The 55,350-nt window shown below is 71.1% G+C and carries 55 protein-coding genes and 1 pseudogene (2 of these 56 only partly in view); 30 read left to right on the top strand and 26 right to left on the bottom strand.

Annotated features, from left to right (window positions below; translation table 11 throughout):
- The 5 genes from miv_RS15080 to miv_RS15060 form a co-directional block, all read right to left on the bottom strand.
- On the bottom strand, positions 1-1,318 hold the beginning of the coding sequence (locus miv_RS15080) for a TAT-variant-translocated molybdopterin oxidoreductase (protein ID WP_207183316.1). 1,670 nt of this gene lie to the left of the window's left edge; 1,318 of the gene's 2,988 nt are visible here — the first part of the coding sequence; the start codon lies at positions 1,316-1,318; its stop codon lies off the left edge, out of view.
- A complete protein-coding gene (locus miv_RS15075) occupies positions 1,315-1,974 on the bottom strand; it encodes a cytochrome c3 family protein (RefSeq protein ID WP_048428438.1) in 660 nt (219 codons plus the stop codon). The genes miv_RS15080 and miv_RS15075 overlap by 4 nt, the downstream gene beginning before the upstream one ends.
- 233 nt (positions 1,975-2,207) lie before the next feature.
- Positions 2,208-2,708 (bottom strand): GNAT family N-acetyltransferase, encoded by a 501-nt coding sequence (locus miv_RS15070; RefSeq protein WP_207183315.1) that lies wholly within the window; start codon positions 2,706-2,708, stop codon positions 2,208-2,210.
- Positions 2,705-3,328 (bottom strand): PRC-barrel domain-containing protein, encoded by a 624-nt coding sequence (locus miv_RS15065; protein ID WP_207183314.1) that lies wholly within the window; start codon positions 3,326-3,328, stop codon positions 2,705-2,707. The genes miv_RS15070 and miv_RS15065 overlap by 4 nt, the downstream gene beginning before the upstream one ends.
- Positions 3,329-3,648: 320 nt before the next feature.
- Positions 3,649-5,967, bottom strand: a complete 2,319-nt coding sequence (locus tag miv_RS15060; protein ID WP_048428440.1) for a lytic transglycosylase domain-containing protein — start codon at positions 5,965-5,967, stop codon at positions 3,649-3,651.
- A 278-nt stretch (positions 5,968-6,245) separates the two neighbouring features.
- Here miv_RS15060 and dapA point away from each other — a divergent pair, with 278 nt between their 5' ends.
- The 5 genes from dapA (at position 6,246) to miv_RS15035 (ending at position 10,747) form a co-directional block, all read left to right on the top strand.
- On the top strand, positions 6,246-7,148 hold the full coding sequence (gene dapA / locus miv_RS15055) for a 4-hydroxy-tetrahydrodipicolinate synthase (protein ID WP_048428441.1): 903 nt from the start codon (positions 6,246-6,248) through the stop codon (positions 7,146-7,148).
- 70 nt (positions 7,149-7,218) lie between these two features.
- Positions 7,219-7,692, top strand: a complete 474-nt coding sequence (gene smpB, locus miv_RS15050) for an SsrA-binding protein SmpB (RefSeq protein ID WP_048428442.1) — start codon at positions 7,219-7,221, stop codon at positions 7,690-7,692.
- A gap of 92 nt (positions 7,693-7,784) precedes the next feature.
- Complete coding sequence (locus miv_RS15045; RefSeq protein ID WP_048428443.1) at positions 7,785-7,967, top strand: hypothetical protein; 183 nt, start codon at positions 7,785-7,787, stop codon at positions 7,965-7,967.
- A gap of 96 nt (positions 7,968-8,063) precedes the next feature.
- Positions 8,064-9,851 (top strand): ABC transporter ATP-binding protein, encoded by a 1,788-nt coding sequence (locus miv_RS15040; RefSeq protein ID WP_207183313.1) that lies wholly within the window; start codon positions 8,064-8,066, stop codon positions 9,849-9,851.
- On the top strand, positions 9,848-10,747 hold the full coding sequence (locus miv_RS15035; RefSeq protein WP_244749014.1) for a DMT family transporter: 900 nt from the start codon (positions 9,848-9,850) through the stop codon (positions 10,745-10,747). Before miv_RS15040 ends, miv_RS15035 begins: the two co-directional genes overlap by 4 nt.
- A gap of 3 nt (positions 10,748-10,750) precedes the next feature.
- Here miv_RS15035 and miv_RS15030 read toward each other — a convergent pair whose 3' ends face one another.
- Positions 10,751-11,476, bottom strand: coding sequence for a fused DSP-PTPase phosphatase/NAD kinase-like protein (locus tag miv_RS15030; protein WP_048428445.1), 726 nt, complete (start codon positions 11,474-11,476; stop codon positions 10,751-10,753).
- 196 nt (positions 11,477-11,672) lie between these two features.
- Here miv_RS15030 and miv_RS15025 point away from each other — a divergent pair, with 196 nt between their 5' ends.
- Both miv_RS15025 and ppa read left to right on the top strand, forming a co-directional pair.
- Entirely contained in the window at positions 11,673-12,179 is a 507-nt protein-coding gene (locus miv_RS15025; RefSeq protein WP_048428446.1) for a GNAT family N-acetyltransferase, read from the top strand.
- Between the two features lie 242 nt (positions 12,180-12,421).
- Positions 12,422-12,955 carry an inorganic diphosphatase gene (ppa, locus tag miv_RS15020; RefSeq protein ID WP_048428447.1) on the top strand — a complete coding sequence of 178 codons (534 nt, stop codon included), beginning with the start codon at positions 12,422-12,424 and terminating at the stop codon, positions 12,953-12,955.
- Between the two features lie 374 nt (positions 12,956-13,329).
- Here the strand turns inward: ppa and miv_RS15015 are convergent, their stop codons facing one another.
- Positions 13,330-13,527 carry a hypothetical protein gene (locus miv_RS15015; protein ID WP_048428448.1) on the bottom strand — a complete coding sequence of 66 codons (198 nt, stop codon included), beginning with the start codon at positions 13,525-13,527 and terminating at the stop codon, positions 13,330-13,332.
- Between the two features lie 193 nt (positions 13,528-13,720).
- Here miv_RS15015 and miv_RS15010 point away from each other — a divergent pair, with 193 nt between their 5' ends.
- Positions 13,721-14,191 carry a hypothetical protein gene (locus miv_RS15010; RefSeq protein WP_048428449.1) on the top strand — a complete coding sequence of 157 codons (471 nt, stop codon included), beginning with the start codon at positions 13,721-13,723 and terminating at the stop codon, positions 14,189-14,191.
- Between the two features lie 24 nt (positions 14,192-14,215).
- On the opposite strand, the gene miv_RS15005 is transcribed toward miv_RS15010, so the two are convergent.
- Positions 14,216-14,494, bottom strand: coding sequence for a hypothetical protein (locus tag miv_RS15005; RefSeq protein ID WP_244749013.1), 279 nt, complete (start codon positions 14,492-14,494; stop codon positions 14,216-14,218).
- Between the two features lie 54 nt (positions 14,495-14,548).
- On the bottom strand, positions 14,549-15,322 hold the full coding sequence (locus miv_RS33735) for a cold-shock protein (RefSeq protein ID WP_058617152.1): 774 nt from the start codon (positions 15,320-15,322) through the stop codon (positions 14,549-14,551).
- A gap of 446 nt (positions 15,323-15,768) precedes the next feature.
- Here miv_RS33735 and miv_RS14995 point away from each other — a divergent pair, with 446 nt between their 5' ends.
- Positions 15,769-17,202, top strand: coding sequence for a protein adenylyltransferase SelO (locus miv_RS14995; RefSeq protein ID WP_207183312.1), 1,434 nt, complete (start codon positions 15,769-15,771; stop codon positions 17,200-17,202).
- Here the strand turns inward: miv_RS14995 and miv_RS14990 are convergent.
- The 5 genes from miv_RS14990 to miv_RS14970 all read right to left on the bottom strand — a co-directional run bounded on the left by miv_RS14990 (position 17,175) and on the right by miv_RS14970 (position 22,546).
- A complete protein-coding gene (locus miv_RS14990; RefSeq protein ID WP_082171906.1) occupies positions 17,175-18,857 on the bottom strand; it encodes an ABC transporter substrate-binding protein in 1,683 nt (560 codons plus the stop codon). The genes miv_RS14995 and miv_RS14990 overlap by 28 nt on opposite strands.
- A gap of 170 nt (positions 18,858-19,027) precedes the next feature.
- Positions 19,028-21,445, bottom strand: a complete 2,418-nt coding sequence (locus miv_RS14985) for a sensor histidine kinase (protein WP_207183311.1) — start codon at positions 21,443-21,445, stop codon at positions 19,028-19,030.
- A gap of 35 nt (positions 21,446-21,480) precedes the next feature.
- Complete coding sequence (locus miv_RS14980; RefSeq protein WP_207183310.1) at positions 21,481-21,729, bottom strand: hypothetical protein; 249 nt, start codon at positions 21,727-21,729, stop codon at positions 21,481-21,483.
- A gap of 58 nt (positions 21,730-21,787) precedes the next feature.
- Positions 21,788-22,078 (bottom strand): hypothetical protein, encoded by a 291-nt coding sequence (locus miv_RS14975; protein ID WP_048461255.1) that lies wholly within the window; start codon positions 22,076-22,078, stop codon positions 21,788-21,790.
- A gap of 258 nt (positions 22,079-22,336) precedes the next feature.
- Positions 22,337-22,546 carry a hypothetical protein gene (locus tag miv_RS14970; protein ID WP_207183309.1) on the bottom strand — a complete coding sequence of 70 codons (210 nt, stop codon included), beginning with the start codon at positions 22,544-22,546 and terminating at the stop codon, positions 22,337-22,339.
- 1,114 nt (positions 22,547-23,660) lie between these two features.
- On the opposite strand from miv_RS14970, the gene miv_RS14965 reads away from it, so the two are divergent.
- Positions 23,661-25,295: a porin gene (locus tag miv_RS14965; RefSeq protein WP_058617748.1), complete on the top strand. Its 1,635-nt coding sequence runs from the start codon at positions 23,661-23,663 to the stop codon at positions 25,293-25,295.
- 308 nt (positions 25,296-25,603) lie between these two features.
- Here miv_RS14965 and miv_RS14960 read toward each other — a convergent pair whose 3' ends face one another.
- Positions 25,604-25,864, bottom strand: coding sequence for a hypothetical protein (locus tag miv_RS14960; protein ID WP_207183308.1), 261 nt, complete (start codon positions 25,862-25,864; stop codon positions 25,604-25,606).
- A 279-nt stretch (positions 25,865-26,143) separates the two neighbouring features.
- Between miv_RS14960 and miv_RS14955 the strand changes: the two genes are divergently transcribed.
- Entirely contained in the window at positions 26,144-26,821 is a 678-nt protein-coding gene (locus miv_RS14955; protein ID WP_207183307.1) for a glutathione S-transferase family protein, read from the top strand.
- Positions 26,822-26,854: 33 nt separating this feature from the next.
- On the opposite strand, the gene miv_RS14950 is transcribed toward miv_RS14955, so the two are convergent.
- The gene (locus miv_RS14950; protein WP_058617746.1) at positions 26,855-27,358 is read right to left on the bottom strand and encodes a DUF2147 domain-containing protein; all 504 of its coding nucleotides are present in this window, start codon (positions 27,356-27,358) and stop codon (positions 26,855-26,857) included.
- 363 nt (positions 27,359-27,721) lie between these two features.
- Between miv_RS14950 and ndk the strand changes: the two genes are divergently transcribed.
- The 3 genes from ndk to miv_RS14935 all read left to right on the top strand — a co-directional run bounded on the left by ndk (position 27,722) and on the right by miv_RS14935 (position 30,788).
- Entirely contained in the window at positions 27,722-28,144 is a 423-nt protein-coding gene (gene ndk, locus miv_RS14945; protein WP_048429253.1) for a nucleoside-diphosphate kinase, read from the top strand.
- An 82-nt stretch (positions 28,145-28,226) separates the two neighbouring features.
- Positions 28,227-30,317, top strand: coding sequence for a molybdopterin-dependent oxidoreductase (locus miv_RS14940; RefSeq protein ID WP_244749011.1), 2,091 nt, complete (start codon positions 28,227-28,229; stop codon positions 30,315-30,317).
- A gap of 114 nt (positions 30,318-30,431) precedes the next feature.
- Positions 30,432-30,788 carry a hypothetical protein gene (locus tag miv_RS14935; RefSeq protein WP_207183305.1) on the top strand — a complete coding sequence of 119 codons (357 nt, stop codon included), beginning with the start codon at positions 30,432-30,434 and terminating at the stop codon, positions 30,786-30,788.
- 115 nt (positions 30,789-30,903) lie between these two features.
- On the opposite strand, the gene miv_RS14930 is transcribed toward miv_RS14935, so the two are convergent.
- Positions 30,904-31,341, bottom strand: a complete 438-nt coding sequence (locus miv_RS14930; protein WP_048429251.1) for an Lrp/AsnC family transcriptional regulator — start codon at positions 31,339-31,341, stop codon at positions 30,904-30,906.
- A 131-nt stretch (positions 31,342-31,472) separates the two neighbouring features.
- On the opposite strand from miv_RS14930, the gene rocF reads away from it, so the two are divergent.
- From rocF to miv_RS14890, 8 genes are all read left to right on the top strand, one after another.
- The gene (gene rocF / locus miv_RS14925; protein ID WP_207183304.1) at positions 31,473-32,411 is read left to right on the top strand and encodes an arginase; all 939 of its coding nucleotides are present in this window, start codon (positions 31,473-31,475) and stop codon (positions 32,409-32,411) included.
- Entirely contained in the window at positions 32,412-33,464 is a 1,053-nt protein-coding gene (locus miv_RS14920; RefSeq protein WP_207183303.1) for an ornithine cyclodeaminase, read from the top strand. It abuts the gene before it with no gap.
- Between the two features lie 480 nt (positions 33,465-33,944).
- Positions 33,945-34,091, top strand: a complete 147-nt coding sequence (locus tag miv_RS14915; protein ID WP_207183302.1) for a hypothetical protein — start codon at positions 33,945-33,947, stop codon at positions 34,089-34,091.
- A gap of 86 nt (positions 34,092-34,177) precedes the next feature.
- Positions 34,178-34,324: a hypothetical protein gene (locus miv_RS14910; protein ID WP_158004056.1), complete on the top strand. Its 147-nt coding sequence runs from the start codon at positions 34,178-34,180 to the stop codon at positions 34,322-34,324.
- Between the two features lie 81 nt (positions 34,325-34,405).
- Positions 34,406-34,552: a hypothetical protein gene (locus miv_RS14905; protein WP_158004055.1), complete on the top strand. Its 147-nt coding sequence runs from the start codon at positions 34,406-34,408 to the stop codon at positions 34,550-34,552.
- Between the two features lie 58 nt (positions 34,553-34,610).
- Positions 34,611-35,567, top strand: coding sequence for a lysophospholipid acyltransferase family protein (locus tag miv_RS14900; RefSeq protein WP_207183301.1), 957 nt, complete (start codon positions 34,611-34,613; stop codon positions 35,565-35,567).
- A 22-nt stretch (positions 35,568-35,589) separates the two neighbouring features.
- Complete coding sequence (locus miv_RS14895; protein WP_207183300.1) at positions 35,590-36,867, top strand: HlyD family secretion protein; 1,278 nt, start codon at positions 35,590-35,592, stop codon at positions 36,865-36,867.
- 19 nt (positions 36,868-36,886) lie between these two features.
- Positions 36,887-39,037, top strand: a complete 2,151-nt coding sequence (locus tag miv_RS14890) for a peptidase domain-containing ABC transporter (protein WP_207183299.1) — start codon at positions 36,887-36,889, stop codon at positions 39,035-39,037.
- Positions 39,038-39,288: 251 nt separating this feature from the next.
- On the opposite strand, the gene miv_RS14885 is transcribed toward miv_RS14890, so the two are convergent.
- From miv_RS14885 to miv_RS14875, 3 genes and pseudogenes are all read right to left on the bottom strand, one after another.
- Positions 39,289-39,723, bottom strand: a complete 435-nt coding sequence (locus tag miv_RS14885; protein ID WP_158004054.1) for a 2'-5' RNA ligase family protein — start codon at positions 39,721-39,723, stop codon at positions 39,289-39,291.
- Positions 39,724-40,039: 316 nt separating this feature from the next.
- Positions 40,040-41,521 carry a TolC family protein gene (locus miv_RS14880; protein WP_207183298.1) on the bottom strand — a complete coding sequence of 494 codons (1,482 nt, stop codon included), beginning with the start codon at positions 41,519-41,521 and terminating at the stop codon, positions 40,040-40,042.
- A 530-nt stretch (positions 41,522-42,051) separates the two neighbouring features.
- Positions 42,052-42,933, bottom strand: a pseudogene (locus tag miv_RS14875) (GntR family transcriptional regulator); the annotation flags it as partial.
- Between the two features lie 202 nt (positions 42,934-43,135).
- Between miv_RS14875 and miv_RS14870 the strand changes: the two are divergent.
- The 7 genes from miv_RS14870 to miv_RS14840 all read left to right on the top strand — a co-directional run bounded on the left by miv_RS14870 (position 43,136) and on the right by miv_RS14840 (position 49,062).
- Entirely contained in the window at positions 43,136-44,287 is a 1,152-nt protein-coding gene (locus tag miv_RS14870; protein WP_207183297.1) for a mannitol dehydrogenase family protein, read from the top strand.
- A complete protein-coding gene (locus miv_RS14865) occupies positions 44,284-44,967 on the top strand; it encodes an amino acid ABC transporter permease (RefSeq protein ID WP_058620337.1) in 684 nt (227 codons plus the stop codon). Before miv_RS14870 ends, miv_RS14865 begins: the two co-directional genes overlap by 4 nt.
- 14 nt (positions 44,968-44,981) lie before the next feature.
- The gene (locus miv_RS14860) at positions 44,982-45,635 is read left to right on the top strand and encodes an amino acid ABC transporter permease (protein ID WP_048429242.1); all 654 of its coding nucleotides are present in this window, start codon (positions 44,982-44,984) and stop codon (positions 45,633-45,635) included.
- Positions 45,619-46,347 (top strand): amino acid ABC transporter ATP-binding protein, encoded by a 729-nt coding sequence (locus miv_RS14855; RefSeq protein ID WP_207183296.1) that lies wholly within the window; start codon positions 45,619-45,621, stop codon positions 46,345-46,347. The genes miv_RS14860 and miv_RS14855 overlap by 17 nt, the downstream gene beginning before the upstream one ends.
- A gap of 19 nt (positions 46,348-46,366) precedes the next feature.
- A complete protein-coding gene (locus tag miv_RS14850) occupies positions 46,367-47,149 on the top strand; it encodes a transporter substrate-binding domain-containing protein (protein ID WP_048429240.1) in 783 nt (260 codons plus the stop codon).
- Positions 47,150-47,481: 332 nt separating this feature from the next.
- Positions 47,482-48,492: a zinc-binding alcohol dehydrogenase family protein gene (locus tag miv_RS14845; RefSeq protein ID WP_207183295.1), complete on the top strand. Its 1,011-nt coding sequence runs from the start codon at positions 47,482-47,484 to the stop codon at positions 48,490-48,492.
- 141 nt (positions 48,493-48,633) lie between these two features.
- Positions 48,634-49,062, top strand: a complete 429-nt coding sequence (locus miv_RS14840) for a DUF4267 domain-containing protein (protein WP_048428273.1) — start codon at positions 48,634-48,636, stop codon at positions 49,060-49,062.
- 86 nt (positions 49,063-49,148) lie between these two features.
- On the opposite strand, the gene miv_RS14835 is transcribed toward miv_RS14840, so the two are convergent.
- The 3 genes from miv_RS14835 to galE all read right to left on the bottom strand — a co-directional run bounded on the left by miv_RS14835 (position 49,149) and on the right by galE (position 52,216).
- Positions 49,149-49,946, bottom strand: a complete 798-nt coding sequence (locus miv_RS14835) for an aldolase (protein WP_048428266.1) — start codon at positions 49,944-49,946, stop codon at positions 49,149-49,151.
- 89 nt (positions 49,947-50,035) lie between these two features.
- Positions 50,036-51,220 carry a lytic murein transglycosylase gene (locus miv_RS14830; protein WP_207183294.1) on the bottom strand — a complete coding sequence of 395 codons (1,185 nt, stop codon included), beginning with the start codon at positions 51,218-51,220 and terminating at the stop codon, positions 50,036-50,038.
- A gap of 3 nt (positions 51,221-51,223) precedes the next feature.
- A complete protein-coding gene (gene galE / locus miv_RS14825; RefSeq protein ID WP_207183293.1) occupies positions 51,224-52,216 on the bottom strand; it encodes a UDP-glucose 4-epimerase GalE in 993 nt (330 codons plus the stop codon).
- A gap of 180 nt (positions 52,217-52,396) precedes the next feature.
- Here galE and galU point away from each other — a divergent pair, with 180 nt between their 5' ends.
- Complete coding sequence (gene galU / locus miv_RS14820) at positions 52,397-53,263, top strand: UTP--glucose-1-phosphate uridylyltransferase GalU (RefSeq protein ID WP_207183292.1); 867 nt, start codon at positions 52,397-52,399, stop codon at positions 53,261-53,263.
- A 51-nt stretch (positions 53,264-53,314) separates the two neighbouring features.
- Here galU and miv_RS14815 read toward each other — a convergent pair whose 3' ends face one another.
- From miv_RS14815 to miv_RS14805, 3 genes are all read right to left on the bottom strand, one after another.
- Positions 53,315-53,602 (bottom strand): hypothetical protein, encoded by a 288-nt coding sequence (locus miv_RS14815; RefSeq protein ID WP_048428275.1) that lies wholly within the window; start codon positions 53,600-53,602, stop codon positions 53,315-53,317.
- Between the two features lie 117 nt (positions 53,603-53,719).
- Positions 53,720-54,934, bottom strand: a complete 1,215-nt coding sequence (locus miv_RS14810) for a type II secretion system F family protein (protein WP_207183291.1) — start codon at positions 54,932-54,934, stop codon at positions 53,720-53,722.
- Position 54,935: 1 nt separating this feature from the next.
- Positions 54,936-55,350: the 3' end of a GspE/PulE family protein gene (locus miv_RS14805; RefSeq protein WP_207183290.1), read on the bottom strand. 1,316 nt of this gene lie beyond the right edge of the window; only the last 415 of its 1,731 coding nucleotides appear in the window; its start codon lies off the right edge, out of view; its stop codon occupies positions 54,936-54,938.

Below are 55,350 nucleotides of genomic sequence, written 5' to 3'. Positions count from 1 at the left end.
GCGGCACCCGGGCGAGCGCTTCCAGGAAACCGAGATCGCCCGCCGCCTCGTAGACCGGGTTGACGTCGAGCATCACCAGGACCTGCACCTCGCCCCGGCGCATCGCCTCGGCGAGGGCATTGAGCGGCTCGGCGTCGAGGACCGGCACCGGGGCGGTATGGAAGACGGTGCGGCCGGTATTGCCGAGCGCCGCATTGAGACGGTGGACCTGGGCCAGCAGCTCCGGTCCGGCCTGGGCGCCGGCGAGAACCAGCCCCTCGCCGCGGGCCGCGTTCAACGCCGCGAAGGTTTTGGCGCGCCAGGCGGCGGCCGGACCGCCGCTATCCTGCGCCCTCCCGCCGCCGGCCTCCGCCAGGAGGTCGCGCACGAGGGCGGACAGCCCGTCCGCGCCGATCGCGAGCGGCGATTCGGCCTTGGCCGAGGTCAGGTTCGGGCTCGGCCCGGCATGGTGGAGGGCGAGCAAACGCCCCTCGGCGGCGGCCTTGCGGCGCGCCTCGACCCAGTCCCGCGCCTGCCCGACCTGGCCGGGTCCGGGATCGAGCACGTCGCCGTCGAGGGAGACGAGGACCTTCGCCCGGTCGAAGCGCCAGCGCGTTTCCAGCGGCCGGCCATGGGCGAGGCGGGCGCCCTCGTAGAGCGCGTCGCGGCCGACCGGCGCGGAGACGTGCCAGCGCATACCGGGGAAATCCCGCCGCATCGCGGCGATCTGGGCGGCGAGCGAGGGCGACGTGATCGGGCCGGTGACGAGGTGGAGGCCGCGCCCGCCCTCCGCGGCCTTCAGCGCCGCGACGCGCCCGGTCATCGCCGCGCGGAAGGCCTGCCACGAACTCGGCCGGCCGAGATGCTGCGGGGTCTGGAGCCGGAACGGATCGTAGAGCCCGAGGATCGATCCTTGCGCGAACACGTCGGTGCCGCCGCGGCTCCAGGGGTGCTCGGCATTGCCCTCGATCTTGAGCGGGCGGCCGTTGCGGGTGGTGACCGTGATGCCGTTGGCGAATCCGTCGACGAGGGCCGCCGAGGCGTAGGCGAGGGACGCGCCCGGGATGATCCGCTCGGGCTGGCGGACGTAGGGGATCTCCTGCGTGCGCCCGTCCGGCTGTCCGCAGGCGGCAAGCCCGCTCATCGCGAAGGAGGCGGCCATCAGCTTGAGGAAGCCGCGCCGGTCGGGCGAGGCGGCCAGCCGCGCGGCGGCCGGGTACTCGGTGTCGAGGAAGGCCCGGAACTCGGGCGAATCCGCCACCGCGTCGAGGCTGCGCCAGAACGCCGGGCCGTCGCCGGAGGCGAGTCGGGCGCGCAGCGCCCCGATGTCGTGCGTCATCGGTGGCAGATCCCGCATTCGGTCAGGCGCTCGCCGCCCCGGATGTGATACTGGCGTACCAGTTCCGGCCCGAGCGTCGCCTGGTTGGCCGGCGGGCTCCAGGTCATGTTGAGGATCTGGTCCTTCGGCCGCACGTATTTCTCGGGGTTGCGGTGGCAATCGAGGCAGAAGCTCATCTCGAAGGCGTTGGCCCGGTAGGTGAGCTGCATGTCGGTGACGGCGCCGTGGCAGGTCGAGCAGCCGATGCCGTTGGTCACGTGGACCGAGTGATTGTAGTAGACGTAGCCCGGCAGCTTGTTCAGGCGGGTCCAGACCAGGGGCTGGTCCTTGGCGTAGCTCGCCCGCACCGGTTCCAGCATGTCCGAGCCGGACCAGATCTGGCTGTGGCAGGTCATGCAGGTCTGGGTCGGCGGGATGCCGGCGGTGGCCTGCGTCTCGACCGTGGTGTGGCAGTAGCGGCAGTCGATCTTCAATTCGCCCGCATGGTGCTTGTGGCTGAACGGCACCGGCTGGGCCGGCGCCACCCCGACGCCGGTGACGTAGGAGGAGCGCACCAGACCCGCCCCGACCACGGGAAGGCCCGCCAGGCAGGCGGCCGCGGTAAGGAGCGCGAGGCGCAGGAGGGCATCGGCGCCCGGCGCGAAGAGCTGGCGCATGGCCTCACACCCCGCCCATGCGCGCACTCTCCCAACCCGGGAGACCGCGCGGCGAGGCCGTCCGTTTCGAGGCGGGAATCACGCGCCGCACGCCACCCTCGTCATACCGCCGCCCTGTTCGGAACGATGCCAGGCTAGGTGGCGCGCACGCCGGTTGCGGCCAGGGCGCCGCGACGATGATTTTCGCGCTGCGACAGCATGGCGTCGGCGGCGGCGACGCCCGCCGCCGTGCCTCAGGCCGCGAGCGCCCGGGCCATCAGGGCCGCGCCCGCGCCATAGCCGGCAGGCGCCGGCGCCGCGAGCGGCCGGAAGCCGTGGCGTCGCCAGAAGCCGGCGGCGTCGCCGACCGCGACCAGCACCACCTCGGGCAGGCCGTGCCGTGCAGCCTGCGCCAGCATCAGCCCGACGACCGCTGCGGCCGCGCCCTGCCCGCGCACCTCCGGCAGCAGCGCCACGTCGTGGATGCACCAGGCGTCCGCCCTCTCCGGCAGCGCCCCCAGCAGGGTGTCGAGGTCGGGCACCGAGCCGGAGCGCCAGGGATGCCCGACGGCATATCCGGCGAGCGCCTCCCCCGGCCCGACGAGGGTGAGGCAGCCCCCGGGGCAGAGGCGCAGGCGCTCGGCCATCACGCCGTCCTCCTCCGGGTAGCCCGGATGGACGCGGGCCGCGACCGCCGCGGCCGCCGACAGGTCCGCCGGCCGCATCGGGCGCCAGCGCAGGACACCTGCGCTCAACGGGCGGCCTCGTACTTGAACTCCGGCGCGGCCTGGAGCTGGGCCTTGGTCAGCCGGATCTCGGCCTCCGCCACCGTGGCGTCGGGCCCGGTCGCCAGTACCGTCGCCCGGCCGCGGGGCTCGGGCGCCGCGACCGAGCCGGTGGCCTCATCGACGGTGCCGCTGCGCTTGGCCGGCACGGCGGCGAGCGCCTCGTCCGTGACCGCGGCGCCCGGCATGGTCCGGGGGCCGGCGCTCTGCGCGGCGGTCTCGCTCGGCGCCCGCTCCGGCGTCGTATGGGAGGGAGCAGCCTCGGCGGCGGCCCGCCCGGTGTTCCAGGCCAGCCGGTCGAACGGCACGGCCACGGATTTCTGGCCGATGCCGAGGAAACCGCCGACCCCGATCACCACCGCGCGCACCCGCCCGTCCTCGCCAAGCAGCACGTCCTCGATCTCGCCGACCCGGACATGGTCCTGGCCGATCACCTTCACGCCGACGAGCTTCGAGGCCCGCATGCTGCCGGGCTCGGGACGGGTCAGGAAGCCGGCGGCATCGGGGGCCGTCTGCTGGGCGTGAGCGGGGGCGATCAGCACCGCGACGAGGGGAAGGGCGAGCAGGGAGGCAGGGGTACGAAAAGGCATGGTTGGGTGTCTCCGAGGCCGGTCGCGGGGGGCTCGAAGGCTCAACGGGGCCGGAGCGTGACGGTTCATCGCGGGCGACCAGGCTGCCGCGGGCGGAGGAGGTGCCCTGGGACGAAGGACGGGCGCGTTCGGGCTCTCCCCCACGAACGGCACGGCTAATTCGGGGGAGCGCCTTCACGCATCACGCGCGGATGCCCTCACGCGGCAACGGGCATTCGAACCGGGAGGCGCGGACGCGACGTCCCGAGGGCGGGGAGTGGAGACCGGCACCGCCGATCACCCCGCATTCTGCGCGCTGGACCGTTTGCCCCGGCCGCCCCTCACCGCGCCCCGCGCTTCAGATCGTCGGCGATCAGGAGCGCGCTGCGCCCGTCCCCGGCCTCCGCCAGGCGGTTGCGGTAGACCTGCAGGTTCTCGGTCACCCGCTGGACGTAGTTGCGGGTCTCGGTGAAGGGGATGCGCTCGACCCAGTCGACCGGATCGACGCCCGGGTTGCGGGGATCGCCGTAGGCGTCGATCCACTTCTTCACGTTGCCGCCGCCGGCATTGTAGGCCGCGAAGGCGAGGATGTAGGAGCCGCGCCAATCCTCCATCAGCTCGCCGAGATGGGCCTGGCCGAGGCGGGCATTGTAGGCGGGATCGCTGGTCAGGCGGTCGGTGTCGAAGGCGGCGCTGACCCGGCGGGCGGTGCGCTGCGCGGTGGCCGGCATCATCTGCATCAGGCCCCGCGCCCCGACGCTCGATTGCGCCCGCGGGTCGAACTGGCTCTCCTGCCGGGCGATGGCGAAGACCATCGCGCGCTCGACCTGCGGCACGGCGGATGACGCCTCGTAGGTCGGGATGCCGTTGGTCGGGTAGGCGTGCCGGTCGAGGGGCAGGCCGCGCTGCACGGCGGTCTTGCCGATCGCCACCAGGGCGCGGGGATCGTTGAGGGCCATCGCGACGTCGCCGAGGGCGTTCAGCTCCGCCGGGTCGGACAGGCGCTGGGCGAAATCCATGTAGAGCGGGAGCATCAGCTCCTTGAGACCGGCGGCGGCGAGCAGGCGAAGCGCCCGCACGGCGTTGCGGTTCTCGAAGGCGGTGCGGGCGGTCTCGTCCAGGATCTGGCACGGCCGCAGGGCGAGGGAAGCCTGGCCGAGCTTGGCCCGGGCGAGCTGGCCGTAATAGGCGATCGGCTGGGCGCTCGCGCGCTCGTAGAAGGTCCGGGCCTCGGCGGCCTGGCCCATCGCGTCCGCGGCACGGCCCTGCCAGTAGGCGGCGCGGGCGACCGAGATCGGCGTCTCGGCGATCGCCGCGGCGTTGGCGAAGTGCTTGGCGCCGAGGGCCGCGTCGTCGAGGAAGCGGAGCGCGATCCAGCCGGCGTGGAACTCGGCCTCGATGCGCTTCTCGACCGAGCGGGCGCTGTGGCCGGCGGCGACCGCGTAGGCGGTCTTGGCGTCGCCGGCATCGAGAAGCTTGCGGGCGACGATGCGGCGCTCGACCCACCACTCGTCGGGATCGGCCAGGACCTCGGGATTGCGGGGCGCTTGAGCCATCACGGCGGCGGCCTCCGCCGGCTTGTCGAGGCGGCGCAGGTACTGGGCGCGGGAAAAGAGGTAGGAGGAATCCTGGCGCAGGCTCGGCGGCACGGCGTCGAGGGCCGCACCCGCATTCGCCGCCTTGGCCTCGACGGCGCGGCGCGCGCGCACCAGGGTGCCGTAGGCCTTGCCGGCGTAGGCGGCGGCGCGGCCGGCGCTGTCCCAGTCCTCCTTCATCAGCGCCCGCTCCATGCGGTAGCGGTGATCGACCTCGCCGAGCACGCCCGGGAAGGCGTCGAGGACCTTCAGCTCGAGGGTGCGGCCGAAGGAATCCTCCCGCCAGAGGTCGCGGGCGAGGGTGGCGGCGTCCTCGGAGAGCCCGTCGGCCTTGAAGGCGAGGGCCAGGGCGAACTTGCCCGGCGCGCTCTGCGGCTTGCGGGCGGCGAAATAGGCCCGCACCAGGGCCGGCGACTTGCGCTGGGAGAGCAGGGCCTCCTCGGCGCGGCGGCGCACCAGGCCGCCCACCGGCCAGTCCGGGTTGTCGCGGATGAACGAGACGGTGCGCTCGAAGCCGATGCCGGCGCCGGCCCGGATCGCCACCCAGTCGAGGAGGGCGCGGGCGGCCGGGTCCTTGAACCCGTCGCGCAGGCGGTCGCCCTCGCTCACCTGACCGCGCCGGTAGGCCTCGACGGCGCTGCGCAGGGCCGGACCGTCGATCTCGGTGCCGAGCGCCGGGCGGCCCGGATCGGGTACCGGCGGCACCGGGGCCGGCGGGGCGATCGCCGCATCCGGGACCGGGAACGGGATCGGCGCCTCGGTGTCGGCGGAGGCGAAGGCCGCGGCGGCCGCCGGCAGCCGGGATCCGGCCTCGCCCGCGGAGCTCCGGCGCAGGCCGTCCGCCGGGGTGAACCCGTCCGCCTGGGGCAGGCCCTCGCCCTGGGTGAAGCCCTCCTCGATGGCCCGCTCGACCGCGCGGGCGGGCGTCACCGCCTCCGCGGGCGGGGGCGCCACCGCGGAACCGCCGAGGGCCGGGCCGCCCACCGCCGCCAGGGAGGTCAGCGCGGCGCCGGACACCGTGAGGGCGAGGACCGCGAGGCGGCGCCGACGAGGCGAGAGCAGCATGGATCCCGTTCCCCTGGAAGCTCGAATGACCGGACGCCTCATGGTGAAAGCGCCACGTTAAGAAGCGATTAACCCTGGCATCCGGTGGAGCCGGAACGCCGGGGGGCCGCGGAGCGTTTGCGCGCGGCCCGGCGAGGGCCTATGTGTCGAACGCCGGACGGCCGAGGTTTCGACCCCGCAGCCTCCCGCACCGGACCCGGCCGCGGTCCGCCTGCGGGCCGGCCTCCCAACCAGAGACATCCCGGGGGCGCCGCCCCGACCGGGCGAGGAACGCCAGCATGACGTCGACGCCAATCTCGCAGCGCCTGAGGGGCTCGCTCACCGCCCTGGTGACGCCGTTCCGCGACGGCGCCTTCGACGAACACGCCTTCCGGGCCTTCGTGGCCTGGCAGATCGAGAACGGGACCCACGGCCTGGTGCCGGTCGGCACCACCGGCGAGAGCCCGACGCTCAGCCACGCCGAGCACGACCGGGTGGTCGAGGCCTGCATCGACGAGGCCGCCGGCAAGGTGCCGGTGGTGGCCGGCGCCGGCTCCAACTCCACGGCGGAAGCGGTCGAGCGCTCGGTTCATGCCGAGAAGGCCGGGGCGGACGCCCTGCTCATCGTCACGCCCTACTACAACAAGCCGACGCAGGAAGGGCTGTACCAGCACTTCAAGGCGGTGAACGATGCGGTCGGCATTCCCATCCTGATCTACAACATCCCCGGCCGGTCGGTGATCGACATGACCGTCGACACCATGGCCCGGCTCTACGAGCTGCCGAACATCGTCGGGGTGAAGGACGCCACCGCCAACGTCGCCCGGGCGAGCCTGCAACGCCAAGCCATGGGCGAAGACTTCATCCAACTTTCTGGCGAAGATGCGACGGCGCTCGGCTTCATGGCGCATGGCGGCCACGGCGCGATCTCGGTCACCTCGAACGTCGCGCCGCGCCTCTGCGCCGACTTCCAGGAAGCCTGCCTCGCCGGGGATTTTCGCACCGCGCTCGCCCTCCAAGACCGGCTGATGCCGCTCCACACCCATCTCTTCGCCGAGACCAACCCGTCGCCGACGAAGTACGCGCTCGCCCGCCTCGGCCTGATGGGCGACGAGGTGCGCCTGCCGATGGTGCCGGTGGGGGAGGGCACCCGCGCCCTCGTCGACGGCGCGTTGCGCCATGCCGGCCTCACGAACGGCTGAGTCACGCCCTATCTGAAGGCGGGGGCCCCCGGGCTCCCGCCGCGCCCCTTCAGGACCTCCGACCCGCCCGATGGCCAAGAAACCCGAGCCGAAGAACCGCGTCGTCGCCGACAACCGGAAGGCCCGCTTCAACTACGAGATCACCGACACGGTCGAGGCGGGCATCGCGCTCACGGGCACCGAGGTGAAGTCCCTGCGCGGCGGCAAGGCGACGATCGGCGAGGCCTTCGCCGGCCCCTCCGGCAACGACCTCCTGCTGTTCAACGCCTACATCCCCGAATATCTCGAGGCGAACCGCTTCAACCACGACACCAAGCGGCCCCGCCGCCTGCTGCTGCACCGGCGCCAGATCGACAAGTTCATCGGCGCGACCCAGCGCGAGGGCTACACGGTGGTGCCGCTGAAGATCTACTTCAACGAGCGCGGCCGGGCGAAGGTCGAGCTGGGGCTCGGGCGCGGCAAGAAGCTCCACGACAAGCGCGAGACGGCGAAGGAGCGCGACTGGCAGCGCGACAAGGCGCGGCTGATGCGCGACAAGGGCTGAGCCCGGCCCGGCGCGCCGGTACGACACGCCGCACTGTCGCCGCCGCCCCGGCCTCCTAGCTCCTGCGCCTTCAGACCATCGCGGAGGCGCCGATGTTCGTCGAGGGAGGATGGCGGCCGTCCTGGGAGCCGCCGCCGCGCCCGCCGCAGCCCCGGCTCACCGGGCGCCAGGAGCGGGTGCTGGTCTGGATCGTCGTCGTCAACATCCTGCTGTGGTTCATGGCGCCGATCGGCGGCGCGACCCTGATCCACGCCGCCCTCGCGATGATGCGGTAGGCCGCCCGCAACCCGGCCCCGCGCGGCCCCGAATTGCCGCCCGCCCGACCCGCGTGCTAGCGCCACCGTCCCACCCCACGGACGTAAGCGAGCATCATGGCGCGGCGCCCCCTCTTCTCCGGCGACATGCTGCCGCTCCTCACCCGGCTGTGGCGCGACTGGCTGCGGCCGCATGCCGGCACGCTCAGCCTCGTGCTGGTGCTGATCGCGGTGATCGGTGCCGCCACCGGCTTCTACCCGACGCTGATCAAGGCCGCCTTCGACGCCTTCGACGCCAAGGATGCCGGGGCGCTCGCCTACGGTCCCGTCTTGGTGATCGCCGTCACGGCCGTGCGCGGCTTCGCGCTGCTCGGCCAGACGGTCCTGACCAACCGGGTCGTCACCCGGGTCGAGGCCGACATGCAGGCGGCGCTCTACGGCCACATGATCGATCAGGACCTGGCCCAGCTCGGCCGCGAGAGCCCGGCGAGCCTGACCCAGCGCTTCACCACCGACTTCGCCTTCATCAAGGAGGCGCTGACACGGATCTCCACCGTGCTCCTGCGCGACGTGGCGATGCTGATCGCACTCGTCTGCGCGATGGTCTGGATGGATCCCTGGCTGACCATCATTGCCGGCATCGTCGTGCCGTTCGTCGCCGGGCCGATCGCCCGGATCGGTAAGAAGCTGCGCCGGGTCTCGACCTCGACCCAGGAGCAGGTCGGCCTCACCGCGAGCCTGATCAGCGAGAGCCTGGCCGGCGTTCGCGTCGCCAAGACCTACGGCCTGGAGGGCTATCTCAAGGGCCGCACCCGCGACGCCCTCGACGAGGTGCGCCGCCTCAAGATGAAGGCGGCCAATGCCCGCGGCCGGCTCGATCCGCTGCTGGAAGTGGGCGGCGGTCTCGCGGTGGCGGGCGTGCTGGCCTTCATCGGCCACCGCATCCTGTCGGGCGAGAAGAGCGTCGGCGACTTCACCGGCTACGTCGCGGCGCTGCTGCTGGCCGCCCAGCCGGCCCGGGCGCTCGGCAACCTCAACGCCATCCTGCAGGAGGCGCTGGCTGCCCTGTCGCGCACCTTCGCGCTGATGGACGAGGCGCCGACGATCCGGGAGAAGCCGGGGGCTCCGGCGCTCGCGATCACCGGCGGAGAGGTTCGCTTCGAGGCCGTGCGGTTCCGTTACCGCGACGACGCCCCGGCGCTGGAGGGCATCGACCTCACGGTCCCGGCCGGGCGGACCACGGCGCTGGTCGGCCGTTCGGGGTCGGGCAAGTCGACGCTCCTGTCCCTGGTGCCGCGGCTCTACGACGTCACCGAGGGCCGGGTCGTCATCGACGGCCAGGACGTGCGCGACGTGACGCTGGACTCGCTGCGCCGGGCCGTCGCGGTGGTGTCGCAGGAGGTTGTCTTGTTCGACGACACCATCGCGCAGAACATCGCCTTCGGCCGGGAGGGCGCGAGCCGGGCCGAGATCGAGGCGGCCGCGCGCAACGCCGCCGCGCACGACTTCGTCACCGCGCGGGCGGAAGGCTACGACTTCCGGGTCGGACCGGCCGGCAACCGGCTCTCGGGCGGCGAGCGCCAGCGCATCGCGCTCGCCCGCGCCTTCCTGCGCGACGCCCCGATCCTGCTTCTCGACGAGGCGACCTCGGCGCTCGACGCCGAATCGGAGCAGCTCGTCCAGGCGGCGCTGACCCGGCTGATGCGGGGCCGCACCACGCTCGTCATCGCCCACCGCCTCTCGACGGTGCGCGACGCCGACCTGATCGTCGCGATGGAGGGCGGCCGGGTCGCCGAGACGGGCAACCACGCCGCCCTGATCGCCCGGGGCGGCACCTACGCACGCCTGCACCGGCTCCAGCTCTCCGATGACCGGGAGCCCGCCGCGGCGGCGCAGGCATCGTGAGGCCCGAACCGCAGGCCCGGCCCGAGGCGCCGTCCGGGCGGCGCCTCGCCGAGGGCGTCGCCTTCGCGCTGCTAGCCGTCAGCCTGTGGGGCGGCTGGTTCGTCATCACCCGCCGGACGGTGGGGGCGGGGGGCGTGCTCGGGCCCGCCGACCTCGTGGCGCTCCGCTTCGGCATCGGCGGGCTGCTGCTGCTGCCGGTGCTGCTCCTGCGCCTGCGCGGCCTCGACCGGCGGGCGTACCTCGACGGCGCGGTCCTGTACGTGGCGCAGGGCGCGCCCTTCGCGCTCCTGATCTCGATCGCGCTCCGCTACGCGCCGGCCGGCCACGGCGCGGCGCTCACCCCCGGCACGATGCCGCTCTTCGCCGCGCTCCTCGGCGCCCTGGTGCTCGGCGACCGGCCGGGGCGCCTGGCGCTCGCCGGCCTCGGGCTGATCGCCGCCGGCGCGCTCACCCTGGCGGGGGGCTTTCGCGATACGGACGAACTCTTCGGCTACGGCCTGCTCCTCACCGCCGCCTTCCTGTGGGCCGCCGGCACGGTGCGGATGCGCCGCTCGCATCTCACGGCCCTGGAGGCGACCGCGCTCATCTGCGTCGGCTCCCTCGTCACCTACCTCCCGGTCTATCTCGCCTCGGGCCTGTCGCGCCTCCTGGAGGCGCCGCCCGCCGAGGTCGCGATCCAGGCCCTCTACCAGGGGGTGCTGGTGAGCGTGGTGGCGCTCGTCGCGTTCAACCGCTCGCTCGGGCTGATCGGCCGGCGCACCCCGGCCTTCACGGCACTCGTGCCGGTGATCGCGACCATCCTGGCGATTCCGGTTCTCGGCGAGGTGCCCGACCCGCTCCATGTCGGCGCCATCCTGGCGATCGGCGCAGGCGTGCTGCTGACGACGCGGGGGTGACCCTCACTCCCGTCGCAGCAGCCGGTCTACCAACAGGTCCGACCACACGCCCGCGCGGAAGTCGCGCTTGAGCGCCTCGGGATCGTAATGGTGCTCGACCCAGTCGAGGAAGCTCAGGCCCTTCGGCTCGCCCTCGGTCAGGTAGCGCTCGAAGAACGCGTCGAGGATGCCGGTCTTGGCAAAGCGGAAATGGCCGAACTTCGCCGAGAGCTGGCGGGCCGCCTCGCGAACCGGCCGGCCCTCGTGCAGGATCAGGTAGAGGGCGGCGGCGAGGCCGGCCCTGTCGGCGCCGGACTTGCAGTGCAGCACCGCCGGATAGGCGAGGCCGGCGAAGAAGTCCTTGGCGGCGAGCAGCGTCGCCTTGTCGGGTGCCTCGCGCGAGCGCATCACGAACTCGACGAGGGCGAGGCCCTCGCGCTCGCAGGCCTCGCGCTGGAGCTGCCAGGAGCCGTGCTCGCGCCCGCCGCGCAGCGAGATGATCGTGCGCACGCCCTGGCGCCGGAACCAGGCGAGGTCGTGCGGGCCCGGCTGGGCCGAGCGCCAGACCATCCCGCGGCCGATCCGGTGGCGGTTGAGATAGGCCAGGCGGAAGACGCCGTGATCGACGAGCAGCATGTTGGCCCAGGCGCGCAGGCGCCCGCCCGGTCCGGCGATCGGCTGCTCCCAGCGGGCGATGCGGGCCATGCGGCGGGCGTAGCGGGTCTCGGGCGGGAGGAAGCGGTTGAGCACGAAGGGGAGGGCGCCTGGCTGGAACGGAAGAACGCGCTTCGCGCGGGCAAGCAGGAGGCCGCTCTACCAGCCGCGTGACCCGGCCGCAACGACCGGTCGTTCGATGAGCCGGCGTACAAGCCTGGCATTGCGCTTGCGACGGCTCCCCCGCATCGTGGGAACGCGATCCGTCGGCTAAGAATCGAGGGGGAAGGCCGTGAGCACTCAGGTCATCAGCATTCGCAGGGCCCGTGAGCAGGATGCCGGGATGCTGTCGGAGATCTTCGACGCGGCCTGGCGCGAGGCCTACCAGGGCATCATTCCCGGCGTCGCCCTCGACCGGATGCTCGCCCGGCGCGGCCCGCGCTGGTGGCGCTCCACCATCGGGCGCAGCCGCCCGCTCGTGGTCCTCGAGATCGGCGAGAGCGTCATCGGCTACGTCTCCTACGGGCGCTGCCGCGACCGGGCCCTCAAGGCCGAGGGCGAGATCGACGAGATCTATCTCTCGCCGAACTACCAGGGCCTCGGCTTCGGCACGCGGCTGTTCCGGGCGGTGCGCAACGATCTCGCCGACCGGGAGGTGCGCCGGATCGCGGTCTGGTCGCTCACCGAGAACCACCGGGCGCGGGACTTCTACGAGCGGATGGGCGGGCGCGTCGTCGCCGAGGCCTGCGACCGGGTCGCGGGCGCCGACCTGCCCAAGGTCGCCTACCTGTTCGGCTGACGGCGGGGGCGGATACCCCGCCCTGCCTCTCGTTTGGTCGCCGCCGGCCGTCATCTGCACACCGCGTGCTCAGCCGCAACAAACGGCCCGTTCAGGCCGGTTTTCGCGGCAAGCGTGGCCGGACGGGACCTTGTCCTCGACTGTCACAGCCGCCGTTGCGTCCCGGCGCTTGTGCGGGCGCCCGCGGCCCTCTAAGGACCGCGCCATTCAGGGGCGCATCCGCCCTTGCTGGGAGTCTGCTCATGCGCCTCGATGCCATCTCCATCGGCAAGAACCCGCCCGAAGACGTCAACGTCGTCATCGAGGTTCCAGTCGGCGGCGAGCCGATCAAGTACGAGATGGACAAGGATGCCGGGACGCTGATCGTCGACCGGTTCCTCTACACCGCGATGCATTACCCGGGGAACTACGGCTTCATTCCCCACACCCTGTCGGGCGACGGCGACCCGTGCGACGTCCTCGTCGCCAACACCCGGGCGATCGTCCCGGGCGCGGTGATGAGCGTGCGCCCGGTCGGCGTGCTGGTGATGGAGGACAATGCCGGCGAGGACGAGAAGATCATCGCCGTTCCGTCGCGCAACCTGACCAAGCGCTACGACCGGGTCGAGAACTACACCGACCTGCCCGACATCACGATCCACCAGATCCAGCACTTCTTCGAGCACTACAAGGATCTGGAGCCCGGCAAGTGGGTGAAGATCGTCCGCTGGGGCGACAAGGCCGAGGCGCAGCGCCTGATCCTCGAGGGCATCGAGCGCGCCAAGAAGGCGAAGTGAGGCAGGCCAATCAAGCCTGGATCAAGCAAGCCTTGGTCCAGTAAGACCGGCCGAGCAGGGCCGGCGGCGGGTGCCCGGTGCACCCGCCGATACGCCCTGCTCCGACATGTCCTCCACGGGAGGCCGTCAAGAAAGACCAGTCAGGCGCGGGAGACCTCTCCGATCCGCGAGGGAGATCCCGCGCCTGACCGGTTTGGAGCGCGGGCCGTGCGGACGTGTCTCCACGGGGTTCGACGGCGCGCCGGATGCCGCTATCGGGCGGGGCCGCTCCTGGCCTGTCGCAAGCCGCTCGAAACGATCGTCCGGCCCGTCGCGGACGGGAAGGGGGCGCCACGCCGCACAGCCGGCGCCCGGGCTCTCCGCAGAAGCGGTTCTCAGACCGCCCGTGCTTCCGCGGCCCGCGGCTTCTTCACCGCATCGTTGTAGGGCGCGTTGTAGGCCCGGCGCACCGAGGCCCAGTAGGCCTCGCGCTCGTGGGCCGGCAGGCGGCCGAGCGCGGCATTGAGCGCGGCCTCGCCGGCGGCTTCCAGCCCGCGCAGCTGGTCCGGGGTGACGTCGTGAACGGTGGTCATCGTGAGGGGTCCCGAGCCCGGTTGGGTTCGGCCGCCACCATGCCACAAGCACGGCCGTTCCGCACGCTTCCGCTTGCCGCGCGGCCGCGTCGCCCTACAGCATTTTTTCGGCGGACGATCCCGATTCGTGACGGCTCGCGCGGGGTGGCGTCGTCGCGGTGGCCGTCCCCGCCGTTCAGCGACCGGGGGCGCCATGAGCCGGCACTACCGCATCTTCGCCGACTATCATCAAATCTATCTGTGGGATCACGGGGTGCGCCCGGACGCGCCGACGGACTACACGGACGCCGATACGGTGCGCCGGATCAAGGCGGCGCCCTTCGTGGTCGTCATCCAGCCCGAGCGGAACACGGAGGTCCCCGTCGCGATCGAGGTGGTGCGGACGGCGCCGCCCCTCGACCTGGACCGGTGGGACCACGTCGCCGAAGCGAGCCTCGCCCTTCCCTCCGGCCGGCTCGAGATCCACGAATGCACGGGCGGGTCGGTCGACATCCTCTCCGTTCCGCCCGGAACCTACCGGGTGCGGACCGCCCATGGCGGCCTCGCCACGATCGACCCGGACGGGCTCGACGGCCGGGACCATTACCGGATCGTCCTGTGGCCGGCGCCTGTCGCGGAGATCGCGATCCTGAAGCAATACACCGGTCCGCGCGACGCGCCCTGACCGCCCCGCGCCCGGCGTCGAGCCTCAGCGCGTGCCGCCCTTGGAGCCGGACAGGAACGGGTTGCGATCCGCGGCCCGGGCGGCGCTCGGCGGCAGGCCCTCGGCCTCCCGCGGCCGATCCCAGGCGGGGAGGGGTGCGCCGGGCGGCGCGACGCCGGCATCCCGCTCCCTGCTCCAGCCGTAGCCGGCGTTGATCCCGGCATAGAAGCCGGTGAAGTCCTCGGCCGCCGCCGGCGTGGCGAGGATGCCCGCCAGGGCGAGCCCAGCCAGGACGGCACGCAAACGGAAAGGAGCGGCGGCCAAGGGCCACCGCTCCGTCCGTATCAGTCGATCATCCGTGCTGAGTTGCACCGAGGATCAGTCGACGCTGATGCTCTGAGCCTCGCGGCCCTTCATGCCTTCGACCACGCCCATGGTGACGGGCTGGCCCTCAGCGAGGGACTCGAGGCCGGCGCGGGCGAGCGCCGAGCGGTGGATGAAGACATCCTTGCCGCCGTCGTTCACCGACACGAAGCCGAAGCCCTTGGCCGGATCGTACCACTTCACGGTGCCGGTCATCTCGGTCGAGGGACCGGAGGCGAAGCGGCCACCGCCGCCGGCGCCACGCTCGGGACGGTCGCCGAAGCCACCACCGAAGCCGCCGCTGCGCGGGGGACGGGGATCGCGACGGACCGGAGCCTCGGCCGTGCTGGTGTCGACGCTGGTGATGTTGGTCACCTGCGGGCCCTTCTGGCCCTGCGCGGTCTGGACGCTCAGGCGGGTGCCCGGCATCAGATCGGCGTGACCAGCCGCCTCGACGGCGCGAATGTGGAGGAAGGCGTCGCCCGAGCCGTCGCCGAGCTCGACGAAGCCAAAGCCCTTCTCCTTGTTGAACCACTTGACCGTCGCGTCACGCTCCGGCCCGGACGGGGCAGCGCTGCGCGGGCCGCCGCGGTCGAAGCCACCGCCGCCGCCGCCGAAGCCGCCGCCGCCGTAACCGCCACCACCGCCGCCGTAGCCACCGCCACCGCCGCCACCATAGCCACCGCCGTAGCTGCTGCCCTGCGGGGCCTGATCAGGCCACCGCGGCTCGCCACCACCCTCGTCGAAGCCGCGACGGCGCGGCTCCCTGAAATCACGACCACGTCCCATTAGAAGCTCGCCAAAACGTAAAAACCGCCGACCACCCTTGTACCCCGGTGCGCTCTGTGCCTGACAGCGGACGCCTCGAGATCGTTCCATTCCCGGTTGCGGTGACCAAGATGACCGCCACACTCCTGACGCAACTCAGACCGTCCCGCAAGGCGGATCTGCCACGTGTGACGATGACGAGGGTTACTTTCTCACGTCGCGAAGCGGATTGACAGCCCGATTCGGCACCTTTTCCCCGTGTCCTTCCCGCACCAGTGTGGCACCCGTGCAAGCCTCGTGGCACGAAGGCCGAACGCTGCCCCAGGGGCACCCGAAGCTCCTGATTCGGAGCGTTTTCCGACGGCCGGGACCCCTGGTGACGAACGGCGCGTTGCGCCACCGACCCGCTCCGGCCGACCTCCCCACCGGGGCCGGCCCGGCTCCATTTAACCTTCGTCGAGGTTCCGATGCCGGCCACCCCGTACCGCCCGTCGCGCCGCCACGCCGATCTCGGGCCCGATTTCTACGACGTGGTGGCGGCGGCCCGCTTCCCGGCCCACATCCTGCGCCACCGCAACCGGCCCTGGGCCGCGCGGGTCGGCCTCGATTCTCTGACCGACGAGGAGTGGATCGCGCATTTCGGCCGCTTCGTGCCGCTCCCCGGCAGCTTTCCCGAGCCGCTGGCCCTGCGCTACCACGGCCACCAGTTCCGCAGCTACAACCCGGAGATCGGCGACGGCCGCGGCTTCCTGTTCGCGCAACTCCACGATCTCGCCGACGGGCGCCTGCTCGATCTCGGCACCAAGGGCAGCGGGCGCACGCCCTGGTCGCGCACCGCCGACGGCCGCCTGACCCTCAAGGGCGGGGTGCGCGAGGTGCTCGCCACCACGATGCTGGAGGCGCTCGGCGTCGAGACCTCGAAGTCATTCAGCCTGGTCGAGACCGGGGAAGCGCTGGTGCGCGGCGACGAGCCGTCGCCGACGCGCTCGGCGGTGCTGGTGCGCCTCAGCCACTCGCATATCCGCGTCGGCACCTTCCAGCGCTTCCGCGCCTACGACGACACGGCCAACCTCCTGCGCCTCCTCGACCATACGATCGCGACCTACCGGCCGGAGGCCTGGCGCGACGACCCGGCCGACCGGGCCGCAACCTTCCTCGCCGATGTCTGCCGGCGCGTCGCCCGGATGGGCGCGCAGTGGATGGCCGCCGGCTTCGTGCACGGGGTGCTCAACACCGACAACATCAACGTGACGGGCGAAAGCTTCGATTACGGCCCGTGGCGCTTCGCCCCGGTCAACGATCCGGGCTTCACCGCGGCCTATTTCGACGAGTACGGCCTCTACGCCTTCGGCCGCCAGCCGGAGGCCCTGGGCTGGAACCTCGCCAGGCTCGCCGAGTGCCTGCTGCCGCTCTCCGACGAGGCCAGGCTCGGGGCGGCCATGGACGTCTACGGTCCGGCGCTCCAGGACGCCTTCGCCGACGCGATCCTGCGCCGGCTCGGCCTCGCACGGCCGGACGACGAAGCGGCGATGCACGCCCTCGTCGGTGCGTTCTGGGCCTTTTTGCAGACGAGCCGGGCGCCGTTCGAGCAGGTCTTCTTCGACTGGTACGGGGGCCTGGCGAGCCGGGACCGCGCCGCCCGCAGCCCGGCCGCCGCGCATTACGCCGGCGAGGGGTTTGCCCGGGTGCGCCAGGCGCTCGCCGCCCTCTCGCCCGATCCCGCCATCCGGCTCGACCACCCGTATTTCGCGCGAGCGACGCCCTGCACGATGCTGATCGACGAGGTCGAGGCCCTGTGGGCGCCGATCGCCGAGGGCGACGACTGGTCGGCCTACCACGCCAAGCTCGCGGCGATCGACACGATGGCGGAGGCCTACGGCACCCGGCCGGCGGCGCCCTGAGGGGGGCTCCCCGGGCCCGGGCCGGCCTCGGGGCCGCGCAGGCCGACACCGCGGAACAGGTGCCGGCCGAGGGGATCCATGCGGTAGCCGGTGACCTCCCGGCGCGCCGCCACGAACACCGCCGAATGGGCGATCGGCACCCAGGGCACCTCGCGCCGGACGATGCCTTGCGCCTCCCGGTAGAGCGCCGCCCGGGCCTCCTGGTCCGGCAGGCGCCGGGCCCGGGTCACCAGGGCGTCGAAGGCGGGATCGCACCAGCGCGCGACGTTGCTGCCGCCGGGCCGGGCCGGCGCGCAGGCGAGGAGGACGCCGAGAAAGTTGTCGGGATCGCCGTTGTCGGCGGTCCAGCCGAACAGGGCCATCGCCGGCACGCCGGCCAGCATCTTGGCCCGGTAGGCGGCCCAGTCGTCGGTCAGGAGCCGCAACCTGATGCCGATCCGGGCGAGGTCGGCCTGGATCATGTCGGCGACGCGCCGGCCGTTCGGGTTGTAGGCCCGGCTCACCGGCGGGTACCACAGCTCGGCCTCGAAGCCGGAGGGGAAGCCGGCTTCGGCGAGAAGCCGCTGCGCCGCCGGCCGGTCGAGGGGCGGGTCGGCGAGGGCCGGGTCGTGCCCCCACAGGTTCGGCGGCAGGGGCGAGCGGGCGACCGTGCCGCCCGGCCCGTAGACGCCCGCGACGATCGCCGCCTTGTCGATCGCCATCGCGACGGCGCGGCGCACCCGCAGGTCGTCGAAGGGCGGGCGCGTGACGTTGAGGGCGAGGTAGCCGACGTTCAGCTCTTCCTCCCGCATCAGCGTCAGCGCCGGATCGGCCTGGATCGCGTCGAGGTCGGCGGGGTTGGGGAACGGCATCAGGTGGCACTCGCCGGCCCGGACCTTGGCGAGGCGCACCGCCGCGTTCGGGGTGATCGAGAAGACCAGGCTGTCGATCGGCGGGCGCCCGCCCCAGTGCTCCGGGAAGGCGCGGTAGCGCAACGCGACGTCGGGCTGGTACGCCGCGAAGCTGAACGGGCCGGTGCCGATCGGCTCGCGGTCGAAGCGCTCGGCCTCGCCGGCCGCCGCGAGCGTCGCGGCGTATTCCGCCGATTGCACGGCGCCGAGCGTCATGGCGATGTTCGGCAGGAAGGTTGCGTCGGCCTCGCGCAGGCGCACCCGCACCGTACGGGCATCCACGGCCTCGACGGCCTCGATCAGGTCGGGCAGGCCGAGATCGCGGAAATAGGCGTAATGCCCGCCCGAGACGCCGTGGAACGGGTGATCTTCCCGCCACTGCCGGGAGATCGAGAACACCACGTCCTCGGCGGCGAGCGGCCGGCTCGGACGGAACCGGGCATTGCGGTGGAAGGGGACGCCGGAACGCAGGGTGAAGGTGTAGCTGCGCCCGTCCGGCGAGACCGTCCAGGATTCGGCGAGGCTCGGCCGGATCGTGGTGGTGCCGGGCTCGAACGCCACCAGCGTGTCGAAGACCGGCCAGGCCGCATCCATCCCGGTCGTCGTGGTCACGAGTTGCGGGTTGAGCGATTCCGGGTTGCCCTCGGAGCAGAACACCAGCGTCCGGGCGGTGGCCGGCGGGCCGAGGAGCAGGAGGGCGGCGAGCCCCGCCGCCCGAGACAGCCTCGCTCCGCGCAGAACCCCACCGCTTCGTCGATTCGTCACGGGCGTCGATCCCTCGCAAGCGGCGGCGGCGCCGTGCGGCCGGTCCAGGTCGGCGAGTACACACCGAACGGCCAGACTTCGAAAGCGCCACGGCGCGGCGTCACTCTCCTGAATGACGTGCGACTCGCATCGGCCCTCGAGCGACGCTCGCCCGAACGCCGAAGGCCGCCCTACCGGATCATCGGAACGGCCTCCGCCGCCGGGGCGAGACGGGCCGGGAACTCGACCCGCACCACGGTGCCGCGCCCGGGCTCGCTCTCGACGGCGATGCGGCCCTGCAGCTGGCCGGTGACGAGGTTGAAGACGATGTGCAGGCCCAGCCCCGAGCTGCCGCGGTGCCGGGCGGTGGTGAAGAACGGGTCAAAGATCCGCTCCCGGTCCTCCGCCGCGATGCCCCGGCCGTCGTCGCGTACCTCCAGGCGCAGCCAAGGCTCGTCGCGGGACCCGTCGCGGGAGAGCGCCACCACGATGCGGCCCGGCTCCCCCCGGGGGAGGACGCCCTCAGTGAAGGCGTGCACCACCGCGTTCTTGACCAGGTTGGTGACGACCTGGGCGAGCGCGCCCGGATGGGTGTCGACCTCGATCTCCTCCCCGTCGAGATCGACCTCGAGATCGAGGCGGTGCCCGCCCCGGCGCAGGAGCGGGCCGAGGCTGCGCATCAGCTCGGCGAGCCAGGCGCGCAGGGGGAAGCGGCGCTGCTCGTCGCTCACCCGGTCGACGGCGACCTGCTTGAAGCTCTGGACGAGATCCGCCGCCCGGGTGAGGTTCGCGGTGAGCAGGTGCGAGCCCTCGCGCATCCGGTCGACGAAGCGGGTCAGGCGCGAGCGCGAGAGCTGGCCCGCCGCGGCGAGCGCGCCGAAATCCCGCGCCTCGTCCCCCATCAGGGTCGCGGTGGTGAGCGCGATGCCCAGCGGCGTGTTGATCTCGTGCGCCACCCCGGCGACGAGCTGGCCCAGGGAGGCGAGCTTCTCGGCCTGGATCAGGTCGGACTGGGTCTGGCGCAAGGCGGCGAGCGTCCGGTCCGCCTCTTCCTTGGCCCGGAGGAGGGCGCGCTCGCGCCGCCCGATCTCGTCGACGAACATCGCGGTCGCCCGGGCCATGTCGCCGAGTTCGTCGCGCCGGCGCTCGACCTCGCCCGCCAGGACCGCGCCCCCCAGCACCCGCCCGCCGGGATCGGCGGCGAGCGCCAGCATGCTGCGCTGGAGCTGACGCAGGGGCCCGGTGATCGAGGCCGCCGCCGCCAGGCCGACCGTCGAGCCGAGCACCAGGCCGACCCCGGCGCCGATCACCAGCACGCGCACCAGGAAGGTGCCGAGGCGGTCGGCATCGTCGATGAAGACCTGGTTGAGGCTGCGGGCGGTCTCGCCGATCACCGCGGCGAGGCCGTCCATCGCCGCGAGCCCCTCGTTCTGCCGGCGCAGGCCCTCGACCGTGGTGCCGAGGCGCTCGCGCCAGCCGTCGATGGCCTCGATCATCTCGCCCTGGATCAGCGGCGAGATCGGCAGGGCGGCGGCGGTCTCGGACAGGCGCCGCCCGTCCTCCAGCATCGCCGCCGCCGCCGGGATGTCGCGCCGGCGCAGGGCCTCGGCGGTGCGCTGGCCGAGCTTGAGAGTGGCGAGCGCGATGTTCTGCGTCGCCTGCTCGGTCTCGTTGGCGCGGACCGCGTAGGCGAGGAGCTGCGCCACCTCGTCGTGCAGCGAGCGCTGGGCCGAGCCGTCGATCTTGAGCACCCGCTCGCACCATTCGTCGAGGACGTTGACGGCCGAGGGCGGGGGAGACGCCGGGGGCGCGCGCTCGGGTGCCGCGCCACCGAGGACGGCGAGATGCGGCTCCTCGGTCTCGCGCCAGGCCTCGTAGGCGGCGGTGAGGATCAGGAGTTCCTCGGCCTCCATCCCGCGCCGGTCGTCCTTCAGGGCGACGGCGAGGTCGCGGGCGGCGTTGCGGACATGGACCATCGACAGACGGACCATCGAGGCACGCATGGCGGCCGGACGGGCATCGCCCGCGCGAAAGGCCTCGATCTCGGTCTGCGCCACCTGCGCCCGCAGGGCGTTGACGGCGCTCACGACGTCCCGGACCCGGCGCAGGGCGGCGGCCTTGTCGGTGAGGGAGGCGACGAGATCGGCATTGGCGGCGCGCTGCCGGTCCCGGGCCTGGTCGGCGAGGCTCACCAGGGCGTCGGCGCGGGCCGCCATGTCGGCGATCAACCCGTCATTCTCCCGGGTGATCCGCACCAGCGCCTGCATCTGGTCGATCGAATCCTTCAGGGCGGCTCGGGCGGCCTCGATGCGGGCCGCCTGACCGGGCGTGCGGGCGTAGCCGCGCAGGTCGTCGAGGGAGCCGGCGGATTCGGCGGTGAGGCGGGCGAAGCGCTCGGCATGGTCGGTGCGCTCGACCGGGCGGGCCGCCAGGAACTCGTCCCGGACGGTCATCGACAAGGTCAGGGTGCGGTAGATCGCGCCGGCCAGCACCGCCCCGTCGCGGGCCGTCCCGGCCTGGGCGAGAAGCAGCCAGCCCGCGAGCGCGATCAGGGCCGCGATGGTGATCGGCAGGCCGCCGACCAGGAAGATCTTGTGGCCGACGCGCATCCTGGCCCCGCTCCGCCGCGGGTGACGACTATGCATCAATTCTCGGGCATCGCCAGGATCGGCGCCGGCGCCGAACGAGTGCGCGCGACGGCCGGGCGCCCGGCCTCGCGAGGTCCGGGGGGAACCTGCCGGCTCGCCGGCGCGGCCCCGCCCTTGCGCCGGGTCTCCGGGCGGTCGCCGGCGTCGGATCCGGACGGCGCGCCGAGGAGCGCGCGCAGATCGGCGAGCCGCTCGGGATCGCCGGCGAGGAGGTCGCTCAGGCGCTCGGCGCTGAAATCCGGCATGACGGTCTCCCGCGGCAGGGGCTGACGGTGGTGCGCACAGGCGAGCCGGGCCGGCCCATCAACCGACCGAGACCCGGCCGGGCAGCCGGACCGGCGCGGCCGGGCGCCGCTCCTCGATCACCCGCACCGGCCGGCGCGCCGCCCCGTCGGCGGGGCCGTCGGATCGCAGGCAGGCGCCGGGCAGGTACGGCCAGGCGGCGCCGGCGCAGGCCGGATCGACCGCGGGCACGGTGGAGGCGGGCGCCGCCGCGGGGCCGCCCTCGGCCGGGCGCGGCATGGCCGTCTTCGTCGTCTCCACGATGCAGGCCGTCAGCATCGCGCTCACCAGGATCATCCGCGCCACAATCATCGTCGCCTCCACGCAGCCCTTTTGTCCCCGGGCTCTTGTGGCGGGCGGTATAGGCACGGCGCGTGTCGTGGGTTTTGCGTCGCGGGGCCGATTTCGGCGCGTCGGCGCCCGTCATGTTTCGTCCGCACCATCGGACGAAACATTCGCGGCCATGATTCCCGAAAATCCTCGTGAGAGACCCCGAAACGAAAATCCCCCGCTCGTTGTCGAGCGGGGGACGAAACCTTCAGCGAAACTGCGAAACCGCGCTGGGGCGGCTCACTCCGCGGCGGTCTGCTCGGCGGTGAAGTGGCCGCACCAGTCCTGGCCGGCGACGACGGGCCACAGGCCATGGCCCTGCGGGTCCGGCTGGCTCACCGGCGGGTTGAAGCGGCACAGGCCGGCATCGGCCGAGGCGGCGGCGCCGTTGAGCTTGTGGTCGTCGAAGTAGCGGCAGCTGCTGCAGGCCGCGCCCGGGGTGGTCGCCATGATGGTGTCTCCCGCTCGTGAGCCGCGTTCGGCTCCGTCAGTTGCTAATTAGAACAACTAAAAACTGATGGCAAGGGGGCGACGGCTGCCGCCCTCGGGATGGTGGAGGGATGCGCCCCGGGCGCATGCGCCGACGATCGGGTGGATGGACTGGAGCGAGGTCGCTCGCACACGCCGCGACGACGAGGTTGTCCCGCCCGCCCGGCCCCATCCCGCCCGGCCCCATCCCGCCCGGCCCCATCCCGCCCGGCCCATCCCGCCCGGTCCATGCCGAGCCGTCCGGGGAAAGGTCCGGGGGAAGTTTTTCGTGTCCCCTCAGGCCGGGAGCGGAGAAGCCCGTGCTCGTCTCGGCGCGACAGCTTCCCGGACGGCCCTGCGCCCCATCGGGAGACGAGGATCCGACGGAGACGTCGCCGGCTTCGGGCGCGGCGGGCGCTCGTAAAGACGGTTCGGGACGGCGGCCGGCGGTCGTCCGGTCGCCGAGATCGTCGAGGCGCCGCCCGCCGCCGAATCGCCGTCGCGCGCGAAGGTCATCGAACCGACGTCCCGGAAGAGGCGGGAGGCCGCGCCGGCACCGATCCCGGGGGCCACCCCTCCGTCACGAGGCGATCGGGCGCCCGAAAAATTCCATGCGCTAAAAATTTCGATCTCCGTCCCTCGAACCCGCCCATTTGGCCGCCGGTCGTCACCGCCCCTCAGCAAGACATTTGCGCTAACAAAATCATGTCGCAAAAATATACTTACAAATCTGATTTGTGATTTTTTGTTAGTGCTTGGTTATGATCAAAAAAAGTACCGGTTTTCGCTTGTTAGATCATGAAGCGACGCCTTCTACGCAAGACCAATCGATCGGTTGTCGCAACGCAAATGTGGTGATTCTGCCACATTCCGACACCAAGGGGACACTCGAGCGTTGTTAGACCTTGAGAAAGATTGATCAACTCGGCGGCATGAAAGATTGTTCCGACCGTACCGAGGAAGTCCGGTGCGGTTCGGCCATGTCTGTGCGGCGGCCGAATCTTCGGGGGCATAAGAGGGACATGGTCTCGAGGCCGAAAAGGTCTTCGGAACAGAGTCGTTCACCCCTTTCGGGTCCGAAATCTTGGAGGTCTCCATGAAGCTCGTTAAGAGCCTTCTGCTCGGTTCGGCCGCTGGCCTGACCGTCGTTGCTGCTGCGCACGCTGCCGATCTGCCGATCAAGAAGGCTGCGCCCGTCGAGTACGTCCGCGTCTGCTCCACGCACGGCGCCGGCTTCTTCTACATCCCGGGTACCGACACCTGCCTGCGCGTCTCGGGTCGCGCCCGGTTCCAGGCCACCTACCTGCAGGCCTACAGCCGCTCCGGCGACCTGACCGGCTACCAGGGCCTCGGCCGCCTCAACCTCGACGCCCGCACCTCGACCGCCTACGGCACCCTGCGCGCCTTCGTGCGTATGGACCTGTCCTACGGCAGCGGTCCGTTCCTCGCCTCCGGCACCGCGCGTCTGGGCGGCACCGGCTTCCCGGCGCTGGGCGTCGACACCTTCGGTCGCGTCACCAACGGCGTGAACCTCGACAAGGCCTTCATCCAGTTCGCCGGCTTCACCGCTGGTCGCGCGGCCTCGTTCTTCGACTTCTACGCCCACGACCTCGAGTTCATCGGCTCGTCGCTCGGCTCCGACAACTCCTCGACCAACCTGCTCGCCTACACGGCGACCTTCGGTCAGGGCTTCTCGGCGACCCTGTCGATGGAAGACCCGATCCTGCGCAAGACCCCGATCTACGGCAGCGCCAGCGGCGGCTCGACCTTCACGGGCTTCCAGGTGTTCCAGCCGGGCGCCGGCAACTTCACCCCGGTCATCGGCACCAACGCCCTCGGCCAGCCGATCATCGCCGACTACGACGTCGTTCAGCGCATCCGCATGCCCGACTTCGTCGGCGCGCTCCGCTACGACGCCGCCTGGGGTTCGGCTCAGGTCTCGGCCCTCGTGCACGAGATCAACGCCGCCAACGCCTCCGGCGTGCGCAGCATCGCCGGCGTCTCGACCGTCGGCGCCGTCGCTCCCCGTCCGGCCACCGAATACGGCTGGGCCATCCAGGGCGGCCTGAAGCTCAACATGCCGTTCATCGCCCCGGGCGACCTGCTCTACCTGCAGGGCTCCTACGGCGAGGGCACGACCCGCACCACCGGCTACAACATGTGGCTGGGCAGCTACACCAACTTCGCGTCGCTCGCCACCGGCACCACCTTCGGCACCTCGCTCGTCGACGCCGTGGTCGATCCGCTGACCGGCAAGCTCGATCTGTCGACGTCCTGGACCGTCACCGCGGCCTACCTGCACTACTGGGCCCCCGAGTGGCGTTCGGCCGTGTTCGGCAGCTACGGCGAGATGTCCTACGGCAAGGCCAGCCGCGCGAATCTCGGCTTCGTGAACCAGCTCGCCGGCTTCACCACCGGTCCGCTCCCGAGCCCGTTCGCTCCGGGCTTCGCCTTCACGAACCAGCTGCGCGACACCAACCAGATCGTCGCGGGCGCCAGCCTGATCTGGTCGCCGGTGCGTGACCTCGACATCGGCATCGAGGGCAACTACGCCCGCCTCGCCCTGCAGAACGGCCGCGCCATCGACCAGAACAAGGCTCCCGGCGTCTCCGCTGCTTCGATCGTCAACGTCGTGAACGGCCAGCCGGTCATCGCCGGTGGCGGCGTGCTGCCGACCACCAACGCGACGGACACGTTCCAGATCCGCATGCGCGTCCAGCGCGACTTCTAAGATCGTTCTCAGTCGAGAATCGGGGGCTCCGGCGCAAGCCGGGGCCCTTTTTTCGTGATCGACTGCGGCAACAAGAAAAAAGGCGCACTCGATGAGTGCGCCTTGCAGGTGCCCTGGGTCTCGAAACTCAGGATTTTCAATGTATGACAGGCATCGAAGTCGATTTCAACTATCGAATGCGAATTTGATTGGGGAGCCAAATAAAAACGGCTCCCTCCGTCCCATCGGCAAGATCCCCGGCGCGACCGGCGCACCGAGCCCTGTGGCCATGCCGGACGATCCGACGCCCGGCCCCGGCCCCCGGAACCTCAGGCCTTCTGCTCCTTCAGGCGACGGACGCATCGGCTGTAATATTGCGGCCAGCGCGGCCCCTGTGCCGCCTTCTCGGCCGGGGGGAGGGCGCGCCATTCGGCGCCGCATTTGCGCTGGCGCTCCCGGGCGGCGAGGGCCCGGATGCCGGGCTCGCGGCGCGGCGCGGCGCCGGCGCCCGGGCCGGCCTGGGCGACGGCGATCGTGGGGGCGGCGACGATCAGGGCCGCCAGGGCGGCGCGCAGGACGGGACGGATCATGGTCGGACTCACCGGGCGGTCTCGCGGAGGGCAGGGTGCGGACCGGGAGCGGTGCCGCATCGCCGAGACTGCCACAAGTTGACGCAAGGGCAAGTCGCCTCCGGGCCCGGCGCGGCGCGGCCGCGCCGGGATCGGCCGGGACCGAAAACACCGTTGCAAGACCCCCGGTTGAGACAACCTTCACCCTGTACAGGGCGGGCGCGGCCCTGTTTACCTGACGGGGAAGCCCGATGCGCGACGGACGTACCCCGTCCCCGCCGTGCGAGAAGGACCAGCCGCATGTCGGCCGTGACGACGCCGCCGATCGACCTCTACTACTGGACGACGCCGAACGGCTGGAAAGCCTCGATCATGCTCGAGGAATGCGGCCTGCCCTACCGGATGATCCCGATCAACATCGGCAAGGGCGCCCAGACCGCGCCCGAGTTCCTGGCCGTGGCCCCGCTCGGCAAGATCCCGGTCATCGTCGACCCGGACGGGCCCGGGGGCGCACCGATCACGGTGTTCGAATCGAACGCGATCCTGCAATACCTCGCCCGCAAGGCCGGATCGTTCTACCCCGCCGAGGAGCGGGCCCGGATCGCCGTCGACATCTGGCTCTACTGGCAGGCCGCGAATTTCGGGCCGACCCTGGGCCAGACCCACCATTTCCGCATCTACGCGTCGGACAAGATCCCGTACGCGATCGACCGCTTCACCGCGGCGACGACGAAGCTCTACGCGACGCTCGACGCCCAACTCGGCCGCCACGCCCACGTCGCCGGCGAGGATTACACCATCGCCGACATCGCGATCCTGCCCTGGGCCAAGATGTGGGAGCGCCAGGGCCAGGACATCGCCGAATTTCCGAATGTCGGCGCCTGGCTCGACCGGATGAAGGCCCGCCCGGCGGTCCAGCGCGGTTTCCGGCTCAAGCCGGACGCCGAGGAGGCGCCGAGCGCGGCGTCCCGCGGCTGAGCCGCGGGGCGCCGCGCTCGCGTGGGGGCCTTCCTACTCCGCGGGCTTTGCGGCGGGCTTCGCCTTGGCGGGGGCCGGCGCGACCTGAGCGAACTCGTCCGGGGCCTTGGTCCAGGTCTGCGAGCCGCACAGGATCTTCAGCATGCAGCCCGAGATCGCCAGCTCGCTCGCGCTCTCGCGGCTGACCGAGACGTCGTAGATCTTGCCTTCCTCGGCGTTGTAGATCTGGCCCTTGTAGCCGCCATCCTCGGGCTTCAGCCCGTCCATCAGGGTGAGGCCGATCACCGGACGGCTGCGCTTCTTCGGGTCGGGATTCTTGATGTCGGTGCGGGGCTGGCCCTGCTCGTTGAGGGGCGTCTTCAGCCACACCACCTTGCCGCAGGCATGGGCCGCACCGGGACCGCACTTCTCGATCTTGATCTTGGCCCGGCCGTCCTCGGTGAGCCAGGTGCCCGACGGGTCGCCCGCGGCGGCCGCGGCGGTGACGCCGGCCGAGAGGAGCGAGGCGGCGAGGGTCGGGATCAGGATCGAGCGCATGCAGGAAGCTCCTGGCTGTCCGCCGCGGGCCATCCCCCCGGAGGGAGCGCGCGCGACGGGAGGGGCGAGGGACGCCGCCGCGGGCGAACCGGGCAGCGTGGCCGAAAGGTCACGTTGAAGCCAGGATGCCGGGGGTTTGGGGCGATTTTTCGACCGCGTTGCGGCAAAGCCGCAGCGCGCGGTCCACCCGCGCCGCCTTCCGCGCTTGAGGGGCGCCGGGCCCGCCGCTATAAGCCCGGCGCCGGGCGTCCGCATGGCCCCGGCGCGCGGGCGCTCGCGCCCGGCTCCGCCGGACCCTCAGGTCCGGTGCCGCGCGGCCTCCCACCGCCCCCGCCACCGCTTTTCTTCTGAACGGACCGTCCCATGGCCACCGAGCGCACCTTCTCCATCCTGAAGCCCGACGCCACCGCCCGGAACCTCACCGGCGCGGTCAACGCCGTGATCGAGGAGGCGGGCCTGCGCATCGTCGCCCAGCGCCGCATCCGCATGTCCGACGCCCAGGCCAAGAAGTTCTACGAGGTCCATGCCGAGCGTCCGTTCTACGGCGAGCTCGTCGAGTTCATGACCTCGGGCCCGGTCGTGGTCCAGGTGCTCGAGGGCGAGAACGCCGTCGCCAAGTACCGTGAGGTCATGGGCGCCACCAACCCGGCCCAGGCCGCCGAGGGCACCATCCGCCAGAAATTCGCGAAGTCGGTCGGCGAGAACACCGTCCACGGCTCCGACAGCCTCGAGAACGCCGGCATCGAGATCAAGCAGTTCTTCGACGACAAGGACATCGTCGGCTGACCGGTTTCCCCGCCCGGGAAACACCGATAGGTTGAGGGCCCTCGCCGCAAGGCGGGGGCTTTTTTTCATGGGGAGCGAGCAGGTGACGGCGCAGCCACGGATCGAGCGGACGACCTCCACCTGCCCGCACGACTGCCCGTCGGTCTGCGCCCTCGAGGTCGAGGTGATCGACGGCGCGACCATCGGCCGGGTGCGCGGCAACCCGCGCCACAGCTACACGGCGGGCGTCGTCTGCGCCAAGGTCGCCCGCTACGCCGAGCGCATCCACCATCCCGACCGGCTGACCCAGCCGCTGATCCGCACCGGCCCCAAGGGCTCCGGGGACTTCGCGCCGATCGGCTGGGACGAGGCCCTCGACCGCGTGGCGGCGGAGTTCCGCGAGGCGGAGGCCGCGCACGGGCCGGAAGCGGTCTGGCCCTACTACTATGCCGGCACGATGGGGCTGGTGATGCGCGACGGCATCAACCGCCTGCGCCACGCCAAGGGCTATTCCGGCCAGTTCTCGACCATCTGCACCACGCTCGCCTGGTCGGGCTACATCGCCGGCACCGGCCGCCTCGCCGGGGTCGATCCGCGGGAGATCGCCGAGAGCGACTGCGTGGTGATCTGGGGCACCAACCCGGTGCACACCCAGGTCAACCTGATGACCCACGTCCAGGCCGCCCGCAAGAACCGCGGTGCGAAGGTCGTCGTGGTCGACATCTACGACAATCCGACGATGCGCCAAGCCGACCTCGCCCTGCTCCTGCGGCCGGGGACCGACGGGGCGCTCGCCTGCGCGGTGATGCACGTGCTGTTCCGGGATGGGCTGGCCGATCGCGCCTACATGGCCCGCTACACCGACTGCCCGGAGGAGCTGGAAGCCCACCTGAAGACCCGCGACCCCGCATGGGCCGCCGCGATCACCGGCCTGACCGTCGAGGAGATCGAGCGTTTCGCCCACCTCGTGGGGACGACGAAGAACACGTTCTTCCGCCTCGGCTACGGCTTCGCCCGCAGCCGCAACGGCGCCGCCAACATGCATGCGGCGCTCTGCATCCCGGCGGTGACGGGGGCCTGGCAGCATCGCGGCGGCGGCGCCTTCCACTCGAACAGCGGCGTGTTCGGCCTCGACAAGCGCCTGATCGAGGGGCTGGACGTCGTCCGCCCCGGCACCCGGATGCTCGACCAGTCGCAGATCGGCCGGGTGCTCACCGGCGACCCGGAGGCCCTGCGCCACGGCCCGCCGGTGACCGCGATGCTGATCCAGAACACCAACCCGGTCTCGGTCGCCCCCGAGCAGGAGCTGGTGAAGCGGGGCTTTGCCCGCGAGGACCTGTTCGTCTGCGTCCACGAGCAGTTCATGACCGAGACCGCCCGGATGGCCGATCTCGTCCTGCCGGCCACGATGTTCCTGGAGCACGACGACCTCTATACCGGCGGCGGCCAGCAGCACATCCAGCTCGGCTTGAAGCGCATCGCGCCGCCCGCGCTCTGCCGCTCGAACCACGAGGTGATCGTGGGCCTCGCCGAGCGGCTCGGCGCCGAGCATCCGGGCTTCGCGATGAGCCCGCGCGAACTGGTCGACGCGACGCTGAAGGCCTCGCGCCGCGGCAGCCTGGCCGAGATGGAGGAGGACGGCTTCCTCGACGTGCAGCCCGCTTACGAGCGCGCCCACTTCCTCGACGGCTTCGCCTATCCCGACCGGCGCTTCCGCTTCAAGCCGGACTGGAGCAAGGTGCCGGTGGCCAAGGACGGCCCGCGCGGGCCGGCGATGCCGCCGCTCCCCGACCATTGGGAGGCGCCGCTGATGAGCGCGACGGAGGCCCATCCGTTCCGCCTCGCCACCAGCCCGGCGCGCAACTTCCTCAATTCGAGCTTCACCGAGACCCCGACCTCGCTCGCCAAGGAGCGCCATCCGACGGTGATGATCCACCCGGAGGATGCCGGTCCGCTCGGGATCGGGGAGGGGGCCTGGGTGCGGCTCTCGAACGAGCGCGGCGCCGTCACCCTGCGGGCGACGCTGTTTGCCGGCCTGCGCCGCGGCGTGCTGATCGCCGAGTCGATCTGGCCGAACGACGCCTACCCGGACGGGCGCGGCATCAACACCCTCACCGGGGCCGATGCGGCCGCCCCCTTCGGCGGCGCCGCCTTCCACGACAACCACGTCGCGATCGCGGTGCTGCCGCAGTAGCGCACGCTCGGCGTTTCGCGCCCCGGTGTGGCCCGCCCGCCCTTGTGCGGGCGGGGAGTTTCGGCGTCCAACGGTCGAGCTTGACGACAAGCAGCCCAACGGACCTCTTCTCCCATGCGTCTCCGCACCCTCCTCGCCGCCGGCTTCCTCGCGCTCGGCGCTACCGCGGCTCTCGCCGGCGCGTCCTCGTCGCAGCTCGAGGCCTACCAGCCCGACCCGGCCCTGCGCACCGCGCCCAAGGCGGATCTCGAGAGCCGGGTGCGCCGCGCCTGCACGGTCGTCCAGGCCCGGCTGCAGAGCACTGCCGAGGCCGGCTTCGAGCGCCCCTGCGGCTGCTACGCCAAGACCACCCTGCGCTCGCTCGACGCCTCCGAGATCGAGGCCTACCGGGCCACCGGCTACTTCAACGATTCGGCCCGCGCCAAGGCGCTCGACGCCATCGACGCCTGCAAGCTGCAGCGCCCGGTCTGAGCGGAACGCCGGCGATCGTCGATTGCCTCCCATGACGTCGTCCCGGGGCCGCGACAGCGGAGCCCGGGATGCCGGATTCCGTATCCGGCCCGTCGCGTGACCCGAGCCCGGACGACTACAGCCGCGCCCGGGCGCTCCGCGGCGTCGCGAGCAGCAGATGCGTCTCCGAGGTCGTCACCCCCGGCACCAGGCGCACCCGGCGCAGCATCTCGTCGAGTTCCGGCAGGCTGCCGGCCGACACCTCCACGATGATGTCCCAGCGGCCGACCGTGGTGTGGACGGACGTGATCTCGGCGAATCCCTTGAGGGCGTCGATCACGTCGCCGGCCCGGCGCCCCTCGACCGCGATCAGGGTGATCGCCCGCACCGCCGCCGGCTGGGCATCCGCCCGCAGGACCACCGTGTAGCCGATGATCTCGCCCTCGCGTTCGAGCCGGTCGATCCGTGCCCGCACGGTGGCGCGCGAGACCTTCAGCAGCACCGCCAGTTCCGAGACCGGCCGCCGGCAATCGTGCCGCAACAGGGTGACCAGGGCCTGATCGAGATCGTCCATTCCGCCACTCTGCGCGACGTGGCTTCTCAGAATGCGCGATCGGCCTGAAAAATCGACCAGCTTCCCGTGTTCGGAGTGACGCATCCCCTTGGTACCGTCGAGGTGGTTCGACGGTTCGGGGAGGCGAGCGGATGGGTCTGAGGAATCTGGATCGGTGCGTCCTGGTCGGGGCGCCGGTGCAGTCGGGCACGGACCGGCTCGGCTGCGACATGGGGCCGAGCGCCTACCGGGCGGCGGGCCTGCCGCAGGCGCTGCGCGACCTCGGCCTCCCGGTCGAGGATGCCGGGACCGTCGTCCCGAAGCCCTTCGACGCGCCGCCTCACCCCAACCGGGCGATCCATCATCTCGCCGAGATCGCGGGCTGGACGCTGGCCCTCGCCGAGGCCGCCTTCCGGGCGAGCGAGGCGGCACGGCCGATCTTCCTGGGCGGCGACCACAGCCTCTCGGCCGGCACCGTGGCGGGCATGGCGCTCCGGGCGAAGGCCGAGGGGCGCCCGCTCTTCCTGCTCTGGCTCGACGCCCATGCCGACCTCCACACCCTCGACACCACGACGAGCGGCAACCTGCACGGCGTGCCGCTGGCCTACCTCACCGGGCGGCCGGGTTTTGCCGGCTATTTCCCGCCCCTCGACGCCGCCCTCGATCCGGCCAGGATCTGCATGGTCGGCCTGCGCAGCGTCGACCCGGCGGAGCGGGCGGCCCTGACGGGCAGCGGCGCCCGGGTGCACGACATGCGCGACATCGACGAAACCGGGATCGTCGCCCCCTTGCGCGACTTCCTGGGCGACGTCGCGGCGGCGGAGGGCCTGCTGCATGTGAGCCTCGACGTCGACTTCCTCGATCCCGGCATCGCGCCCGGCGTCGGCACCACGGTCCCGGGCGGAGCCACCTTCCGGGAGGCCCACCTGATCATGGAGTTGCTGCACGATTCCGGCCTGGTGCGCAGCCTCGACCTCGTGGAGCTCAACCCCTTCCTCGACGAGCGCGGCCGCACCGCCCGGCTGATGACCGACCTCGCCGCCAGCCTCTTCGGCCGGCGCATCCTCGACCGCCCGACCCGGAGCTTCTAGATGACCGCGCTCAACGTCGTCCCCTTCGTCAGCGTCGACAACATGATGCGCCTCGTCCACGCGGTCGGCATCGAGGCGCTGCTGGTCCGCCTCGCCGGGGCCATCGCCGAGGATTTTTCGCGGTGGGAGGCGTTTCACAAGACGCCCCGGATCGCCGCCCACAGCGCCGAGGGCGTGATCGAGCTGATGCCGACGAGCGACGGCACCACCTACGGCTTCAAGTACGTCAACGGCCACCCGAAGAACGCTGCCGACGGGCGCCAGACCGTCACCGCCTTCGGCGTCCTGGCCGATGTCGGCAGCGGCTACCCTGTGCTCGTGACCGAGATGACGCTGCTCACGGCCCTGCGCACCGCCGCCACCTCGGCGCTCGCCGCGCGACACCTCGCCCGGCCGGGCGCGCGCACCATGGCGCTGATCGGCAACGGCGCCCAGGCGGAGTTCCAGGCCCTGGCCTTCCGGGCGCTCCTCGGCATCGAGGCGCTACGCCTCCACGACATCGACCCGGCGGCGACCGAGAAGTGCCGGCGCAATCTCGCCCGGTTCGGCTTCGCGATCACGGCCTGCACCAGCACGGCGGACGCGGTGCGGGGCGCCGACATCGTCACGACGGTCACGGCGGACAAGCGCAATGCCGTGATCCTCGGCGACAACCTCGTCGGGGAGGGGATGCACGTCAACGCCGTCGGCGGCGATTGCCCGGGCAAGACCGAGCTGGCGCCGGAGATCCTGCGCCGGGCCGGGATCTTCGTCGAATACGAGCCCCAGACCCGGATCGAGGGCGAGATCCAGCAATTGGCTCCGGACTACCCGGTGACCGAGCTGTGGCGGGTCCTGTCCGGGCAGGCGCCCGGGCGCCGGGATGCGCGCGAGGTCACGGTGTTCGACTCGGTCGGCTTCGCGATCGAGGATTTTTCCGCCCTGCGCACCGTGCGCGCCCTGCTCGCCGAGCGGCCCTTCTACGAGAACCTCGATCTCCTGGCCGACCCGGACGATCCGCGCGACCTCTTCGGCATGCTGCTGCGGGCGGGCCCGCCGCGCCTCGCGGCTTGAACCGCCGAGGCGGCCGACGCGGCCGAAGCGGCCGAAGCGGCCGCCACGAATACTCCGCTGGACTGTGCGATCGGGCAGGCGTCCGAGCCGTGGATTGTCGGCCGCCTGGGCCCGGAACGCGCCGGCAAGGCCGTGGTCGGGCCAGGCGCCCGGATGGACGCAGCCGCGGCCGGGAGAACGGCAGTATCGCGAAGTCCGGGTCTCGTAGTTGACGCCGCCCCACACCCTGCCCCGAAGAGCAGATCCGCCCTGTTCCCGCGCCGCCGCGGTCCCGTCATGCACAGGCCTTCCGCGGAGAAATTACCTACGCAGTTACCGAGGGGGCGGCGCAAGGCCTTGAAGTCGATCCACTTTCTAGAACCGCTTTGGTAAACGAGTCCTCAAGTATCCGTTCGTGTCTATCGACACGTTTCGGCACATCTGGCATCTCAAGACTGCGAACGGGACGCGACAGCAATCCCGGACCAGAGGATGGCCACGATGAAGACGCTCGACCTCAAGACCCTCGGCACCATCGCTGGCGGCACTATCTGTGCCCCCGTCTGCGCCCCGGCCTGCCCGCCCCCGGCTCCGGTCTGCCCGCCGGCTCCGAGCTGCGGCAGCGTGAAGTCCAAGAAGGGCTGCTGAAGACGGGCTGCCGAGGACAACCCCCACGACGTCTTCTCGGCGAACCTGCGGCGTCCCACTCACCCGATAGTCCTTGGAGGAACACCATGAAGAAGCTCGATCTCAAGACCCTCGGCACCGTCGCCGGCGGCACCCTCGGCGTTTCGGTCGGCGTCGGCGTCTCGATCGGCTGCGCGCCGGCCTGCCCCCCGGCCCCGACCTGCGGCAGCACCAAGTCCAAGAAGGGCTGCTGAGCCAGGGCTGCCGAGCCGGACGCGGTTCCTCGCTCCGGCGACGTGGTTTCCCACAACCAGAACACCATCAGGAGAGACATCATGAAGAAGCTCGACCTCAAGACCCTCGGCACCGTCGCTGGCGGCACCCTCTGCGTCGGCGTGGGCGTCGGCGTCTCGATCGGTTGCGCCCCGGCCTGCCCCCCGGCCCCGACCTGCGGCAGCACCAAGTCCAAGAAGGGCTGCTGAGCCGGGTCGACGGAACGGGGATGTGCGGGGCGCGCCGGCAGAAGGAGAGTTGCATCCGATGACCACCGCCCCGACCATCCCCTGGACCTACGCCCGCCTCGCGGGCCTGCCGCTGGTGTGGCGCCGGCGGGTGCTCAAGTCGGTCCTGGCGGCGCGCGGCCTCGTCGCCCGCCTCCGGGGCCGGAACGACGAGGCCGGCTTCGCCGCGACCTTCGAGAGCGTGCTGCGCCTGCCGCGCCGCGAGGCCCTGCGCCTCTCGCGACAGGCCGCCCGGCACGACGTGGCCGCCGAGATCGAGTGGTGCGCCCTGCACCGGCGCCCGATCGCCGCCATCCGGCGCGACATCGCCCGGGTCACGGTGAGCGACCCGGCGGTGATGGAGCGGGTCGCCGCGACCAACCGGCCGGTGATCCTCGCTCCCCTCCACATGGGCGCCTACGTGGTCGGGCTCGCCGCCCTGATGCTGCGCCACTTCCCCGGCCGGCCGATGCTGGTGCTGCGCCAGCGCGACGACATGGCGATGGAGACGGAGGTCATCGAACGCCTGCGCGAGGTCGATGTCGACGTCCGCTTCCTGAATGTCGGCAACCGGTCCGATTTCCTGTCGGCGATCCGCTTCGCCCAGAAGGGCGCGGTGATCGTGGTGTTCTGCGACCTCGACCCGTCCTACGGCGCGCCGGCCGAGATGCCGATGTTCGGCCGGCCCTTCCGCTTCGCCTTCGGCACCGACACCCTGGCGCGCCTCACCGGCGCCACCGTGGTGCCGCTCGCCACCACCATGGACGACGACGGCGACACCGTGACCTTCGGGCGGCCCTTCGAGGTGCGCGGTCAGGGGCCCGAGGAGCGGGCGACGGTGGCCGACATCATGCGTCGTCACCTCCAGGCCGCGATCGCGGCCCGGCCGGAACAGTGGCACCTCTGGCCGATGCTTGCCGATTATTTACCCTCGTCTGAGACGGTGCAGGACACCCTTCCGATGCGCGGAGGGGCGCCGCACGACCTCGCGGCGTAAAGGCCTCGCGAGCGGACGATCGATGAGCGAACCCGCGGCGCCTCCCCCCGCGGAGGCCAGTTTCCGGCGCCGGCGGCTCACCGGCGCCGTCCATCTCCAGCACGACCGCGGCAGCGTCTGGATGGCCTGGTTCTTCGGCGCCATCATCGTGGTGATCGTCGCCAGCCTCTTTCTCGGCCGCCTCGCCCGCTCGGAGGCGGTGCGCGGCTACGTCTCGGCGGCCTCGGGCCTCACCCGCCTCGACGCCCAGGCCGCCGGCATCGTCCGCGAGATCACCGTCAAGCAGGGCGACACCGTGCGGCGCGGCGAGCGCCTGATGCAGGTGCAGCTGCGCGAGCAGACGACGGGCGGCGTCTCCACCGTCGGGGCCACGCTGCGCAGCCTCCAGGAGCGCCGCACCGGGCTCGCCGCCGAGGAGGCGCGCCTCTCGGCCTATCTCGATTCGACCCGCGGCGACCGCGACGAGACCGAACGCAACGTCACGGCGGTGCTCCGCGCCCTCGACGAGCAGGAGCGCACCCTCAAGGAGGGGCTCAAGCAGCAGGAGGAGATGGTCGCCCGCGTCGAGGCCTACCTGCGCCAAGGCTACGCCACCCGCGAGACCCTCAACGGCCAGCGCCGCGCCGCCCTCGACTACGCCCGCCAGATCGCCGAATTGCGCGCCCGCCGGGCCGAGCTGCGGCAGAGCACCTCCGAGCGCCTGCGGGCGCAGCGCACCGGCGACACCGAGAAGGCGGCCCAGCTCGCCACGACCCGCAACGAGCTGAGCGCCATCGAGGCGCAGATCACCGCGCTCGGCGCCCAGTCGCGCATCGACGTGGTGGCGCCCACCGACGGGCAGGTCGCCGGCCTCTACGTCCAGCCCGGCGATTCGGTGACCGCCGACCAGGTCGTGGCGATCCTCGGCGACACGAGGGCCGACCCGCTCGTCGTGCTCGAGGTGCCGGCCCGCGCCATCGGGCTCGCCAAGGTCGGACAGGAGGTCGTGCTGAAATACGACGCCTTCCCGTTCAAGACCTTCGGCATCGCCAAGGGCACGATCGCGGTGATCTCCGGCACGCCGTTGCGCAACCCGATGCTCGCCTCCGCCGAGGACGGCACCGGCGACGCGGCCGCCGCGGCGGCGCGCCAATCCGTCTACCGGGTCGAGGTGCGGCCCGACTCGCGCACCATGCGCGCCTACGGGATCGACGAGCCGATCCGCATCGGCTCGACGCTGTCGGCCGACATCGTGGTCGAGCGGCGCCGGCTGATCGACTGGATGCTCGATCCGATCCGGGCGATGCGCGGGCGAGGATGATGAGCCAGGGGATGATCCGATGACCGACTGGCTCAAGCGCACGCTCAGCCCGCGCCGGCGGGTGCGCTCGATCCTCCAGAACGAGGCCAACGAGTGCGGGCTCGCGGCGCTCGCGATGGTGGCGAACTACCACCGCCACGACATCGACCTCGCCTATCTGCGGGCGCTGTTTCCGCTCTCGCGCAACGGCATGACGCTCGCCAGCATCGTGCAGCTCGCCGACAGCCTCGACCTCGACGCCAGCGGCTACGCCCTCGACGGCGTGACCGAGCTGGAGCAGGTGGCCTTGCCGGCGATCCTGCACTGGCGCGGCAACCACTTCGTGGTGCTGGAGAAGATCTCTCGCGGGAAGTACCACATCCAGGACCCGGAATTCGGCCTGCGCATCTACGAGCGCGCCGACATGGAGCGGCTGTTTGCCGGCGTGGTGCTCGAATTCGCCCCCCGGATGGACTTTCGCGCCATCAAGGTCGGCGACCGGCTCAAGCTGTTCGACATCCTGCGCAGCGCCCGGGGCCTCGGCGGCACGGTGTGGCAGATCACGCTGGTCTCGGTGGCGATCTCGCTGCTCGGCCTCACGACCCCGGTGCTGCTCCAGATCGCGCTCGACGTAGTGATCCCGCAGGTCGATCTCGACCTGATGCAGATGCTGGCCGCCGGCCTCGTGCTGATGATGCTGTTCGAGGCGTTCGGGCAGTGGCTGCGCGGCTACATCGCGTTGCGCGCCTCGACGCTGCTCCAGCTCCAGTTCACCCGCAACGTCGTCGGCCACGCCCTGCGGCTGCCGCTGAGCTACTTCGAGCTGCGCCATCCGGGCGACTTCGTCACCCGCATCCAGTCGATCGACACGATCCGCAACTTCATGGTCGGGGGGCTCGTCACGTCGTTTGCCGATATCGGCACGTCGTTCCTGCTCGTCGGGCTGATGTACTATTACTCGCCCGCCATGGCGTCGATCACGCTGGCGACGCTCGCCGCCGTGCTGTCGATGCGCTTCGTCACCTTCCCGACGCTCGACCGCGCCACCGCCGGCTCGCTCGAAGCCCGCTCGCAGGAGCAGGCGAGCCTGATCGACGGGTTGCAGCGCATCGGCAGCCTCAAGGCGCATAACAGCACCGAGCTCTTCGCCATGAACTGGTTCGAGAGTTTTGCGCGCTTCGCCAACCTCGACTTCCGGGCGAAGAAGGCCGGGCTCGACGCCGAGTTCCTGATGCACGTCGTCATCGCGGTCAGCACCGTGGCGACGCTCTATCTCGGCATCACCGGCGTCATCAAGAACACGCTGACGATCGGCACGCTCTACGCCTTCATCGCCTTGCGCACCGACTTCTTCGACCGGGTCAACCACCTGACCTCGAGCCTGCTGCAGCTCGCCGCCCTCAAGGTCCACGTCGCCCGCCTCGACGACGTGATCGGCCAGGCGCCGGAGGAGGGCCTGCACGAGGCGACCTTCCACCGGGCGATCCGCAAGGAGGTGCGGATCGAGGACGTGACGATCCAGTTCGGCCGCGGCGACGAGCCGATCCTGACCGGCGCCTCGCTGTCCATCGATGTCGGCCGCTGCGAGACCATCGCGATCGTCGGCGCGTCGGGCTCCGGCAAGTCCTCGCTGATGCGGGTGCTGGCCAGCCTGACCGAGCCGGCCGCCGGCGCGGTCACGGTGGACGGGGTCGCGCTCGGCCAGTTCGGCAAGCGCGAGTACCGGTCCAATCTCGGCGTCGTCTTCGCCGATGACGGCCTGTTTGCCGGCACCGTCGCCGACAACCTGTCGCTGTTCGACCCCGCCGTGTCCCATGCCGAGATGGAGGCGGCCCTGGTCCGGGTCGGCTTGCGCGACGAGGTCGAGCGGCTGCCGCAGGGCTACGCCACCCACGTCTCGGAGGAGGGCAGCGTGCTCTCGACCGGCCAGCGCCGGCGCCTGCTGCTCGCCCGCGCCCTCTGCCGCCGGCCGCGGCTGCTGCTCCTCGACGAGGTGACGGCCAATCTCGATCCGGCGACCGAGACGGCGCTGGTCGAGAGCCTGAAAGGCGTGAAGGCCGCCAAGGTCTTCATCACCCACAGCGAGCGGCTCCTCGATCAGGTCGACCGGGTGTTTCGCATCGAGAACGGCCGGCTGACCGAGGACCCGCGCCCGCCGGCCAAGCCCGGGCCGGTGACGGAGGCGGCGTGAGGGATGGGCGGTTCAAGGCATGGTATTTGAATCGCCCTCACCAGTATCAAAACGTCATGTCATTCAGAATTCGTGGAAGCAGAGACCAAATCCGGAGCCGCTGATAACATTGGGTAAGCGCGGGACGCATGTCGCTATGCGGAATCTTCTCAGCACGGATGGAAATCGCGCAGATCAACTGCCAGATCTTTTCAGCCAGCCATTTTGGAGATTGGCTTTTTGTCAATTATCAACATGCCGAACTTCGTCGTCTAAGAAATCTTACGCAGATCGAAAGGCTTGATAGGCGGGAAATATATACAGTCGATAGCGTCGAACACTACATCGAATACGCTGTCGGCGTTGCGAGCATAAGCCAGCGCAGCCTCACGTCGATCGTTCCTTACCTGCGTACCCAGCGTGCAGTGAGGCCTCCACGTCCCAGGACGATAATGCAGCCGACAAGACATAGGATCGATGGTGGCGTGAACGGCTTCGTGGATCTTCCGCAGGACCACGCTAGGACGGGGCGAAGCCCATAGAACCATCGGCGGCCCCTCAAAGCTGCGAATGGCGTCAAAGGTCAGTGTCATCGCGCCGATGTTTCTGGTGGCTTCATCGAGCGCCCTCCGAACCTCATTTTCTCCCACCACATCACCTTCGTAGATGGCGAGGGTAACGTGGGGCGGATAGCCGAGGAGAGCCATCGAGGGTCGATCCTCGAACTGCTGAACAACATCCCACAGCGCACGAACGATGTCCGCACTCGGATGGTCGCTCCGAAGTGAAATCGCGAACCCCATGCCCCAACCCCCGCGTCTGCCGCTTCTCATCTACCGGAGGGCAGCGTCGCACCCCGAGCGGCCTTTCGCCCATGGCGTTCCGACATGCGTCACGCTTACTAGAGCATTTTCCGACGAAGTGGATGCCGGTTCGTCGAAGAAAATGCGGCAAAACAAAGACTTAGAGAGCTTCGCGATTGCAACGCGATCGTGAAGCGCTCTAGGTTTTGACCCTCACTCGTCAGCGACTATCCACCTCCGTCCGCGACAGCCTCAGAATCGGTGCCGGACGCGGCCTGAACTCCGGCACCTCACTTCCGCGCAGGGCCGGTGCCATATCAATGGGTGTCGCCACGAGCGACCGGCGCAGGGCCGGCGGCGGCGGAGGGGCGAGGGACTCGAACCGCGCGCCGGGACCGCCCGGCGCGGCGTCGAGGAGGGCGGCGGCCGCGGCGAGTTGCAACGACTGGCTGTCGCGCTCGTTCAGGACGATCTCCGCGGCCACCTCGGCATTGGCGAGCTCGCCCCGGATGTTCAGTTCGTCGAGGACGGTGCGGAACCCGGCCGTCCGCTCGATCGAAAAGCCCCGCATCGTCTCGCGCAGCTCGCGGATGCGGGCGACGAGCTGCGTGTACTGCTCGGCGGTGGCCTGGCGGCGCGCGAAGGCGATGCGGGCCGAGGTGAGGGTCGCGAGCTCCTTGTCCTGCGCCTCGTAGCCGCGCTGGCGGGCGAAGGCCGAGGCCTCGCCGATGCGCGGCAGGGTGCCGGGTTCGTAGATCGGCACGGTCGCCACGATCCGGGTCGTGGTGTCGGTGATCCGGTCGAGGACCGGACTGTAGCCGAGCTGCCCGATCTTGGAGAATTGCAGGTTGACCTTGGGCAGGAGGTCGGCGACCGCCGCCTTGGCCTGGTAGCCCGCGGCCTCCGCCTCGAGCTGGAACGCCGCGATGTCGGGATTGGCCCGGCGCACCAGATCGGCGAAGGCATCGGCGGTGCGCGGCAGCTCGTCGGGGAGGCGCGGCGGGCGCATCCGCTCCGGTGCCATCCGGGTCAGGCGGGTGAATTCGAGCCGCGAGGCGGTGAGGTCGGCCTGGGCGCGCAGCCGCAGAGCCTCGGCCTCCTGCACCCGCGAGCGGGCGAGCGCCGTGTCGGTGCGGGTGGCGTCGTTGAGCTCGAACTGCTTGTCGGTGAAGGCGGCGATGCGCTGGATGGCGGCGAGCTGGGCCTCGCGGGCGGCGAGGATGCGGGTGTCGCGCAGGACCGCGATATAGGCCAGCGCGGTGTCGAGCAGCACCTGCTGGCGCCGGCCGATCAGCAGCATCCGGCCCGATTCGGCCAGCGTGCGGGCCGACTGGAAGCTGTGCCAGCGCCGGAACCCGTCGAAGAGCGGCAGGCTCGCGGTGATCCCGACGACGCTCGGCGCGCGCCGCGGTGTCGCGTCGAGCCCGACCACCGGCGGGGCGGCGTCCGGCGAATAGGTGATGCGGCTGCGCAGCGGGCGGTCGGCCGTGAAGGCGACCGAGGGCATGAAGGCGTCGATGGCGCCGCGCAGGCGCTCCTCGGCGCCGTCCTGGCGCGCGCGCTCGGCCCGCAGCACGAAGCTCGATTCCAGCGCCGCGGCGGAGGCCTCCTCCAGGCTCTGCCCCCGGGCAGCACCGGGTGAGCCCGCCAGGATCGCGAGGATGCAAGCCAGCCTCCCAACCCTCGCGCGCCGCACCGGCATCGGATCTCCGACAGTGAGTGAAACCGGGAACCAGGCTCGGCGACCGTCCTTCGCGCGGTTGCTTTCTTCATCGCGCAACAGGGTAAATGAAGCCTTACCCACGAGTGCCGAGACTTACCGGCTGTGGCTGCGCAGGGCGCTGATAGCGAATGCATCGGAACGATCAACCTTTGATCTGAATATAAAGATGTTATTTTCATCTAAAAATGAGCCATTATCGCAATTATTTTTTATAATAATTCAATCGATAATCAAAAAATCGTCACTATATGCGATCGCAGCTTGTCATCCGGCATCCGCAGGACTGTCCGGGGAGAGGAATAGCGCGTCCACCCCCTCCCGTGTGGGAGAGGGGATCTCGCGCTTGATTCTTAAAGGGATTTTCCCCGGACAGCCTTGCCGCGTGCGGGGAGAGGGGAAAATCCAGCGCTGTTCCTTTCACCGAACAACTCCCCGGCGGAGGGGTGCGCCTCGTCAGCCTCCGCCTCCGGCTCGCGCCCCGGAGCCGGCACGCCGCCGAGCGGTCCGACGGCGATCGAGCGCAACAGCGTCGCCCGGGCGGTGCGCAGATGGGCCCGGCAGGTCTGGTCGATCAGGCTTAGGTCGCGGGAGCGCAGCGCATCGATGTAGTCGAGGTGCTCGAGCAGGGCGACGCGGTGGCGCTCCTTCTCGTCCGACTTGTCCCACTGGTAGTGGTAGTGGAAGACGATCGAGATCACGTCGTAGAAATCGCGGATGAAGCGGTTGCGCGACGCGTCGTGGATCAGGCGGTGCAGGCGCTCGTCGAGGCGCGAGAAATCGCGGTAGCGCGCGTCGATCTCGGCGAGAAGCGCCCGGTGCTCGCCCGCGATGGCGTCGAGCTCGGCCCAGGCCGGCGCGTCCGGCGCCAGCTCGACGAAGCGCCGGGCCGAGCGCAACTCGAACATCTCGCGGATCTCGTAGATCTCGGCGGCGAAGTCCGGCGTCACCCCGGCGAAGATCCAGCCGCTGTTCTCGCGCCGCTTGAGCAGCCCGACCTGGCTGAACCGGGTCAGGTATTCCCGCACCGCCGTGGTCGAGGTGCCGAACAGGCGGGCCAGCTCGGCGGTGTTGACCGTCTGGCCGGGGCGGCAATCGCCCTGGAGCACCCATTGCATGAACTTGCGCTCGACGGCCTCCGCCACCGTCTCGGTCTCGATGTCGGGAAAATAGTCGTCGGGGACCGGATGGCGCAGGAGGCAGCGGCGGCCACCCTCCGTCCCGACGAGGCCCGCCCCCGCGAGCCCGGAGAGCACGGCCCGCACCGTGGTGCGGCTCACCTCCAGGGACTCGGACAGGTCGGCTTCCGACACCCCCCAGGCCCCGGGCGGCCGGGCCGCCAGCATCGCCAGGCACCGGTTGTAGGCCCGCTTGTGGACCGTGTTCGCCCGCATCCCACCCCTCCGGAGAGCCGTCAATGCAGCACGGCCGCGCGAGCGCGTCCATCGACCCCCGAACCGGATCTTTGCACATAAAAAACCGTTTGACAGCGCCTGATCGCCGGTTCTTTATGCACGATAATACATAAGACCCATCCGGTGAGGACCCGCCCTTGGCCCAGTTCGGCAGCATCTCCGCCTGCGCGGTCGTCCGCGCATGAGCGCCGCCCGCTCGACCCGGCGCGTGGTCCAGTTCGGGACCAGCCGCTTCCTCCAGGCCCATGCCGACCTGTTCATCCACGAGGCGCGCGAGGCGGGCCAGGATGTCGGGCCGGTGACCGTGGTGCAGACCTCGGGGGACGCCGCCCGGGCCGGGCGCGTCGCGGCCTTCGGGGCCCCCGGCGGCTACCCGGTGATCATCCGCGGCATCGCGGACGGCGTCCCGGTCGAGCGGCCGATTACCGTCACCAGCATCGATCGCGGCCTGTCGGCGGCGACCGACTGGGACGCCGTGACCGCCCTCGTCGTCGAGGAGGCCGACATCCTCCTCTCGAATACCGGCGATACCGGCTACGCGATCCCCGCCTCCGACCGCGGCGGCGCCTGGGTCGCGGCGCATCCGCCGGCCTCGTTCCCGGGCAAGCTCGCCCAGCTCCTCCACCGCCGCTGGCAGGCGGGCGGGCGCCCGCTGACGGTGCTGCCCTGCGAGCTGATCCACCGCAACGGGCGGGTGCTGCAGGGCCTCGTCCTCGATCTCGCCGCCGAGGCCGGCCTGCCGGCGGCCTTTTCCGCCTGGCTGCGCGAGGGTGCGACGTTCACCGACACGCTGGTCGACCGCATCGTCTCCGAGCCGATCGAGCCGGTCGGCGCCGTCGCCGAACCCTACGCCATCTGGGCGATCGAGCGCCGACCGGGCCTCCTGGTGCCGTGCGAGCACCCCTGCATCGTGCTCGCCGACGACCTCGAACCCTACGAGCGGCTGAAGATCCACATCCTCAATCTCGGCCACACCTTCCTCGCCGAGATCTGGCAGCGCGAGGGCCGCCCGGCCGGTGAGACCGTGCGGGAGATCCTGGCCGATCCGGCGGTGCGGGCGCGGCTCGACGCGCTCTATCGCGACGAGGTGGTGCCGGGATTTTCCGCCCGCGGGATGGAGGCGCAGGCCCGCGACTATGTGGCGGCCACCCTCGACCGCTTCCTCAACCCGTATCTGAACCACCGCATCGCCGACATCGCCCAGAACCACGTCCAGAAGGTCGAGCGCCGGGTCGACGCCTTCCTGGCCTGGGTCGGAGAGACCGGCGCCGACCTGCCGGCGCCGGTGCTCCGGGCGCTCGCCGCCGCCTATCCGACAGCGCCCGCGGCATGACCTACCAGTTCGATTTCGCCGCCCTGCTGCCGTACTGGCGCGAGTTCGCCGCCGGCGTCTGGCTCACGCTCCAGCTCTCGGCGGTCGCGACCGTGCTCGGCTTCGTCGGCGGCGCGCTCTGCGCCATCGCCCGGGCCGATGGGCCGCCCTGGCTCAAGCGGGTCGTCGGCGCCTATGTCGAGGTGATCCGCAACACGCCGCTGCTGGTCCAGATCTTCCTCGTCTATTTCGGCATCGCGGTGCTGGGCCTACGGGTCGACGCCAACGTCGCGGCGGTGCTGGCGCTCGTCGTCAACGTGGTCGCCTATACCTGCGAGATCATGCGTGCCGGGATCGAGAGCATCCACAAGGCGCAGGTCGAGGCCGGGGAATGCCTGGGGCTCAACCGCCGCCAGATCTACTGGCACGTCGTGCTCCGCCCGGCGATCGAGCGGGTCTACCCGGCGCTGGTCAGCCAGTACGTTCTGCTGATGCTCGCCTCCTCGATCTGCTCGCAGATCTCGGCCGAGGAGCTGACGGCGGTGGCGAACCGCATCCAGTCCGACACCTTCCGCAGCTTCGAGACCTACATCGTCGTCGGCCTCGTCTACCTCGCCCTGTCCTTCGTCGTCCGCTGGGCCTTCTGGGGCTTCGGCCTCCTCGTCTTCACCCGCCGGCGCAAGCTCGGCACGGCGCTCTAGCGGGGAGGGGACCCATGCCCACTTTCGGACCCCAGCACCTCTGGTTCCTGCTCCAGGCCGCCGGCTGGACGCTGGCGCTCTCAGGCATCGCCTTCATCGGCGGCGGCCTCCTCGGCTTCGGCGTGGCGCTGGCGCGCATCTCGCCGAACCGGGTCGTGCGCGGGCTCGCCTCGGCCTACGTCCAGGTGGTCCAGGGCACGCCGCTCCTGATTCTCCTGTTCATGATCTATTTCGGCCTCGCCATCGCGGGCTTCGATCAGCTGCCGGCCCTGATCGCGGCCGGCGCAGGCCTGACGATCTACGCCTCCGGCTTCCTCGGCGAGATCTGGCGCGGCTGCATCGAGGCGGTGCCGAAGACCCAGTGGGAGGCGGCCGAGTGCCTGGCCCTGTCGCCCTGGCAGCGGCTGACCCGGGTCGTGCTGCCCCAGGCGATGCGGCTTGCCACCGCGCCGACGGTCGGGTTCCTGGTCCAGATCGTCAAGAACACCTCGCTCGCCTCGGTGGTCGGCTTCGTGGAATTGTCGCAGGCCGGCAAGCTCATCAACAACTCGATCTTCCAGCCCTTCATCATCTTTGTGACCGTGGCGCTGTTCTACTTCGCCATCTGCTATCCGCTGTCGGCCTGGAGCCGCGGGCTGGAGAGGAGGCTCAATGTCGGCCGTCGTTAAGCTTGCCAACGTCCACAAGAGCTTCGGCCCGCTGAAGGTGCTGGACGGCGTCTCGTTCGAGGTCGGCCGCGGCGAGGTGGTGGCGCTGATCGGCCAGTCCGGCTCGGGCAAGTCCACCGCGCTCCGCTGCATCAACGCGCTGGAGACGATCGAGGAGGGGGCGATCGAGGTCTGCGGCCACGCGATCCACGCGCCCAGCCTCGACAAGCGGGCCCTGCGGCTCTCGGTCGGTATCGTCTTCCAGAGCTACAACCTCTTCCCGCATCTGACCGCGCTCCAGAACATCATGCTGGCGCCGACCTGCGTGAAGGGCGTCTCGCGCAAGGATGCGCGCGACCTCGCGATGGACTGCCTGACCCGGGTCGGCCTCGCCGAGAAGGCCGAGCACTATCCCGAGCAGCTGTCGGGCGGGCAGCAGCAGCGCGTCGCCATCGCCCGCTCGCTCGCCATGCAGCCGCAGGTGATGCTGTTCGACGAGGTCACCTCGGCGCTCGACCCGCAGCTGACCTCGGAGGTGCTGCGCGTCATGGAGGATCTGGCCCGCGGCGGCATGACCATGATCCTCGTCACCCACGAGATGGGCTTTGCCCGCCGGGTCGCCGGCACCGTCATCTACATGCGCCAGGGCCGGGTCTGGGAGACCCTGGCCGGCCGCGACCTCGACCACCCACGCACGCCCGAATTGCGCGACTTCGTCGGCAGCGGGCTGTAAGAATCAAGGAGATTTGGGGATGAAGCGCAGGACCTTCCTGGCCGGCGGCCTCGCGGCCGCCTCGACCCTGGCGATGCCGGCCCTCGCCGACACGCTCGACACGATCAAGAGCCGCAAGAAGCTGCTCGTCGCCCTCGATCTCGGCTCGCCGCCCTTCGGCATGACCGATGCCGCGATGCAGCCGACCGGCTCGGACGTCGAGACCGCGCGGCTGCTCGCCGCCGACTGGGAGCTGCCGCTCGAGATCGTGCAGGTGACGAGCCCGAACCGGGTGCCGTTCCTGCTCACCGGCAAGGCCGACATGGTCATCGCCTCGTTCAGCGTGAACGAGGAGCGCCAGAAGGTGATCGACTTCTCGGACCCCTACGGGGTGATCCAGGCGGTGATCGCCGGGCCGAAGGACCGCGAGGTCAAGGACTACGCGGCCGTCGTCGGCAAGCGCCTCGGCACCACCCGCGGCAGCACCAACGACAAGGAGGCGACCGCGCGCGCCCAGGGCGCCCAGATGGTGCGCTACGACGACGACGCCACGCTGATCACCGCGATGGTCTCGGGCCAGGTCGACATGGTGGCGACCTCGCCGCAGGTCATGAACACCGCCAATGCCCGCAAGCCCCCGGCGCCGTTCGAGACCAAGATCGTGATGCGGACGTTTCCGTACGCGATCGGCATCCGCAAGGGCGAGACCAAGCTCCAGGCCGCGCTCAACGAGTGGGTGCACAAAAACCTGCGCAACGGCAAGCTCAACACGATCTACAAGACCTATCACGGCAGCGACCTGCCGCCGGAGATGCTGGCGTAATCTGGATAAGGCGCGGGTTTTCACCTATCCCCACGAGCGTAGTGCTGTCCGGGGAAATGGAAGGGCGCAGGCTCGTTCCCTCCCCCCCTCTGCGGGGGAGGGTGCCCGGCTGCGAGTGCGAAGCACTCGTGCGCCGGGTGGGAGAGGGGCAGGGCGACGCTGTTCCAAGTGGCGCCCTTCATGAAGCGCGCGACTTCTCTGGAAACGGCGTCCCCTCTCCCGGCCTGCTCCGCTCGCCACCCTCCCCCGCAGAAGGGGGAGGGGGAAAGCCCGCGCCTCATCGTCTCACCACCACCCCTCTCTCAATCGATTCTCTCGAAAGACCTCCCACCATGAAGGTGCTCCTCTGCGACGAGCCGGGCCGGCTGCGGCTGACCGAGCGGCCGGAGCCGGTCCCGGCCGAGGGCGAGGCGCTGGTGCGCATCCGCCGGGTCGGGATCTGCGGCACGGATTTCCACATCTACCAGGGCAAGCACCCGTTCCTGCAATATCCGCGGGTGATGGGCCACGAGCTCTCCGGCACGATCGAGCGGGCGCCGGCCGGCAGCGGGCTCGTGGCGGGCCAGAACTGCTACGTGGTCCCGTACCTGTCCTGCGGACATTGCGTCGCCTGCCGCAAGGGCGTGACCAATGCCTGCCAGAACATCTCCGTGCTCGGCGTCCACTGCGACGGCGGCATGGCCGAGCTGATCAGCGTGCCGGCGCGGAACGTGGTGCCGGTGGGCGATACCCCCCTCGACGACGCCGCGATGATCGAGTTTTTGGCGATCGGCGCGCACGGCGTGAAGCGCGGCGGCATCGCGGCGGACGATCGCGTGCTGGTGGTCGGCTCCGGCCCGATCGGCATGTCGGCGGTGATCTTCGCCAAGGCGCGGGGCGCCCACGTCACGGTCATGGACCTGCGCGAGGACCGGCTCGCCTTCACGCAAACCGCGCTCGGCGCCGACGCGCTGCTCCTCGCCAATGACGAGGCCGAGGCGAAGGCGGGCGCCGCCACCTCCGGCGACTACTACGATTGCGTGATCGACTGCACCGGCAACCGCGCCGCGATGCAGCGCGGCTTCGGATTCGTCGGCCATGGCGGGCGCTACGTGCTGGTGAGCGTGGTGCGCGACGACATCGTGTTCTCGGATCCCGAATTCCACAAGCGCGAGACCACGCTGTTTGCCAGCCGCAACGCCCAACCCGACGACTTCGCCGAGGTGGTGCGCCAGATGCAGGCCGGCCGCGTGCCGACCCGGGCGCTCTGCACCCATCGCGGCGCGCTCGCCGACGGGCCCGAGCTGTTTCGCGACTGGCTGCGGCCGGAGGCGGGGGTGATCAAGGCGATTCTGGAACTCTGAGCAAACCGCACCGGAGGGGCCTTTCCATCCCGCCTGCGACCTCAGGATGAGGTCGCAGGCGGGATGGAAATCGCTGACCGGCGAAGCAGCCTCTCAACCCACGTGAAGGCACCGGCCCGCGCCTTCGGGCATGCCGGCAGCATGGACCGACACCCTCTCGCCACCCGGGACGATCGCCTCACCCCCTCCGATCCACGCCTCTGGGTCGTGCTCGCCATGGCGCTGGTCTTCTTCGGCCTGGGCGGCCTCTTCCTGGCGGCGCCCGCGCTCGGCGCGCTGATCTACGGCGTGCCGGAGCCCGCCGGGATCGGCCGGACCTATCTTCGGGCGATCGGCGCGCGCGACGCGGCCCTCGCGCTCTATCTCGGCGGCCTCGGCCTCCTGTCGACCCGGCGCGCCGTGGCGATCGTGCTGGCGGGCAGCCTCGTCATCCCGGCCTGCGACCTCGCCCTCGTCCTCTCCGCCGGCACCGCCGCGTGGTGGCAGATCGGGCTGCATGGGGTGAGCGCCGGGGTGCTGGCGCTCACCGCCCTCTGGCTCGTCCGCCGCAGTCATACGAAATCCGTTTGATCGCTTCGCGATGCGGATTCCGGCTTCGCTCAAGCGCCGCGCGGGCTTGCGATACCATGTCCGGAAGGAATCTTCCGGACATGGTATCAGGCGGCGTAGTCCGGCTCCTCCCGGTCGAGCCGCCGGCGGATCGCCGCGAGGTGGAGGCGGGCCGATTCCGGATCGCCCTCGCGCATCTGCCGGTAGGCGGCCTCGGCGATGGCGGGATCGACCGGCAGGACGGCGCGCCCGGTCGAGAGGGCGAGCACCTGCACCTCGGCCGCGCGCTCCAGGTAGTAGAGATCGTCCCAGGCCTCCGCGATGGTGGGGCCGAGCACCATCACGCCGTGGTTCTTCATGAACACGATGTCGGCCTCGCCGACGCTGTCGGCGATGCGGTCGCCCTCGCGCTCGTCGAGGGCGAGGCCGTTGTAGTTCCGGTCGAAGGCGGTGCGGCCGTAGAACTTGAGCGAGGTCTGCCCGGCGAAGATCAGCGGATCGCCCTCGGTCATCGAGAGGGCGGTGGCGTAGGGCATGTGGGTGTGGAAGGCGACGCGGGCCCGCGGGATGCGCTTGTGCAGGCGGGCATGGATGTAGAAGGCGGTCGCCTCCGGCTGGCCCTCGCCCGAGACGACGTTGCCGTGGAAGTCGCAGACCAGGAGCTTCGAGGCGGTGATCTCCGCGAAGGCGTAGCCGTAGGGATTGACGATGAAGAGGTCGTCGTAGCCCGGCACCATCGCCGAGAAGTGGTTGCAGATGCCCTCTTCCAGGCCGTGGCGCGCCGCCATGCGGAAGCAGGCCGCCAGGTCCTCCTTGGCGCGGCGCACCTCCGGCCCGGCGAGATCGGGCTGGTTGGGGCCGTCGGGACTCCGTTCGCCGGCCGGCGCGCCCAATGCGTGAGCCATGGTGTCGAGGTCTCCTGCGTTCCGGCGGATCCTTGCGGAAGTCGGCCTCGGTTGTCCACGGGGGGGGCGGCCCGAACCCGGCCTCGAAATCAGCGCGGCGCGCGCAGGTGCTCCAGGAGGTCCGGGGTGGCGTAGCCGTCCGCCGGCAGGCCCGCCGCGATCTGGTAGCGCCGCACCGCCTCGCGCAGTTTCGGCCCGGCGCGACCGTCGAACGGGCCCTCGTAGAGCGAGCGGGCGGAGAGCCCGCGCTGCAGCGCGGTGACCCCTGCCTGATCGAGGCGCGGCCCGGTCGGCCAGGGCGCGGCGAGCGGCGGTCCCCCGGCGATCCGGTCGGAGAAGTGTCCCACCGCCAGCGCGTAGGAATCCGAGGTGTTGTAGGCGCGGATCGCCTCGAAATTGGCGGTGATCAGGAAGGCCGGCCCGCCGGCCCCGCCGGGCAGGAACAGGCTCGCCTCGCCGGTCGCCGGCAGCGCCTCGCCGTCGAGGCTCCGCACACCGCGCCGGGCGAAGTCGGAGAACGGGCCGCGATAGCGCGCGAGGTCGAAATCCGCCGGCAGGGTGACGGCGACGCCCCAGGGCAGGTCGCGGCGCCAGCCGGCCTGGGCCAGGAAATTCGCGATCGAGGCGAGCGCGTCCGGCGCCGAATCCCAGATGTCGCGCCGCCCGTCGCCGTCGAAATCGACCGCCGCCTTCAGGTAGGCCGAGGGCAGGAACTGCGTCTGCCCCATGGCACCGGCCCAGGAGCCGCGCATCCGTTCCGGCTTCACGTCGTGATGCTGGAGGATCTCCAGGGCGGCCAGGAGTTCATCGCGAAACAGCTCGCCGCGGTGGCGCGCCTCGGCCAGGGTGGCGAGCGCCCGGATCACCGGCATCGTGCCGGCGCTGGCACCGAAATCCGATTCGATGCCCCAGAAGGCGAGGAGCACCGGGCCGGGCACGCCGTACCGCGCCTCGATCGCCGCCAGGGTCTCGGCGCGCCGCGCGGCCTCCGCCCGCCCGCGGGCGATGCGGCCGGGCGAGACGGCGCCGGTCAGGTACTCCCAGACCGGCCGGCCGAACTCGCCCTGGCGGCGCAGCCGCGCCAGCACCGCCGGATCCGGGGTGACGCCCCGGAACGCGGCGTCGAAGGTCGCGCGCGAGACGTGCCGCGATTGGGCGGCCGGCCACAGCTCCTCGACGAAGGCCCGGAAATCGCCCGCGCCGCTGGGGGCGGCAAGGAGCAGAACGGTACCGAGCGCCAGGACGCTCCGCAGGACGAACCGGGTCTGGGGCATCGATCAGACCCGGTTGCGACGACCCAATGCCTCTTCCCAGGCCAGCGCCTGGGTGACGATCTCCCGCAGGTCGTCGTGCTGCGGCACCCAGCCGAGCTCGGCCCGGATCCGGTCGGCCCCGGCGACGATCCGCGACGGATCGCCCGCCCGGCGCGGCGACAGCGTGACCGGGAAATCGACGCCCGAGACCGACTTCACCACGTCGATCACCTCCAGCACCGAATAGCCGCGACCGTAGCCGCAATTGAGGGTCAGGCTCTCGCCGCCGCCGCGCAGGTGGTTGAGCGCGACGAGGTGGGCGGCCGCGAGGTCCGAGACCTGGATGTAGTCGCGCAGGCACGAGCCGTCCGGCGTCGGGTAGTCGGTGCCGAACACCTCCAGCTGGCCGCGCCGGCCGAGCGCCGCCTGCGTCGCGACCTTGATGAGGTGGGTGGCGTTGGGGGTCGACTGGCCCGAGCGCCCGCGCGGATCGGCGCCGGCCACGTTGAAGTAGCGCAAGACGACGTAGCTGATGCCGTGGGCGCGGGCGGCGTCCTCCAGCATCCACTCGGTCATCAGCTTAGAGCGGCCGTAGGGATTGATCGGGTTCGGGGTCAGGTCCTCGGGCACCGGCACCACCGACGGCTCGCCGTAGACCGCGGCAGTGGACGAGAAGATGACGTGGCGCACGCCCGCCCCGATCGCCGCCTCGATCAGCGCCCGCGACTTGACCGTGTTGGCGAGGTAGTAACCGAGGGGATCGGCCACCGAATCCGGCACCACGATCTTGGCGGCGAAGTGCGCCAGCGCGTCGATCTTGTGCGCGCGGATGGTCTCGGCCACCAGGGTCTGGTCGGCGACGTCGCCGCGCACCAGCGTGACTTCCGGCGGCAACGCCCAATCGAAGCCGGTGGACAGATCGTCGAGGACCACGACTTCCTCGTGTCCGGCGTCGATCAGGGCGAGCACCATGTGGCTGCCGATATAGCCGGCCCCGCCCGTGACAAGTACCGCCATTCCGTCCGCTCCCAGGTGTGAGACGGGTTGATCCATACCCCGCAATGCTTCAGCGTCAATTAAGCTGTCCGGTGGCAAGGCTGCCCGCGGGGAGGAGGTCCGGTGGGTGTCAAGCGCCCGGTCGCGCCTAGTCCCGCCGGGCGGTCCGGCAGCTCCTCGGTGTTCACTGGATCACGCACGATGAAACGCATTCGCAAAGCCGTCCTCCCGGTCGCGGGCCTCGGCACCCGTTTCCTGCCGGCGACCAAGGCGGTGCCCAAGGAGATGCTGACGGTCGTCGACCGGCCGGTGGTCCAGCACGTCGTCGACGAGGCCCGCGAGGCCGGGATCGAACACTTCATCTTCGTCACCGGCCGCGGCAAGGCGGTGATCGAGGATCATTTCGACATCTCCTACGAGCTCGAGCGCACCCTTCAGGAGCGCAACAAGACCGAGGCCTACGAGGCCCTGAAGAAGGACCTGCCGGCCGCCGGCCAGACCAGCTTCACCCGCCAACAGGAGCCGCTGGGCCTCGGCCACGCGGTGTGGTGCGCCCGCGAGATCGTCGGCGACGAGCCCTTCGCGGTGATCCTGCCCGACATGCTCAGCCGCGGCAGCATGGTGCAGATGCTCGACGCCTACGAGCAGCACGGCGGCAACATCATCGCCGTCGAGGAGGTCGCCCCCGACCAGACCCATCAATACGGCATCGTCAGCGTCGGCCAGGAATACGGCGACACCTTCGAGATCACCGGCATGGTCGAGAAGCCGCCGAAGGGCACCGCGCCGTCGAACTACATCATCTCGGGCCGCTACATCCTCCAGCCGGAGATCTTCTCGATCCTGGAGCGCGGCGAGCGCGGCGCGGGCGGCGAGATCCAGCTCACCGACGGCATGAAGCGCCTGTCGGAGACGCAGAAGTTCTACGGCATGCACTACCGCGGCAAGACCTACGACACGGGTTCGAAGCTCGGCTTCCTCGTCGCCAACCTCGCCTACGGCCTGGAGCGGCCCGAGCTGCGCGACGCGCTCAAGCAGGAGATCGAGGCGCTGCTGGCGAAGGGCTGACGGCCGGTCCGCCCTCCCGCCCGGACTTCGGGGCCGGGCGCGGAGGGCGCCCTATTCGTCGTCGAACCAGTTGCGCCCCGGCTCGATGCAGCGGTAGCCGACGAGACATTCCGGCGTGTCGCGGGTCGGCACGACGGCATTCTTGGTGATCTCGGTCGGCTCGCAGAAGCTGCGGTCGCGCACGTAGCGGTCGTAGGTGTAGCCGCCGGTGCCGAGTACCGCGGCCCCTCGCGCGGCGAGGAAGTTGCGCGCCTGGCCGCAGGTCATCGCGAGGGTGGAGGGCCGGCCCTGCTGCGCGAGGGCTGCCTCCGGCACGGCCACGAGCGCGCCGCCGAGCACCCCGACGAGGGACGCGGCGAGCAGGGTCGGAGACGGTCGGCGTTCGGTGGGCACGGCAGGGCTCCCGGGATCAGGAGCGCAGGCAACGCCCGCCGCCGCCGGTCGGATCCCCCGCCGTTACTGCGTCAATTGCCCCACGCTCAGGATCGCCCCCATCACCGAGATGATCAGTCCGCCGATCAGGCCGCCGATCGCCACGGTCACCAGGGGGGTGAGCAGCGCGAGCAGGCGGTCGATGCGCTGGCGGGTCTCGGTCTCGTGCATCTCGGCGGCGTGGATCAGGACGCTGCCGAGGCGGTTCACCTGCTCGCCGCTGGCGATGAGGTTGAGGGTCGAGGCGGCGTAGGGCTTGAGCGAGGAGAGCCCCGAGGCGAGGCTGCCGCCCTCGGCGAGCCGCCGCCCGGCCTCGTCGAGGGCGCGGCGGAAGACCCGGTTGCCGGCGAGCGGGCGGGTCGCCGCCACCGCGTCGGGGATCGACACCTCGGCGGTGAGCAGCGTGCCGAGCACCCGGCAGAACCGGCCGCACTCGATGCCGACCACGATCTCGCGCACGAGGGGCAGGCGGAGCGCCAGTTGCGCCCGCGCCGCCGCGAAACCCGGCACCCGCCACGCCCGGACGAGCACGAGGATCAGAACCGCGAGGCCGCCGAGGAGGAACGGCCAGGTCGCCGAGAGCGTGTCGCCGAGCCAGGCAGCGGCGCGGATCGCGAAGGGCGGCGCCTGGCCGCTGCCCTCGAACAAGGGCGCCAGGGCCGGCACGAGGACGCCGACGATCATCGCCACGGTGCCGATCGCCATCGCGACGAGGAGCGCCGGGTAGATCATCGCCGAGATCAGGTGGCGCTTGACCGCGTCGCGGCGCTCGATCGAGGCGGTGAGCGAGCCGACCACGTCGACGAGGGTGCCGGTGGCCTCGCCGGCGCGCACGATGTCGACCATGTCGCGCGGGAAGGCCTGCGGGTGGGCCGCCATCGCCCGTGACAGGGAGGCGCCGGCCACCACCCGCTCGAGCAGGTCGGAGAGGACGGGCTTGAGCGCAGGCCCGGCCTGGCGCTCGACGAGGCGCAGGGCCTTGTCGACGGTGAGCCCGGCGCCGACCAGCGTCCCGAACTCGCGCAGGAAGGCGACGCGGGCGGCGTCGTTGACCCGGTCGCGTCCGAAGAGGTCGCGGCGCCAGAACGGGGCCGGGCCGGCGGCGGCCTGGGCGATCTCGTAGACCTGGAGCCCGTCGGTGCGTAAGCGCGCCACGGCGCGCTGGCGCGTCTCGGCCTCGATGGTGCCGGCCCGCGAGCGCCCGTCGCCCGCATAGGCCTTGTAGGCGAAGCGGGGCATGTCAGAGCGTCCCTTCCAGCACCCGCCCGACCTCGTCGAGGGTGGTCTCCCCGTCGAGCACCCGCGCCCGGGCGCTGTCGGCGAGCCCCGTCATCCCGGCGGCGCGCGCCCGGGCGGTCAGGGTCTGCTCGTCGGCCCGATCGGCGATCAGGCCGCGCAGCTCCCCGTCGAGGGTCATGATCTCCGAGGCGACCATCCGGCCGCGATAGCCGGTGCCGTTGCAGGCCGGGCAGCCGCGGGCGCGCTTGAGGCTCAAGGGGGCCTCGGCCGGGATGCCGAGGCGCAGGCGCTCCTGCGGCGTCGCGGGCGTGGCTTCGGCGCAGGCCCCGCAGAGCCGGCGCACCAGGCGCTGGGCCACCACGCCGTTGAGGGTCGCGGCGATCAGGTAGGGCTCGATGCCCATATCCATCAGGCGC

It is taken from the genome of Methylobacterium indicum (genome assembly GCF_017347565.1).
Lineage (GTDB): Bacteria > Pseudomonadota > Alphaproteobacteria > Rhizobiales > Beijerinckiaceae > Methylobacterium > Methylobacterium indicum.
This window is presented reverse-complemented; position numbering and strand designations above follow the sequence as displayed.

What these genes read in the sequence shown, in the direction of transcription:
- miv_RS14835 (WP_048428266.1), bottom strand. Translation starts at nt 49,946, where the DNA reads ATGGCTCACGCATTGGGCGCGCCGGCCGGCGAACGGAGTCCCGACGGC.
- miv_RS14870 (WP_207183297.1), top strand. Translation starts at nt 43,136, where the DNA reads ATGAGCGCCGCCCGCTCGACCCGGCGCGTGGTCCAGTTCGGGACCAGC.
- miv_RS15010 (WP_048428449.1), top strand. Translation starts at nt 13,721, where the DNA reads ATGAGCCGGCACTACCGCATCTTCGCCGACTATCATCAAATCTATCTG.
- miv_RS15045 (WP_048428443.1), top strand. Translation starts at nt 7,785, where the DNA reads ATGTTCGTCGAGGGAGGATGGCGGCCGTCCTGGGAGCCGCCGCCGCGC.
- miv_RS14845 (WP_207183295.1), top strand. Translation starts at nt 47,482, where the DNA reads ATGAAGGTGCTCCTCTGCGACGAGCCGGGCCGGCTGCGGCTGACCGAG.
- miv_RS14860 (WP_048429242.1), top strand. Translation starts at nt 44,982, where the DNA reads ATGCCCACTTTCGGACCCCAGCACCTCTGGTTCCTGCTCCAGGCCGCC.
- miv_RS14910 (WP_158004056.1), top strand. Translation starts at nt 34,178, where the DNA reads ATGAAGAAGCTCGATCTCAAGACCCTCGGCACCGTCGCCGGCGGCACC.
- miv_RS14975 (WP_048461255.1), bottom strand. Translation starts at nt 22,078, where the DNA reads ATGATTGTGGCGCGGATGATCCTGGTGAGCGCGATGCTGACGGCCTGC.
- miv_RS14905 (WP_158004055.1), top strand. Translation starts at nt 34,406, where the DNA reads ATGAAGAAGCTCGACCTCAAGACCCTCGGCACCGTCGCTGGCGGCACC.
- miv_RS15075 (WP_048428438.1), bottom strand. Translation starts at nt 1,974, where the DNA reads ATGCGCCAGCTCTTCGCGCCGGGCGCCGATGCCCTCCTGCGCCTCGCG.
- miv_RS14935 (WP_207183305.1), top strand. Translation starts at nt 30,432, where the DNA reads ATGCGTCTCCGCACCCTCCTCGCCGCCGGCTTCCTCGCGCTCGGCGCT.
- miv_RS14955 (WP_207183307.1), top strand. Translation starts at nt 26,144, where the DNA reads ATGTCGGCCGTGACGACGCCGCCGATCGACCTCTACTACTGGACGACG.
- miv_RS15015 (WP_048428448.1), bottom strand. Translation starts at nt 13,527, where the DNA reads ATGACCACCGTTCACGACGTCACCCCGGACCAGCTGCGCGGGCTGGAA.
- miv_RS14855 (WP_207183296.1), top strand. Translation starts at nt 45,619, where the DNA reads ATGTCGGCCGTCGTTAAGCTTGCCAACGTCCACAAGAGCTTCGGCCCG.
- miv_RS14850 (WP_048429240.1), top strand. Translation starts at nt 46,367, where the DNA reads ATGAAGCGCAGGACCTTCCTGGCCGGCGGCCTCGCGGCCGCCTCGACC.
- rocF (WP_207183304.1), top strand. Translation starts at nt 31,473, where the DNA reads ATGGGTCTGAGGAATCTGGATCGGTGCGTCCTGGTCGGGGCGCCGGTG.
- miv_RS14930 (WP_048429251.1), bottom strand. Translation starts at nt 31,341, where the DNA reads ATGGACGATCTCGATCAGGCCCTGGTCACCCTGTTGCGGCACGATTGC.
- miv_RS33735 (WP_058617152.1), bottom strand. Translation starts at nt 15,322, where the DNA reads ATGGGACGTGGTCGTGATTTCAGGGAGCCGCGCCGTCGCGGCTTCGAC.
- miv_RS14950 (WP_058617746.1), bottom strand. Translation starts at nt 27,358, where the DNA reads ATGCGCTCGATCCTGATCCCGACCCTCGCCGCCTCGCTCCTCTCGGCC.
- miv_RS14840 (WP_048428273.1), top strand. Translation starts at nt 48,634, where the DNA reads ATGGACCGACACCCTCTCGCCACCCGGGACGATCGCCTCACCCCCTCC.
- miv_RS14920 (WP_207183303.1), top strand. Translation starts at nt 32,412, where the DNA reads ATGACCGCGCTCAACGTCGTCCCCTTCGTCAGCGTCGACAACATGATG.
- miv_RS14890 (WP_207183299.1), top strand. Translation starts at nt 36,887, where the DNA reads ATGACCGACTGGCTCAAGCGCACGCTCAGCCCGCGCCGGCGGGTGCGC.
- miv_RS14960 (WP_207183308.1), bottom strand. Translation starts at nt 25,864, where the DNA reads ATGATCCGTCCCGTCCTGCGCGCCGCCCTGGCGGCCCTGATCGTCGCC.
- miv_RS14965 (WP_058617748.1), top strand. Translation starts at nt 23,661, where the DNA reads ATGAAGCTCGTTAAGAGCCTTCTGCTCGGTTCGGCCGCTGGCCTGACC.
- miv_RS15060 (WP_048428440.1), bottom strand. Translation starts at nt 5,967, where the DNA reads ATGCTGCTCTCGCCTCGTCGGCGCCGCCTCGCGGTCCTCGCCCTCACG.
- ndk (WP_048429253.1), top strand. Translation starts at nt 27,722, where the DNA reads ATGGCCACCGAGCGCACCTTCTCCATCCTGAAGCCCGACGCCACCGCC.
- ppa (WP_048428447.1), top strand. Translation starts at nt 12,422, where the DNA reads ATGCGCCTCGATGCCATCTCCATCGGCAAGAACCCGCCCGAAGACGTC.
- miv_RS14915 (WP_207183302.1), top strand. Translation starts at nt 33,945, where the DNA reads ATGAAGACGCTCGACCTCAAGACCCTCGGCACCATCGCTGGCGGCACT.
- galU (WP_207183292.1), top strand. Translation starts at nt 52,397, where the DNA reads ATGAAACGCATTCGCAAAGCCGTCCTCCCGGTCGCGGGCCTCGGCACC.
- miv_RS14900 (WP_207183301.1), top strand. Translation starts at nt 34,611, where the DNA reads ATGACCACCGCCCCGACCATCCCCTGGACCTACGCCCGCCTCGCGGGC.
- miv_RS14985 (WP_207183311.1), bottom strand. Translation starts at nt 21,445, where the DNA reads ATGCGCGTCGGCCACAAGATCTTCCTGGTCGGCGGCCTGCCGATCACC.
- miv_RS14865 (WP_058620337.1), top strand. Translation starts at nt 44,284, where the DNA reads ATGACCTACCAGTTCGATTTCGCCGCCCTGCTGCCGTACTGGCGCGAG.
- miv_RS14970 (WP_207183309.1), bottom strand. Translation starts at nt 22,546, where the DNA reads ATGGCGACCACCCCGGGCGCGGCCTGCAGCAGCTGCCGCTACTTCGAC.
- miv_RS14810 (WP_207183291.1), bottom strand. Translation starts at nt 54,934, where the DNA reads ATGCCCCGCTTCGCCTACAAGGCCTATGCGGGCGACGGGCGCTCGCGG.
- miv_RS15040 (WP_207183313.1), top strand. Translation starts at nt 8,064, where the DNA reads ATGGCGCGGCGCCCCCTCTTCTCCGGCGACATGCTGCCGCTCCTCACC.
- miv_RS14980 (WP_207183310.1), bottom strand. Translation starts at nt 21,729, where the DNA reads ATGCCGGATTTCAGCGCCGAGCGCCTGAGCGACCTCCTCGCCGGCGAT.
- miv_RS14995 (WP_207183312.1), top strand. Translation starts at nt 15,769, where the DNA reads ATGCCGGCCACCCCGTACCGCCCGTCGCGCCGCCACGCCGATCTCGGG.
- miv_RS14895 (WP_207183300.1), top strand. Translation starts at nt 35,590, where the DNA reads ATGAGCGAACCCGCGGCGCCTCCCCCCGCGGAGGCCAGTTTCCGGCGC.
- miv_RS14830 (WP_207183294.1), bottom strand. Translation starts at nt 51,220, where the DNA reads ATGCCCCAGACCCGGTTCGTCCTGCGGAGCGTCCTGGCGCTCGGTACC.
- miv_RS15065 (WP_207183314.1), bottom strand. Translation starts at nt 3,328, where the DNA reads ATGCCTTTTCGTACCCCTGCCTCCCTGCTCGCCCTTCCCCTCGTCGCG.
- smpB (WP_048428442.1), top strand. Translation starts at nt 7,219, where the DNA reads ATGGCCAAGAAACCCGAGCCGAAGAACCGCGTCGTCGCCGACAACCGG.
- miv_RS14880 (WP_207183298.1), bottom strand. Translation starts at nt 41,521, where the DNA reads ATGCCGGTGCGGCGCGCGAGGGTTGGGAGGCTGGCTTGCATCCTCGCG.
- miv_RS14885 (WP_158004054.1), bottom strand. Translation starts at nt 39,723, where the DNA reads ATGGCTCTCCTCGGCTATCCGCCCCACGTTACCCTCGCCATCTACGAA.
- dapA (WP_048428441.1), top strand. Translation starts at nt 6,246, where the DNA reads ATGACGTCGACGCCAATCTCGCAGCGCCTGAGGGGCTCGCTCACCGCC.
- galE (WP_207183293.1), bottom strand. Translation starts at nt 52,216, where the DNA reads ATGGCGGTACTTGTCACGGGCGGGGCCGGCTATATCGGCAGCCACATG.